This is a genomic window from Pseudomonas sp. TAE6080, from assembly GCF_018732265.1.
GTDB lineage: Bacteria > Pseudomonadota > Gammaproteobacteria > Pseudomonadales > Pseudomonadaceae > Aquipseudomonas > Aquipseudomonas brenneri.
The window spans coordinates 115,343-160,492 of sequence record NZ_JAHIDY010000011.1; the positions used below are offsets into that span (position 1 = coordinate 115,343).

Here is a 45,150-nt window from a genome sequence, read left to right on the forward strand (position 1 = left end):
CGTGGGAGTTTCCTGGGGCGGCGCCCTGGCGCAGCAGTTTGCCTACGACTACCCGGAGCGCTGCAAGAAGTTGATCCTGGCCGCCACCGCTGCCGGTGCCTTCATGGTACCGGGCAAGCCAAAAGTGTTGTGGCTGATGGCCAGCCCCCGGCGCTACATCCAACCGTCCCACGTGGTGCGTATCGCGCCAATGATTTATGGCGGCTCGTTCCGCCGGGATTCGAAGCTGGCCGCCGAACACGCGAGCAAAGTGCGCTCGGCGGGCAAGCTGGGTTACTACTGGCAACTGTTCGCCGGGCTTGGCTGGACCAGCATTCATTGGCTGCACAAGATCAAGCAGCCGACCCTGGTGCTGGCCGGTGACGACGACCCGCTGATCCCGCTGGTCAACATGCGCATGCTGGCCTGGCGTATTCCCAACGCCCAGTTGCATATCATCGACGATGGCCACCTGTTCCTGATCACCCGGGCCGAGGCGGTCGCGCCGATCATCATGAAGTTTCTCCAGGAAGAACGCTTGCGCGCGGTGATCCATCCGCAGCCGGCCCCCTATAGCAACACCTGAGCGGTACCGGGTCAGGACGACCCCTACGCGCAACTTGGCCAGAACCGACTATGGTTCTGAACTTGTGTGCTTGCTTGTGAATTGACGAAGGAGTGTTGGCTCATGCGTGACAGACCCGTGAAGATCCCGGCACCGACCCCCGCCGCGTTCATCAATGCACAAAGTGCAATCACCGGCCTGCGCGGCCGGGACCTGCTGTCGACCCTGCGCAGCGTCGCCGCCCATGGGCTGCGCAACCCGCTGCACAGCGCCCGCCATGCCCTGGCGCTGGGCGGGCAACTGGGGCGGGTGCTGCTGGGTGAGACCGTGCATGAACCCAACCCCCGCGACAGCCGCTTCGCCGACCCCACGTGGAAACTCAACCCGCTGTACCGACGCAGCCTGCAAGCCTATTTGAGCTGGCAGAAACAGACCAAGCACTGGATTGACGACAGCAACCTGAGCGACGACGACCGCGCCCGTGCGCACTTTGCCTTCTCGTTGCTCAACGATGCGGTGTCACCGTCCAATACCTTGCTCAACCCGCTGGCGATCAAGGAGCTGCTCAATTCCGGCGGCAACAGCGTGGTGCGCGGTGTGAGCAACCTGTTCGACGACCTGCTGCACAACAATGGCCTGCCGCGCCAGGTCACCAAGCAAGCCTTCGAAGTCGGTAAGACCGTCGCCACCACGCCCGGTTCGGTGGTGTTTCGCAATGAACTGCTGGAGCTGATCCAGTACAAGCCCATGAGCGAAAAACAGTACGCCAAGCCGCTGCTGGTGGTGCCGCCACAAATCAACAAGTACTACATTTTCGATTTGAGCCCGGCCAACAGTTTTGTGCAGTACGCCCTGAAGAACGGCCTGCAAGTGTTTATGGTCAGCTGGCGCAACCCGGACGTGCGTCATCGCGAGTGGGGCCTGTCCACCTATGTGGCGGCGCTGGAAGAAGCGCTGAATATCTGCCGGGCGATTACCGGCGCCCGCGAAGTGAACCTGATGGGCGCCTGCGCTGGCGGCCTGACCATCGCCGCCCTGCAAGGCCATCTGCAAGCCAAGCGCCAGCAACGCCGCGTGGCCAGTGCCACTTACCTGGTGAGCCTGCTGGACAGCCAGATCGACAGCCCCGCCATGCTGTTTGCCGACGAACAGACCCTGGAGGCAGCCAAGCGCCGCTCCTACCAACAAGGGGTGCTGGATGGCCGGGACATGGCCAAGGTCTTCGCCTGGATGCGCCCCAATGACCTGATCTGGAACTACTGGATCAACAACTACCTGCTGGGCAAGGAGCCTCCGGCGTTCGACATCCTGTACTGGAACAATGACAACACCCGTTTGCCGGCGGCCTTGCACGGCGATCTGCTGGACTTCTTCAAGCACAACCCCCTGAGCCATCCCGGCGGCCTGGAGGTGTGCGGCACCCCCATCGACCTGCAGAAAGTCACGGTCGACAGCTTCAGCGTGGCCGGGATCAACGATCACATCACGCCGTGGGACGCGGTCTACCGCTCGACTTTGCTGCTGGGCGGCGACAAACGCTTCGTACTGTCCAACAGCGGGCATATCCAGAGCATCCTCAACCCGCCGGGCAACCCCAAGGCCAATTTCGTCGAAAACCTCAAGCTGAGCAGCGACCCCCGCGCCTGGTACTACGACGCCAGCCACGTCGAGGGCAGTTGGTGGCCGCAGTGGCTTGCGTGGATCCAGCAACGCTCCGGGGTGCAGCGCGAGACCCTGACAGCCCTGGGCAACCAGAACTACCCACCGATGGAGGCGGCGCCCGGCACCTATGTGCGGGTTCGCTGACACCCTGGCTCATTGACCACTAAGAAGACTGGATGAAAACCCGCGACCGTATCCTTGAATGTGCCCTGCAGTTGTTCAACCACAAGGGCGAGCCGAATGTTTCAACCATGGAGGTGGCCAATGAAATGGGGATCAGCCCCGGCAACCTCTATTACCACTTCCACGGCAAGGAGCCGCTGGTGCTGGGGCTGTTCGAGCGTTTCCAGGGGGAGCTGGCACCGCTGCTCGACCCACCGGCAAATGTGCAGTTGGCGCCGGAGGATTACTGGCTGTTCCTGCACCTGATCGTCGAGCGCATGGCGCACTATCGGTTCCTGTTCCAGGACCTGTCGAACCTGGCCGGACGCCTGCCAAAGCTGGCCAAGGGGATTCGTCACCTGCTGACTGCGCTCAAGCGCACACTGGCTTCGCTGTTGGCCAGGCTCAAGGCCGAGGGGCAGTTGGTCAGCGATACCCAGGCGTTGGGGCAATTGGTGGAGCAGATCACCATGACCCTGCTGTTTTCCCTGGATTACCAGCGGATTCTTGATCGCGAGGCTGAGGTGCGGGTGGCGGTGTATCAAGTGATGATGCTGGTGGCGCCGCACTTGCTGATGCCGGCGCGATTGGCGACCGAGCGTTTTGCACTGCGCTACCTGGACGACACAGACTAAAAATGTGGGAGCGGGCTGTTCTCAAGCCCCAATAAAATGCCCGACCGTTGAAGGCCGGGCATTTTTGTGTCCCGAACAGATCAGGACTGACTGGATGGCGTCGGGGTTGCCGGCGTTACAGTCGAGGTTGCTGCGGCGGACGTCGGCGCGGTGGCCGAGTTGGTCGCGGCTATAGGGGTTGCAGGCTTGGCCGCTACCGCTGGCTTTGGCGCTGCTGGCTTCTTGGCTACGGCAGGTTTCTTCGCCGCTGGCTTTGCAGCCGGCTTGGCTACCGCAGGTTTGACTGCTGGCTTTGCGGCGGCCGGTTTGGCAGCTGGTTTGGCTGCAACTGGCTTGGCAGCCGGTTTGGCGGCAGCCGTTTTGGCCGCTGGCTTGGCCGCAGGTTTCGCTGCTGGCTTGGCCGCAGGTTTGGCTACCGCTTTGGCCGCTACAGGCTTCTTAGCTGCTGGTTTGGCTGCTGCGGTTTTCGCCGCTGGCTTGGCAACTGCCTTGGCCGCAGGTTTAGCTGCAGGTTTGGCAGCGGCCTTGACCAGAGGCTTGGCCACGGTTTTCGCCGCAGGTTTGGCAGCAGCCGTCTTCGCCGCCGGCTTGGCAGCCGGTTTTGCAGCTGCTTTCACTGGGGCAACTTTAGCGCCGGTCAGTTTTTCGATTTGCTTGGTCAGGGTATCGACCTTGCTGTGCAGTGCCTTCACTTCAGTACGGCTAGGCACGCCCAGTCGCGAAATGGCACTGTTGAGGCGCTTGTCGAGTGCGCCTTCAAGCTCACCCCAAGTTCCCAACACCTGCTTCTTCGCATCACTGATGCGCGAACCGGCAGTTGCCTTGGCCGCAGTAACTTGTTTACCCACTGTGCTCTTGGTCAACTTCTCGGCCTTCTCGCCGTCTTTAACCAAAGTCTCGAAGAGTTTGCTGCCGTCACTGTCGATCTTCGAGTACACGCCTAAACCAGCCAGCCAGATCTTGCGGGAGTATTCTTCAACTTTCCCGACCCAAGAGCTGCCTTCTTTCTGAGTAGTCTTTTTAACAGCCATCCGATGTCTCCTTAGTGTTTACGCGCGACACGTTCGAGCAATGCCGTTAGCTCATCGAGCTTAGCAGAGAGTGTCTCCACGTCATGTTTAGACGCAATGCCGATTCGATTCAAGGCACTTGCAACACGCGCGTCAAAAGCCTTCTCGACTTTATCCAGTTGAACTTCGACGCGACCCTTGACGCTGGAGACATTGCTCTTAACGTAATCAATCTGACTGTTGGCAGCATCAAGTTGTTCATTCACAACTTTTTTACCTTTACTTTCAACATGTTGACCAGTCTTCACAAGATCCTTGAAGTACTCGCTGCCTTCACTGCCGACCTTCGCGTAAGCCCCCAAACCCGCCAACCAGATCTTGCGAGCATAGGTTTTAACGTCGCTCAGGGCGCTGATTTGGGTGTCGATTTTTTTCTTCAAAATAACTTTGGCCATGGTGCACCTCACGCATAAAAGGGTGGAGGAACTGCCCACAGGAGTTGAGGGCTGAGTACAAAGTAGGGAGAAAAATTAGAATCGGCACCCTAAGAACTGCGCAATCGACCTGCATTCGATGCGGCGCGCGGTCGCAGATCAGGCCAGCGCCTTATCCAGGGCCTTCTCGATTTCGGACTTGATGGTGCCACTCATGGCGGACATCAACAGGCCCAGTTCCACCTCGATCCTTAAAGAGTCCTCGGCCACTTTCAATGTGCCTTTGACGCCGGAGCGCTTGAGGTTCAGCGTATCGCCGGACCACGACGGTTCCAGGCCATATTGTTCCTTGAGTTTATGTGCCAACTTCTCGGCTTTCGCCCTGGCAGCTTCCTTACCCAGTGCGTGGGCACGTTCAATCTGTATGCGGGCCATTTGAATGACTCCTCGTTATAGAGACGTATTGAGCACCCTGCTCACCCGCCATGCGGCAAAAGGTCTCGGCGGCCACCTATCTTACCTTCAGCCTTGCCAAGACAAAGCATGCCTTGGGGATTAGAATGTCCCGCATTCTCTTTTGGTGACAGCGATATGACTGATCAGCGCAAAGGCAGCGATGCCGAACCCACCACTCACTTCGGCTTCAAGAACGTCCCGGAAAGCCAGAAAGCGGAAAAAGTCGCTGAGGTGTTCCACTCCGTGGCCGCCAAGTACGACTTGATGAACGACGTGCTGTCGGGCGGCATGCACCGCCTGTGGAAGCGTTTCACCATCGAATTGTCCGGCGTACGCAGCGGCAACCGCGTGCTGGATATCGCCGGTGGCACGGGCGACCTGGCGGCCAAGTTCTCCAAGCTGGTTGGCCCCACCGGCCAGGTGGTATTGGCCGACATCAACGGCTCGATGCTCAAGGTCGGTCGCGACCGCCTGCTGGACAAGGGCGTGGCGGGCAACATTGAGTTCGTCCAGGCCGACGCTGAAAAACTGCCGTTCCCGGACAACCATTTCGACTGCGTGACCATTGCCTTTGGCCTGCGCAACGTGACCCACAAGGAAGATGCGCTGCGTTCGATGCTGCGCGTGCTCAAGCCTGGCGGTCGCCTGCTGGTGCTGGAGTTCTCCAAACCGACCAACGCGCTGATGTCCAAGGTCTACGACACTTACTCGTTCGCCTTCATGCCGTTGATGGGCAAGCTGATCACCAATGACGCCGAGAGCTATCGCTACCTGGCCGAATCGATCCGCATGCACCCCAACCAGGAAACCCTGAAGTCGATGATGGTAGAGGCCGGTTTCGACCGCGTGACCTACCACAACATGACCTCCGGCATCGTTGCCCTCCACCGCGGCATCAAGCCCTGATGTTGCTCTCGGGCCTTCTCGCCAGCGTCGAACACGGCCTCAACCGTGTCCTTCGCCTGGACAGCACCGCCCTGGCGCGGCTGGCGCACCTGAACGGCAAGATCATTGCCGTCGATTGCACCAGCCCGGCCTTGCAGCTGTTTATCCTGCCCAGCGATGAAGGCCTTATGCTGGCAGCGCACTGGGCTGCCGAGGCCGACTGTACCCTGCGCGCGCCGGCGTCCAGCCTGCTGCGCCTGGCCTTGAGCCGGGACAAGACCGCGATCCTGCACGGTCCGGACGTCACCCTTGAAGGCGACAGCGCGGTGCTGATGGACCTGGCCGCCGTGCTGCAAGACCTGGAGCTGGACTGGGAGTACGAGCTGTCCCGCTGGCTCGGCCCGGTGGCCACCCAGTTGATCAGCGGCCACCTGCGCAGCCGCTCGCGCTGGTACCAGCAGGGTTTCGCCAGCCTCAACCAGAACCTCGCCGAATACCTGAGCGAAGAGTCGCGCACCCTCGTCGGACAACGGGAAGCCGAAGCGCGCTTTCGTGAACTCGACCAGGCCAAACTTGACCTGGAACGGCTTGAGGCGCGCTTCGAGCGCCTGAGCCGCTCCCTTGATCCAAGCGATAACGCATGAAGCTGCTCGCCGTCCGCCGTCTGTTTCGCATCCAACGCGTCGTCATCCGCTACCGCCTCGATGACCTGCTGTTCGCCCTGCCGCTGCCGTGGTTTCTGCTGGCTGTGCGTTATGTGCTGCCGTGGCGCTGGTTCCCGCGCAAAACCCTGGACCTGAGCCGTGGCGCGCGCCTGCGCCTGGCCTTGCAGGACCTGGGGCCGATCTTCATCAAGTTCGGGCAGATCCTGTCCACTCGCCGCGATTTGCTGCCCGAAGACATCGCCGACGAGCTGATGTTGCTGCAGGACCGCGTACCGCCGTTCGACTCCCAGCAGTCGATGAAGCTGATCGAAGAGCAGTTGGGCAAGAAAATCAGCGACGTGTTCAGCCGTTTCGATGTCGAACCCCTGGCCTCGGCCTCGGTCGCCCAGGTGCACGCCGCCCAGCTGAAAACCGGCGAAGAAGTAGTGGTGAAGGTGATCCGCCCCGGCCTCAAGCCGATCATCGGCCAGGACCTCGCGTGGCTGTTCATCCTCGCCCGCGCCGCCGAGCGTTTCTCTGCCGATGCGCGCCTGCTGCACCCGGTGGATGTGGTCGCCGACTACGAAAAAACCATCTACGACGAACTCGACCTGTTGCGCGAGGCGGCCAACGCCAGCCAGCTCAAGCGCAACTTCGAGGGTTCGCCGCTGCTGTACGTGCCGCAAGTCTATTGGGACTGGTGCCGGCCCAAAGTGCTGGTGATGGAGCGTATCTACGGGGTGCAGGTCACGGACCTGGCAACCCTGGCCGACCAGCGCACCGACATGAAGATGCTGGCCGAGCGCGGTGTGGAGATTTTCTTCACCCAAGTGTTTCGCGACAGCTTCTTCCATGCCGATATGCACCCCGGCAACATCTTCGTCAGCACGGTGAACCCGTGGAGCCCGCAATACATCGCGATCGACTGCGGCATCGTCGGCAGCCTCACGCCCGAGGACCAGGACTACCTGGCGCGCAACCTGTTTGCCTTTTTCAAGCGTGATTACCGCCGCGTGGCGCAGTTGCACATCGATTCGGGCTGGGTGCCGGCCGAAACCAAACTCAACGAATTCGAGGCGGCGATCCGCACCGTGTGCGAGCCGATCTTCGAAAAACCGTTAAAAGATATTTCCTTCGGCCAGGTGCTGATGCGCCTGTTCCAGACTGCGCGACGCTTCAATATGGAAGTGCAGCCGCAGTTGGTGCTATTGCAGAAGACCCTGCTCAATATCGAAGGCCTGGGCCGCCAGTTGTACCCGGACCTGGACCTGTGGAACACCGCGCAGCCGTTCCTCGAACGCTGGATGCGCGAACGCGTCAGCCCGAAAACCCTGCTGGGCAACCTGCAAAGCCAGGTCGAGCAACTGCCGCACCTGGCCAACATGACCCGCGACCTGCTGGAGCGCATGTCCCAGCCCCACGCCAAGGACCCGGCGCCGCCGTGGCACCGGCGCAAGGACGACTGGTTCCTGCGCCTGCTCGGCGCGGCGCACCTGGGCGGTGGCGCGGTACTCGCGGCCGGTGGGCCATTGACCGACCTGGGTTACTGGCCAGCGGGCATCATGGTCGCCGTGGGCCTTTATCTGGTCGTGCGTCGATAGCCCGCGCGGTTATACACTGTTGCACATCGCCGGAGCGGCTAGCGCACGGTTGTCGGAGTCGAAGATGAAAGACTGGCTGGACGAGATCAAATGGGACAGCGACGGCCTGGTGCCGGCCATTGCCCAGGACCACAAGACCGGGCGCATCCTGATGATGGCCTGGATGAACCGCGAAGCCTTGAGCCTGACTGCCGCTGAGCAGCGTGCCATTTACTGGTCACGTTCCCGTGGCAAACTGTGGCGCAAGGGCGAAGAGTCCGGGCATGTGCAAAAACTGCATGAAATGCGCCTGGACTGCGACGCTGATGTGATCGTGCTGATGGTCGAGCAGATCGGCGACATCGCCTGCCATACCGGCCGTCACAGCTGCTTCTACCGCGTGTTCGAGAACGGCGCATGGAAAACCGTCGAGCCGGTGCTCAAAGACCCGCACGCTATTTACTCGGCAGGACATTGAACATGAGCGATACCCTGAACCGCGTGGCCCAGGTGCTGGAGGACCGCAAAGGTGCGGACGCCGACAGCTCTTATGTCGCCAGCCTGTACCACAAGGGCCTGAACAAGATTCTGGAAAAACTCGGCGAAGAATCCGTCGAGACGATCATCGCCGCCAAGGATGCGCAAATCAGCGGCGATTACAGCGATGTAATCTATGAAACCGCCGACTTGTGGTTCCATAGCCTGGTCATGCTCGCCCAACTGGGGCAGCACCCACAGGCCGTACTGGATGAACTGGACCGTCGCTTCGGCTTGTCCGGGCACGCCGAAAAGGCCTCGCGCCCGTCCGCCTGAATAACTTTTTGACTTGAGGAAGTGCAGCATGGGCATTTTTGACTGGAAACACTGGGTTGTTATTCTCGTCGTGGTCGTACTGGTGTTCGGCACCAAGAAACTGAAAAACCTGGGCACTGACGTCGGCGAATCCATCAAGGGTTTTCGCAAGGCCATGAACGACGACGAAAAACCGGCCGACACCGCCAACCCGGTGCCACCGGCGCAGCCTGTACACCCGCAGGCCGCACAGCCGATCACTGAACGTCGCACCTTCGACGTACAGGCCGAGAAAGTCGAAGAGCCGTCCCGCAAAGACTCGTGAGCACTGACTAATGTTTGGTATCAGCTTCTCTGAACTGCTGCTCGTCGGCCTCGTCGCCTTGCTGGTGCTGGGCCCCGAACGCCTGCCTGGCGCGGCACGCACGGCCGGCCTGTGGGTCGGGCGCCTGAAACGCAGTTTCAACGCCATCAAGCAGGAAGTTGAACGGGAAATCGGCGCCGACGAAATCCGCCGGCAGTTGCACAACGAACACATTCTGTCCCTGGAGCAGGAAGCGCGAAAAATCCTCTCGCCCCAGCAACAGGCGCCGAGACCCGTTGAGCCGGTGGCCGAACAGAGCATTGCGCCAGTGGTTGAACCCGCAGCGCCCGCCGCACCCTCGACAGAACCGGCACCGGCGCCCACCGCGTCGCCCGCTCCCCACGATCCTACATTGCCGCCGCGAGCCCCATGAGCGCTGATAAACCGGAAAACGACCAGCATATGCCGCTGGTCTCGCACCTCACCGAGTTGCGCACCCGCCTGCTGCGGTGTGTCGCGGCGATCTTCGTCATCTTCGCCGGGTTGTTTGCCTTCACCCAGCAGATCTACACCTTCGTCTCCACGCCGCTGCGCGAGTACCTGCCGGTAGGCGCGACGATGATCGCCACCGACGTGTCCTCGCCGTTCCTCACGCCGCTCAAGCTGACGATGATGGTTTCGCTGTTTTTGGCGATCCCGGTGATCCTGCACCAGATCTGGGGCTTTATCGCGCCAGGCCTGTACAAGCATGAAAAACGCATCGCCGTGCCGCTGCTGGTGTCGAGCATCATGCTGTTCTACACCGGCATGGCGTTCGCCTACTTCCTGGTGTTCCCACTGATCTTCAAGTTCTTCGCCGCCGCCACCCCGGCCGGCGTGGAGATGATGACCGACATCACCAGTTACCTCGACTTCGTGATGACGCTGTTCTTCGCCTTTGGCGTGGCCTTCGAGATTCCGGTGGCCGTGGTGCTGCTGGTATGGATCGGCGTGGTCGACGTCAAATACCTGCGCAAGATCCGCCCGTACGTGATCATCGGCTGCTTTGTGGTCGGCATGATCCTGACTCCGCCGGACATCTTCTCGCAAACCCTGCTGGCCGTGCCGATGTGGATGCTGTTTGAAGTGGGCATCCTGTTTGGCAGCCTGGTGAGCAAGCGTGGCGAGCACCCGGATGATCAACCCGCCGACGACGATCAGCCACCAGCGACGCAACCGTGAACCTGCTGCTACTGGAAGAGGCCGACTTTATCGCGGCCGACCGGGTGATCCTGCGTGACCGGCGCCTGGTGCACATGCAGGAAGTCCATCGCGCGGTGGTCGGCGACAGCCTGCGCGTCGGGTGCATTGGCGGGCTGATGGGCAATGCCCAGTTGCTGCGCCTGGACGCGGGCGAGGCAGAGCTGCAAATCACCCTCGACCAGCCGCCACCGGTAAAACTGCCGCTGACCCTGCTGCTGGCCCTACCGCGCCCGAAAATGCTGCGCCGGGTATTGCAGACCGTAGCGTCCATGGGCGTACCGCGGGTAGTGCTGGTCAACAGCTACAGGGTTGAAAAAAGCTTCTGGCAGACTCCGTTCCTGGAACCTGAAGCGGTTCGCGAACAACTGATCCTCGGCCTGGAACAGGCGCGCGATACCGTGCTGCCCGAAATCATCATCGAAAAACGCTTCAAGCCCTTCGTCGAAGACCGCCTGCCCGCCCTGGCCCAGGGCACCCTTGGCCTGGTCGGGCATCCCGGCGATTACCCGCCCTGCCCACGCGGCCTCGATGAGCCGGTGACCCTGGCCATCGGCCCCGAGGGTGGCTGGATTCCCTACGAAGTGGACTTGCTGGCCAAGGCCGGCTTGCAGCCGGTGCAACTGGGCGCGCGGATCCTGCGGGTAGAAACCGCCGTCACCGCCCTGCTGGCCCGCCTCTTCTGACCAAACTGAGATCTCCTGTAGGAGCGAGCTTGCTCGCGAAAAACTTGAGAGCGACGCGTTCATTTAGCACGCACCCGTTATCGTTGACGACTTTCGCGAGCAAGTTCGCGCCTACAGAATCGTATTGACGTGCCGATAGCCTTTGAATAAGTCCAAGCCTTGTTCAGGGGAGTTCACCGCATGTACCGTTGGCTAGCTGAAAAACTGGGAAATGTAAGCGTCAATCGCAAGCTGAGCGCAGGCTTTGGCCTGGTATTGGTCCTCACGCTCCTGATCACGTTCACCGGCTGGACGGGCCTGAGCGGCGTGATCAGCCGTGGCGACAAACTGGGCTTTATTTCCAGCCTAAATGAACTGACCAAAGACCTGCGCCAGGCCCGCCTGGACTATGAAATGCGTCGTGGCGAACAAGGCCCAGGGCTGGTCAACGAGCTAATGGACAAGCTCGACAGCGGTCTGAAAACCGCACGCAGCCAGATCGAGCAGCCGGCCGATGTCGCCATGATCGACGAGCAACTGGCCGCCGTCGCCAAGTACAAACAGTCCTTCAGCGCCATGGTCCAGGCCGGCGCCCACCGCGAAGATGCCCGCAGCAAACTCGGCGCCACGGCTGACAACGCCGTTGCACGGGTCTCGGAAATCGAAAAAAACCTGCTGCAAGGTGACAGCGTCAGCCAATTCAACAGCGTGATCGACTTGAGCAAGTTGATCCAACAGGCACGCTTCCAGGTGCGCGGCTACACCTACAGCGCCAAGGCCGAAGCCGAACAGCCGGCCCTGGACGCCATCGCCAATGCCCTGAAGAACGCCGACAGCCTGCGCAGTCAACTGCCGGAGCAATACAGCGCCAACCTGCAAGAGGCCAGCGACTCCCTCAAGGCCTACCTTGCCGCTGTCAGCCAGTTCCGCGACTCCCAGGTGGCCAGCGCTGCGGCCCTCAAGGCCATGGCCGAACAAGGCGACCTGCTATTTGATCGCAGCAAGAAACTCACCACTTCGCAAACCGTGGTCCGTGACAACGATGCCGCACAAGCCAAGCAACTGCTGATCCTGGCAACCGCCCTGGCCCTGGCTTTCGGCTTGTTCGCCGCCTGGGCGATTACCCGGCAGATCGTGATTCCATTGAGCCAGACCCTCAAGGTCGCCGAGCGCGTCGCCGCCGGTGATCTGACCCACGACCTGGTGTCGCAACGCCAGGACGAACTGGGCCAACTGCAGCGCGCCATGCAAAGCATGACCATGGGCCTGCGCGACCTGATCGGCGGGATCAGCGACGGCGTGACCCAAATCGCCAGCGCCGCCGAAGAGTTGTCGGCGGTGACCGAGCAAACCAGCGCCGGGGTCAACAGCCAGAAGGTCGAGACCGACCAGGTGGCCACCGCGATGAACGAAATGGCCGCCACCGTGCAGGAAGTGGCGCGCAATGCCGAGGAAGCCTCCGAGGCTGCCGTCGCCGCCGACCAGCAGGCCCGCGAAGGTGACAGGGTGGTCGGCGAAGCCATCGCCCAGATCGAACGCCTGGCCGGTGAAGTCGGCAACTCCACCGAAGCCATGGGCCATCTCAAGCGCGAAAGCGACAAGATCGGCAGTGTGCTGGACGTGATCAAGTCCGTGGCCCAGCAAACCAACCTGCTGGCCCTCAACGCCGCCATTGAGGCGGCGCGTGCCGGGGAGGCCGGACGTGGGTTCGCGGTGGTGGCCGATGAAGTACGCAGCCTGGCGCAGCGCACGCAGAAGTCCACCGAGGAAATCGAAGAGTTGATCGTCGGCCTGCAAAGCGGCACTCAGCAGGTCGCCACCATCATGGACAACAGCCGTGGCCTCACCGACAGCAGTGTCGAACTGACCCGCCGGGCTGGCCATGCGCTGGAAAACATCACTCGCACGGTCTCGGCTATCCAGGCGATGAACCAGCAGATCGCAACCGCCGCCGAGCAACAGAGCGCCGTGGCCGAAGAGATCAACCGCAGCGTGTTGAACGTGCGCGATGTGTCCGAGCAGACCGCTGCGGCCAGCGAAGAGACCGCAGCTTCCAGCACCGAACTGGCACGCCTGGGCACCCACCTGCAGACACTGGTCGGCCGCTTCCGGGTCTGAGGCCTGCCCTTCGCGGCGATCCGTCCGGGTCGCCGCTTGCAGCTTGTGAAATTTCCTACATGCTTTTCAGCCCGTGATGGCCACGCCTGACGGTCAAGGGGACTAGCGTTCAAGTTGATTCAATGTGCCTGCACCTTGAACCTCTTGTGTTCCCTTGTCGGAGGTTGACCATGTTTCGCCAAATGAGCCACATGCTGGGTAACGCCAGCGTCACCCTCAAGCTGACCTTGGGTTTCGCCTTGGTCTTGGCCCTCAGCCTTGTCATTGCCTTGACCGGTTGGCAGGCGCTTGCCGCCTCGCTCTACCGCTCGCAGACCCTCTCCGTGCTGTCGCAACTGGCGGTCACCGGCGAAGAACTACGGACAGATAGAATCCTTTACCGCACCCTTGACGATGCAGCCAATCTCAACAAGCTGAACCTGAGCATGGAGAAAGTCGACGCCCACCTGGGCGAGCTTTCAAACCGCCTCAAAGTACTGACGTCCGTCCAATACTTGCAAAACATGACCCGCATTGGCGGCACATTCAAAACCACACTCAAGGATGTCCCTGCCCTGGTCAAACAACGGGAGACTGCCCGTGAGCAATTAAGACAGAGTTCCATTCGGGCCAGCGACATCCTGGCGCAACTGGCCAGCGACCTGCCGGACCAGGAAGATGAAAAGGCCCTCGACACCATCGAGAATCTGCGCCAGGCCATGGAGCACGCCGAAGATCGCACCCAGAGCCCCGCCTGGGCGGTCGACTCCCTGGATGTTTATACCCAGATCGTTAGCGATGCAGAGCGTAACCTTGAACTGGCCCAGGCCGCTGTGGCGAAGCTGCCGGTAGACAGCAGCGCATTAAACAATGCTGTGCTTAGCCTGCGTACGCATCTAACACGTCTCAAGGAGACCCAACTTGCTACCGAGACTTCGCAAAACCTACTGGAGCAGCAGTGGGATCAACTGCTGGCGCAGAGCGATCTACTAAGCCAGGACCAAACCCAACGACGCGACCAGGAAGCTCAGCACGCCCGCACCCAGACCCTGGCCATTACTGGTGCGGCCTTGCTCCTGGGCGCCCTGGCCGCCTGGATAATCGCCGGGCAGATCGTCAAGCCACTGCGCAGGGCGCTGGCAGTGGCCAATCGAATTGCCGATGGCGACCTGAGCCACGATGTACAGACCCTGCGCCGAGATGAACTGGGCCAGCTGCAATGCAGCATGGCGCAAATGACCCTGAACCTGCGGGGGCTGATTGGTAGCATCAGCGACAATGCCCGGCAAATCGCCAGCGCCGCCGAGGAGCTTTCCACCGTCACCGAACAAACCCGGGCCGGCGTCAGTAATCAGCGTGACGAAACCGAGCAGGTAGCCACTGCCATGAATCAGATGCTCGCCACCGCCCAGGAAGTCGCCCGGCATGCCGAACAGGCCTCGATTGCCGCCAACCAGGCCAATCAGCAGACCGAACTGGGCGACCAGGTGGTGACGGATGCGGTGGCGCACATTGAGCACCTCGCCCACGAAATGGCGCGTTCAAGCCAGGCCATGCTGGGCCTGCAACGGGAAAGCCAGAAGATCGGCAGTGTGCTGGAGGTGATCAAGTCAGTATCCCAGCAGACCAACCTGCTGGCGCTCAATGCGGCGATCGAGGCCGCACGTGCCGGTGAAGCTGGCCAAGGGTTTGCCGTGGTCGCCGATGAGGTGCGCAGCCTCGCCCAACGTACCCAACAGTCCGCCGAGGAAATCGAAGAACTGATTGGCGGGTTGCACAATGGCACGCAACAGGTCGCCGACATCATGGACAACAGCCGCACCCTGACCGACCGCAGTGTGGGCCTGACCCGCAACGCCGGGGACGCTCTGAACGAGATCGCGCGCACCGTGTCCGTCATCCAGGAAATGAATCCACAGATCGCCGCCGCCGCCGAAGAGCAAAGTGCGGTGGCCGAGGAGATCAATCGCAGTGTGTTGAAAGTCAGGGACGTGTCGGAACAAACCGCCGCTGCCAGCGAACAGACGGCGGCGGCGAGCATTGAATTGGCACGCCTGGGAGCGGACCTTCAGCGATGCGTGGGCAAGTTCAAGGTATGAACCTGCCCATGCGGCTTACAGAACCTGACGCAAAAACGCCTGTGCCCGTGGGTCCTTCGGCGAGTCGAAGAACTGCGCGGGCGCAGCATCTTCCAACAGTTTGCCGTGATCGAAAAACAGCACCCGATCCGCCACTTCACGGGCAAAGCCCATTTCGTGGGTCACGCAGACCATGGTCATACCTTCCAGGGCCAAAGTTTTCATGACATCCAGCACTTCGCCGACCATTTCCGGGTCCAGCGCCGAGGTGGGCTCGTCAAACAGCATGACCTTGGGTTCCATCGCCAACGCCCGGGCAATCGCCACGCGCTGTTGCTGGCCACCGGAAAGCCTGGAAGGAAACTCGTTGGCTTTCTGCGCAATGCCGACCTTGTCCAGCAACGCCAGGGCCTTGGCCTCGCGCTCCTTCTTGCCGCGCTTGCGCACCACTTTCTGCGCCAGGCACAGGTTTTCCAGCACGGTCATGTGGGGGAACAGGTTGAAGTGCTGGAACACCATGCCGACTTCCCGGCGATAGGCGTTCACATCGGTCTTGGGGTCGGCCAGTTGCAGGCCGTCAATGCTCACCGAACCGGAGTCGAACTCCTCCAGACCATTGAGGCAGCGCAGGAAGGTCGATTTTCCAGAGCCGGACGGGCCGATCACCACCAGCACTTCGCCCTTGGCCACCTGGGTGGTGACGTGATCCACCGCGCGGACCACGTGCCCACGGGTATCGAAGACTTTTACCAGATCGCGGACTTCAATCACTTTGCGCGAGCCTCCGCTCAAGCCGGCTGGCCATTTTCGACAGCGGCAGGTTGATCAGCAGGTACAGGCCTGCGACACAGAACAGGATTTCAAACGGCGAGAACGAGGTGGTGATGACCTCGCGACCGCTCTTGAGCAGCTCGGTAATGGCGATCACCGACACCAGCGAAGTGTCCTTGACCAGGCTGATAAATTGCCCGGCCAACGGCGGCAGCACGCGCTTGAAGGCCTGCGGCAGCACCACATGGCGCATCGACTGGCTGGCGCTCAAGCCCAGGGACCGGGCAGCTTCGCCTTGGCCACGGGCAATCGACTGCACACCGGCACGCACGATTTCTGCCACATAAGCACCGGTAAACAGCGACAGCGCGGCGATGCCCGCAAACTCACGGGACAGGTTCAGCACCGTGCCGATAAAGAAGTAGAAGATGAAGATCTGCACCAATAGCGGCGTGCCGCGTACCAGTTCGACGTAGATCGTCGACAGATCGCGCAAGGTCGGGTTATTCGACAAACGACACAGACCGGTTGCCAGGCCGATGAACAAGCCCAATACCCCCGAGACCAGCGACAGCCACAGGGTGGTCCACAAGCCCCACATCAACGGGCCCAGCGCCCAATGCCGGGTCACGCCGATCACATCGCCTTCGGCCACATCGTCGCCACGGGCCACTTGCAGGCTGTTTTCGGCCACCGTCAGGTGCTGCTCGGCGCCAGCGTCGTTGCGCAGGGTAACTTCAGCAACGTCGCCCTTGCGCACCAACTCGACCACGGTGGAAATATCCGCCGCCCGCTTGGATTCTTCAGCCTGATAGGCAAAGTATTGCGGCACGCGGTTCCAGCGCCATTCGTAGGACATCAGCGAGGTGGCGTAGTACAACGCGCCGGCCAGGCCGACCAGCACCAGCACGGTCAGCAGGTGCCAGGGCCATTGGGCTTTTTTCTGTTTCATTGCGGGTTCCGGGATGTGTATCGGCTGTCAGACCGCCATCGCGGGCAAGCCCGCTCCCACCTTTTGATCTGTAAATGCCTTCAAATGTGGGAGCTGGCTTGCCTGCGATGGGCGCGACGCGGTGTCTGGCTTATTCCATGTCCTTGAGCCACTCGGAGCTCTTGAACCACTTGTCATGGATGCGATCGTAGGTGCCGTCGTTGCGGATCTGGTGCAGGAAGTTGTTGATGAAGTTGATGCTGTCGTAGTCGCCTTTCTTCAGACCGAATGCCAGAGGCTCAAAGGTGAAGGGTTCTTCAAGGAAAACCAGCTTGCCGTTACCGACTTTTTTCTCGGCAACCACGTTGTACGGCGCGTCGTAGACAAAGGCATCGGCCTTGCCGTTGACCACGTCAAGCACACCTTCCTGCTCATTGTCGTAGCCGTGGTACTTGGCCTTGGAGATCAGCTTCTTGGCCACCATCTCGCCGGTGGTGCCGAGCTTGGAGGTCAGGCGGTATTTCTCGTCATTCAGGTCTTTGTAGGACTTGATGGTGCCTTCCAGCTCCTTGCGAATCAGCAGGGTCTGGCCAACCACGATGAAGGGTTCGCTGAAGTTCAGGCGCAGGTTGCGTTCCTGGGTCAGGGTCATGCCGCTGCCGATCATGTCGAACTTGCCGGTCAGGAAGGCCGGGATGATGCCGTCGTAACCGGTGGAGACCAGCTCCAGCTTGACGCCCATGGACTTGGCCATCGCCTTGAGCAGGTCGACTTCAAAACCAATGATCTCACCGCGTTTGTTGGTCATCTCGAACGGCATGTAGGTCGGATCCATGCCGACTTTCAAGGTACCGCGCTTGACCGCTTCGTCAATCGCACCCGCCTGGGCCGTATTGACTGCCAGCAGGGCCGTCACGCCGAGCATCAGCATCGAAAGATACTTTTTCATCACCAAGTCCCCTGACTCATTTTATTTTGATGCAGGCCTTCGCATGGCCGCACTATTTCTTCGGGGAGCGATGCTAACCCACTCGCCCACCGGCACAAAGGTCTAGCCAGGATTTGTTGGCGGATATGACAGAAAAACCCCACATAAATCCAGGGAAAAGCGCTGTTAGACGGTTTGCCATGGTGGCTGCTTACCTTGGAGTTATGTAAGCAGTTGTGACCGTCATTCGATCTCCGACAACCAGTCCGTGTCCCTGAACCACTTGTCATGCAACCGATCGTAGGTGCCATCCTGGGCAATTTGGTTGAGGAAGTGATTGATCCAGTTCAGGCTGTCGTAATCGCCCTTCTTCAGGCCAAACGCCAGGGGTTCATAGGTGAAGGGCTGCTCCAGGGCCAGCAGCGCGTGGTTTTGCGGCTTGGCCAGGGCAATCAGGTTATAGGGCGCATCGTGGATAAAGGCATCCATCCTGCCGCTGACCACCTGGCGTATGCCCTCCTCCGCCGTGGCAAAACTGCGCAGTTGCGCAGCGCCCACAAAGCGTCGTGCCGCCGCCTCGCCCGTCGTGCCATCGGTTGAGGCAATCCGATAGCCGGCCTCGTTCAAATCCTCAATGCTGCTGACTTTCCCGGCCAGGCGCGGGTGGAGCAGGACGGTCTGGCCGACGATGATGAATGAATCACTGAAGTTGAGCTTGAGATTGCGCTCCTGGGTCACGGTCATGCCGCTGCCGATCATGTCGAACCGGTCGGCCAACAGGCCCGGGATCAGTTCGGTATACGCCACCGGCACCCATTCCAGCGTCACCCCCAAGGCATCGCTCATGGCTTCGAGCAGATCAGCTTCAAAACCGATGACACGCCCCTGCCGGTCAGTCATTTCAAAGGGCACGTAGTTGGGATCGGTGCCCACTTTCAGCACGCCACGCCGCACCGCCTCGTCAACGGCGCCTGCCTGTGCCATCTGCACCTGTACCAACGCGACAATGCCCAGCAACAGCATCGACCAGTAACCTTTGATCATGAAAAGCCCCTTTTTCATTAAGCAGCCGCGCACCAGGCGTTGTGCGGTCAGCGCACACCAGAGGCGGTCGATTCAGATTTTGGGGGCGATCCTAACTCACTGACAGGCACGGCAATACGCCTTGAACCAGGGTCTTTTGTATCGAAGTTAGAGGGGTAAAGCGCAAGCGACTGGCGCTGTAGGACGGGCGTTTCAAGCGCCCCCGAGACCGGTCTCGGGGGCGTCTGAATCAGGCAGGTTGCGCCTGGGACGGCAGCGGTTGCAACGGCAGCAACGGCGCATGCGGGTCGGACTTGACCGACTCACGCCAGGCGCCAAGCCACTCGGCATGCCCTTCGCCCCAGACTTGCTCATGCAAGCGCGCCAGGGCCACCGGGTCGCTGAGCAAGGCCACACGCTCGTTGTTGTTCAGGCCCGCCGGGCCAACCTTCAACGCATGCCGCACACGCTCGGTACGCAGCCACTCGATCGGCTCCGCCTGGCCATGCCGGGAAGTCGCCAGGGCGCAGGCCAGGGCGTTCTGCTGCGGATCAACCACCGCCCGCACAAAACCGTCATTGAGTGCATGCCAACGGTTTTCATGGGTGTAGCGGTCGGTCGACAGCAACGCTTGCGGCGGGTTGTATTCCTCAGGAATCAGGAACAGGCTTTCGTCGCGAGACTTGAGGCCCAGCTTGACCCGGCTGGAGATCACCGAGACCGGGATCGACAGCATCAGCGAACCGACAATCGGCACCAGCCACCACAGGAAGCTTGGGTTCAACCACACCACCAGCAGTGCCCAGAAGAAGCCCAGCAAGGTCTGCGGGCCGTGGCGCTTGACCGCCTCGCTCCATGGCGTGGAGTCGTCGTCACGCTGCGGCGAGTTCCAGGTCGCAGCCCATCCGAGGAACGCGGCCAGTACAAAACGGGTGTGAAAAATCATCCGCACCGGCGCCAGCAGCATGGAGAACAGCATCTCCAGCAGCATCGACAAGGTCACCTTGAACTTGCCACCGAACTCTTTCGCGCCCTTGGCCCAGATCAGGATGATGCTGAGCAACTTGGGCAGGAACAGCAGCACGATGGTGGTGGAGAACAGTGCCACCGCCTTGTCCGGATGCCATTGTGGCCACAGCGGGTACAACTGGCGGGGCGCCATGAAGTACTGCGGCTCCATCAGGGTGTTGACCGCCAGCAAGGCCGTGGACAGCACCAGGAACAGGAACCACAACGGCGCCGACAGGTACGACATCACGCCAGTGAGGAACACCGCACGGTGTACCGGGTGCATGCCCTTGACCAGGAACAGGCGGAAGTTCATCAGGTTGCCGTGGCACCAGCGACGGTCACGCTTGAGTTCATCCAGCAGGTTCGGCGGCAGTTCTTCGTAGCTGCCGGGCAAGTCGTAGGCAATCCATACGCCCCAGCCGGCACGACGCATCAGCGCGGCTTCAACAAAGTCGTGGGACAGGATGGAACCGGCAAACGCGCCTTTACCCGGCAATGGCGCCAGGGCGCAGTGCTCGATAAACGGCTTCATGCGGATGATCGCGTTGTGGCCCCAGTAGTGGGACTCGCCCAACTGCCAGAAGTGCAGGCCAGCGGTGAACAGCGGGCCATAGACGCGGGTAGCGAACTGCTGCATGCGCGCATACAGGGTGTCCATGCCCGAGGCACGTGGCGCGGTCTGGATGATCCCCGCGTCCGGCGTGGCTTCCATCAGGCGCACCAGGCTGGTCAGGCATTCGCCGCTCATCACGCTGTCGGCGTCGAGGACCACCATGTACTTGTAGTCACCGCCCCAGCGACGGCAGAAGTCGTCGAGGTTGCCGCTCTTGCGTTTGACGCGACGGCGGCGGCGGCGATAGAAGATCTTGCCAAAGCCACCGGCCTCGCGGCAGACATCAAGCCAGGCTTGCTGTTCGGCGATGCAGATATCGGCGTCGTTACTGTCGCTGAGCACGAAGAAATCGAAACGGTCCAGGTCGCCAGTGGCGGCCACCGATTCGAAGGTCGCGCGCAGGCCGGCAAACACCCGCGGCACGTCTTCGTTGCAAATCGGCATCACCAACGCGGTACGGGCATCCTTGGGGATAGGCTCGTCGCCGGCGCTTTTCCCGGAAATACGGTACTTGTCATGGCCGGTGAGCAACTCAAGGAAGCCCATCAGTGCCGTCCAGAAACCCGCCGAAACCCAGCAGAACAGAATCCCGAACATGATCAGGATGCTGGTTTGCAGGGCGTACGGCAGCACCTGGGTCGCGGTTTGCAGCAGGGTCTGGTTGCGGATCTCGTCAAAGTCGACGAAGGACCAACCCTGGTAAGGCATGATGCCTTTCATGTACCAGCCCGCCACAATCGTCTGGCCGAGCATCAGCACCAGCAGGATATAGCGGCGGATCGAACCGACAGTGCGCCAGCGGGCAGCGGGCAGCACGCGCTCGTCTTTTTTCGGTTCCGGCGGGTTGGTGCGACCCGTCAGCCGGCGCCAGCCGCGTACCAGGATATTGGTGCGCCAAGGCTCTGGCACCACTTTGGTGCGACGGATCGGCGGCGTGGCCTTCAGGCAAACCCGGCCGCTGGCATCGAGCACCAGCATTTCGGCGTCTGCCAGTTCTTCGGCAGTGCTCAGGGTCAACCGACGGCCAACCGACGCCTGTGCAGCATCCACAGGCGCATCAAAAGTCGAGGACGACAGGCGCTCGTGCAGCTCGGAGAAGGACTTGCAGCCCGCCAGTTCGGCGCGCTGCTCGTCGGTCATCGGAAGATGCGCCAGGTACTCGGCAAGAGTCTCTGGCTGGGCTTGAGAGTTACTCATCGGCAGGCAACTGATTGCTCCAGGTTTCAGTCAGGACTTGTTCTGTCTTGACCGGTTCCGGGGTGGCTGGGGCAGCTTCTGGCTGCTTGTCTTGCTTGTCCTTGGCGTCTTTCTTGGCGTGCTTCTCGTGTTGCTTGGCCAAGACTTTGTCAGCCTTCAGGACTTGGGTGGAAACCTGCTCTGGCTCAGGTTTGACGATGTCCTGGACCAGGGCCGCACGCATTTCGGTCGGCTTGCCCGCATCCTTGATCTTCAAGCGCAGGGTCAGGCGCCAGCCCTTGGTGTGCGGGTTGTAGCGCACGCTGTTTTCCACGACTTCGCCGTTTTCACCGACGCTGACCTGGCCGCGCACTGCTGCATCTGGCTTCAAGGCCTTGAGGGACGGGCCCTCGAAGTCCACCAGATAGGCCACGCTGCCGTCTGGCTGGCGGATCAGGTTCGATTGTTTCACGTCACCGGTCGAACGCAGGGTCTGCTTGACCCAGGCGCTGTCTGGCGAGTGGAACGGTGCATCGTCCAAGGTCCAGTGCAGGCGGTAGGCGACATCCAGCGGCTCGCCTGGCTTGGGCAACTCGGCCGGGCTCCAGAACGCAACGATGTTGTCGTTGGTTTCATCGGCGGTCGGAATCTCTACCAGATCGACCGAACCCTTGCCCCAGTCACCTTCAGGCTCGATCCAGGCGCTTGGGCGCTTGTCGTAGTTGTCGTCGAGGTCTTCGTACTGGCTGAAGTTGCGACCACGCTGCAACAGGCCGAAACCACGCGGGTTTTCCACCGAGAAGTTGCTGACCGACAGGTGTTTAGGGTTGTTCAGCGGGCGCCAGATCCACTCGCCGTTACCGGCATGGATCGACAGGCCGCTAGAATCGTGCAGTTCGCGACGGTAGTTGAGGACCTTGGACGGCTGGTTGGCGCCGAACAGGAACATGCTGGTCAGCGGGGCAACGCCCAGCTTGCTGACCTTGTCGCGCAGGAACATCTGCGACTTGACGTCGACAATCGTGTCGGTGCCCGGGCGCAGGATCAGGCGATAAGCGCCGGTGGCCCGTGGCGAGTCCAGCAGGGCAAAAATCACCAGGTGCTTGTCACCCGGCTTTGGACGCTCGATCCAGAACTCGGTGAAACGCGGGAACTCTTCGCCGGACGGCAGCGCGGTGTCGATCGCCATGCCACGGGCGGACAGGCCGTAGACCTGGTCCTTGCCTACGACGCGGAAATAGCTGGCGCCGAGCATGGTCATGATTTCGTCTTGCTTGTCGTCCTTGTTGATCGGGTACAGCACACGGAAACCGGCATAACCCAGCTGTTCGGTGGCTTTGGGATCGAACTTGACGTCACCGAAATCGAAACGCGTCGGGTCGTACTTGATTTCCTTGACGTCGGTCGCGGTGACTTCGTTGATCTTCACCGGCGTATCGAAGTGCATGCCCTGGTGATAGAAGGACAGCTTGAACGGGGTTTTCTGATCGGCCCACTCGGCTTTTTCATTGCGGAAACGAATTTTCTGGTAGTCAGCGAACTTCATTTCGCGGAATTCGTTCGGCAGATTGCTGCGCGGGGCTTCGTATTTCTGCCCGGCCAGCTCTTTTGCCTTGGCCGACACATCGTCCAGACTGAATGCCCACAGTTGACCCGCGCCGAACAGGCAAAACAGGGCAGAGCCCGTTACCAGTGCGTTTCGCAACCGTTTGGCAGACAATTTTGGTGCATTACAGGGACTAACAATCACGAGCAACCCTCGCCGAAAACAGATCAAAAAACCAACGGCCAGCTATCTATATGCCAGGTTGGCGAGCATTGTTCCGACTCCGAAGGGGCTAAATGATTCCCCAACGGCACTCGGACAAGTCTCTACCTAAGTCAAAAATGGACCAATTTACGCTGATCCCCGTAGCGCGCGATTATCTAGTAGCCGGTGAGATAACGCAGCAGGGGCAGCGAAGTATTTGTAGCGAAAACTTGCGTTTTTGCGCATTAAAAGTCGTTTTTCATACAATCAGGTCTGCAAAAGGAAGGTGACCGGCCCGTCATTGACCAAATGCACCTGCATATCCGCGCCAAAACGCCCCGACGCCACCGTGCCATGCAATTGTTGCGCTTGTAGCAACAAGTGCTCGAAAAGCGCCTCGCCCAGCGCCGGAGGAGCCGCCGTGGAGAAGCTGGGACGCAAGCCGCTCTTGGTATCGGCTGCCAGGGTGAACTGGGACACCAGCAACAAACCGCCGCCAATATCCTTCAACGACAGGTTCATCTTGCCCTCGTCGTCACTGAACACCCGATAGTTAAGCAGCTTATGCAACAGCTTGTCGGCACTGGCCACGGTATCTGAAGGCTCGACGGCTACCAGCACCAGCAAACCCTGGTCTATCGCACCGACCACTTCCCCCGCCACCTCGACCCGGGCACCGCGTACCCGCTGCAAAAGGCCTTTCATGCTTCTTCGGGTGGCAAATCAAGCAGGCGCCGTGCCATCTGGCTCGCCGCACGCACCAATGCATCAGTGATTCCGGGCTCGGAAGCCGCGTGCCCCGCCTCGCGGATCACCTGCAGTTCGCTGTTCGGCCAGGCTTGATGCAGTTCCCAGGCATTGTCCAGCGGGCAGATCATATCGTAGCGGCCATGCACGATGATGCCAGGCAGATGGGCGATCTTGTGCATGTCGCGAATCAGTTGGTTGGGCTCAAGGAATGAATTATTGGTGAAGTAGTGGCACTCGATGCGGGCAATCGACAGGGCGCGCTGGGGTTCGGAAAAGCGCTCGATCAGTTGCGGGTTGGGACACAGGCCCAGCATGCGGCCTTCCCAGGTGGACCAGGCCTTGGCGGCATGCATCTGGGCGATCTGGTCGTTGCCGGTCAGGCGCTTGTGGTAGGCGCTGATCATGTCGTGGCGTTCTTCCACGGGGATTGGCGCGATGTAATCCTGCCAGTAATCCGGGAACAAACGGCTCGCGCCGGCCTGGTAGAACCATTGAATGTCCTGGGGACGGGCCAGGAAGATGCCGCGTACGATCAGGCCATGCACGCGGTCGGGGTGGGTTTGCGCGTAGGCCAGGGCCAGGGTCGAACCCCAGGAGCCGCCGAACAGCACCCATTTTTCTATGCCCAGGTGCTCGCGAATGCGCTCAAGGTCGGCCACCAGGTCCCAGGTGGTGTTGTTTTCCAGGTTGGCCCGCGGCGTGGAACGCCCGCAACCGCGCTGATCAAAGGTGACAATGCGGTACAGGTTGGGATCGAAATAGCAGCGGCTATTGGCATCGCACCCGGCACCCGGGCCGCCATGGATGAAGACAACGGGCAAACCTTGCGGGGAACCGCTTTCGTCGACATACAGCGTGTGGGTTTGGTCGACGGCCAGATCGTGCCGGGCGTAGGGTTTGATCTGCGGGTACAAAGTCTGCATTGCGCGCTCCGTAAGGGGTCGGTTCCATCCCTGGGGGGACGTCTATTATTTTGCCGTCTGGCATCATAAACCCGAATTGTGCAATGAGCATGTTCTTGAGGGCTTGGATCTGCGTCAGCGATTCGCCAGGAAGACTCACGGAACCACGTGTGGGAGCGGGCTTGCTCGCGATAGCGGCGTATCAGTCGACATATTTTTTGAACTGACAGACCGCTATCGCGGGCAAGCCCGCTCCCACATTTGTTCTCCATTGTTTGATCTGACGCGTACGAAGCAGGGTTTGAGGCCTGGGCAGCTGTAGATCCTTTGCGTCGTGTTATCAGCGCTTATTGAACAGCCGCTTTATGCCTCGCCACTGGGTCCGTTTGAGGTTCTCATCCAGAAGCCGACAGACCCACAGCAAGAACTGGTGGTTGTTACAACCGAAGTAATGCTCTGAAAAGCACAGTTCATAATCAAACGGTGCGGCATTGCGCAAGCGGCCAGATGTCAGGTTATTACGCAGGTAGCGGTGTATTTCCCGCTTGAGTAGCCAGACGCTGAGGCGGGAGTGAGCGTCAACATAGCCTTGCACAATGTCCTGCAAGGAAAAGGGCACAATTGCAGCTTCACCTTCCCTGCGCCACGCACCGACCCTCTCGCCCACTTCGCTATACATGAAACTCGTTAAACGTTCGTAAGCCATAACCGCCTCAGATAATCGGAAAGGCAGTCAACACATACATCGGCATGTTGTTGAACTCCTCGAACTTGATAACCACCCGCACCTTGGTCATGTGGATGATCGTCTGAGGAAAGCGCGGTCGTATTCCCCAGCCCACAACCTGCCCAAGACTTGCTTCAATGGTATAGACGCTGGAGCGCGCTTTGAACTTGGACATGAATACAACTTTGAGCTTATTCATCTGCAACGCCTGGCTTACAGCCCATTCCGCAACCTCAGCGTTACTGAACGTTGAAATACTCTCGGCATTGGGCATTTTTTGGGCGCGTTTTTGCACAAACTCCAGCGACTTTCCGACATGCAACCCATAAGCATGACCACCACCAAGTTTTTTCGGTGCATGCAGAGGTCGCTCACTCACATTAAGCCTCATCCTGCCAGCCTGAACAGATGAGACTCGAAAAGCTGCGTAGAGGCTGGCGGTGGACAACGGCACGGCAAACTCGCCGGCTAAACCAATCACGTGCCCTGTTGCAGGTGAGGCTCCCAAGCCAGCGGCTATCGCCTGACCAGACTTGTAGGCGTACGACGTGGCTGTCTCGCCACTGACCAACTGCGCAGTACCGGCAGCCAACTGATCAGAGGCGTGTACCCCCATGGCCACACACCCCATCTTGCTGATCATCGTAGGCTCAGGCAACGCGCACAACACTCCCGCTCCCGCCAACTCGATAATCCCGCCAACGACACGCAAACCGCCAAAAATCCGATTTGAGGCGATTTCAGCAGCGCTCAGGGATTGGTGCTCCAAAATCGCTGCCATCTGGGCATAACTTAAAACAACTCGAAACTCCTCATCCTGAGACACCACAGACCATCCTTCTTTGATCATTAGGGCGCGCAGACTAGCAAGCACCGTGGCGTCATCTATGGCGGCAAGAGCATTAGGGAAATGACCTACTCGAATACCGGAACTATCTTAAGAGGCCAGCCCTTTCAATATCTTTGAAAAAGTAACCGAAGCGGGTCAGCCAAACGCTTTACTCAAGGCAACAAAGTTCAACGGTGGGAGCTGGCTTGCCTGCGATAGCGGTGGGCCAGTCAAACTCTATCTGGCTGACCCAACTCTATCGCGAGCAAGCCCGCACACATTTTGATCTTCATTGGCTCAGGTGTAGTGCTTCTGGCCCCAGGCCAGGAATCCTTGCAGCAACTGCTTCAACACCACCCGCGTCGGCTCGGCCAGGTCCGCCCGATAACGGAACGGCTCGAACTCTTCCATATACGTGCACTGCCCCAGTTCCAGTTGCACCGCATGGATATCCTGCGCCGGGTTGCCGTAGTGCCGGGTGATATGCCCGCCCTTGAAGCGCCCGTTCAGCACATGGCTGTATTGCGGATGAGTGGCGCAGATCGCTTCCAATTGGCTGGCCAACCCAGGATCGCAGGCGGCGCCATTAAAGGTGCCGAGATTGAAGTCCGGCAATTTGCCTTCAAACAGGTGCGGGATGACTGAACGGATCGAATGTGCGTCGAACAGCAACGCGTAGCCAAACTCAGCCTTGAGGCGCGCCAGTTCGCGCTGCAGGGTCTGGTGATAGGGCGTCCAGATCTGCTCCAGATAGGCTGCCCGCTGCTCTTTCGACGGCTCCTTGCCTTCGATAAACAACGGCACACCCTCAAACAGCGTCGCTGGAAACAGGCCGGTGGTCGCGCCGACATACAGCGGCTTGTCGTCGGACGGCCGGTTCAGGTCGATCACAAACCGCGAATACTCGGCCGCCAGGGTGCTGGCGCCCAATTCTTGGGCAAAGTCATACAACGTGGGGATATGCCAGTCGGTATCGGGCAGGCTTTGTGCCTCGGGGATCAAGCCGGCCTCGACCGCAGGCGTCAGGCGCAGGCCCGCGTGGGGCATGCTGATCAGCAGTGGCACACGACCTTGTTTGAAGTTCAGAACCTTATCCACAGCGGTACTCCTTTTACACAGTGACGTCGACGCCATGGCGCACGACGCGTTTACCCAGCTCGCCGCCCAACCAGTAGGCCAGGTCGGCAGGACGGTCGATCTGCCAGGCGACAAAATCCGCGACCTTGCCCACTTCCAGTGAGCCATGGGTGTCGCCCATGCCCAAGGCCGTCGCCGCATGTCGGGTGGCACCGGCCAGGGCTTCTTCCGGAGTCATGCGGAACAAGGTGCAGGCCATGTTCAGCATCAGCCTTACCGACAACGCCGGCGAGGTGCCGGGGTTGAGGTCGCTGGCGATGGCGATCTTCACCCCGTGCTTGCGCAAGGCGTCCATCGGCGGCAATTGGGTTTCGCGCAGGAAGTAGAACGCTCCCGGCAGCAAGACCGCGACGGTGCCGGCAGCAGCCATGGCGATGGCATCGTCCTCGGTCATGAATTCCAGGTGATCCGCCGACAATGCGTGATACCGCGCAGCCAGGCTGGAGCCGTGCAGGGACGACAATTGCTCGGCGTGCAATTTCACCGGCAAGCCCAAACGCTGGGCGACCTTGAACACACGCTCGACCTGCTCGGTGGAAAACGCCAGGTATTCGCAGAACGCATCCACGGCATCCACCAGCCCTTCAGCAGCCAGGGCTGGCAGCATCTCGTTGCAGATATGCTCGATGTAGTCGTCGGCGCGATCCTTGTACTCCGGCGGTAACGCATGGGCCGCCAGGCAGGTGGCGCGCACGCTGACCGGCAGCTCGTCGCCCAGGCGCCGGGCCACGCGCAGCATCTTGCGTTCGTTGGCCAGGTCCAGGCCGTAGCCGGACTTGATCTCCACCGTAGTCACACCGTCACGCAGCAGACTGCGCAGGCGCTGGCGGGCGCTGTCGAACAACTCGTCCTCGGTGGCTGCGCGAGTGGCGCGCACAGTGCTGGCAATGCCACCACCGGCCGCCGCGATCTCGGCGTAGCTCACGCCTTGCAGCCGTTGTTCGAACTCGCCACTGCGATTGCCGCCGAACACCGTATGGGTGTGGCAATCGATCAGCCCCGGCGTGACCCACGCCCCCTGCAAGTCATGAATCTGCCCATAGTCGCCGCTCGGCAGCTCGGCCCGAGGGCCGATCCATTCGATCAACGTGCCAGCCGTGACCATGGCACCATCCTCGATGATCGAGTACGTGCCCTGGGCCATGGTTGCGATGTGGCAGTGGTGCCAAAGCGTTTTCATCAACGCCTCCCTTTAAGTTATCGGTGAGACAAAGCCGGGTCGTAATGAACCTTGGCAGCTTGCCCGGCTGCGGGCTTGACCCACAGCAGATAGGCGACGACCAGCAGCACAATCCACGCGGCGCCAACCAGCAACGCGGCCTGGGTGTCCGGGAAGTAGCCGAGTACGCCAAAAATAAACAGCATGAACACAATGGCCGCCGCCGGCGCGTAAGGCCAGAACGGTACCGGGAATTTCAGTTCAGCGACCTGTTCCTTGGTCATCGAGCGGCGCATCGCCACCTGGGTGACCAGGATCATCAGCCACACCCACACCGTGGCGAAGGTGGCAATCGAGGCAATCACCAGGAACACGTTTTCCGGGATCAGGTAGTTCAACACCACCCCGCCGAGCAGCGCCGCGCCCATCACCACTACGGTCATCCATGGCACGCCGTGGCGCGACAGTTGCGCAAAGCCCTTGGGCGCCTGCCCTTGCTGGGCCAGGCCGTACATCATGCGGCCTGCGCCGAAGATGTCACTGTTGATGGCCGAGACTGCCGCCGAGATCACCACGATATTAAGGATGGTCGCCGCCGAGCCAATCCCCAGGTTGCTGAAGATCTGCACGAACGGGCTGCCCTGGCTGCCGATCTGCGGCCATGGGTAGATGGCCATCAGCACAAACAGGGTCAGCACGTAGAACAGCAGGATGCGCAGCGGCACCGCATTGATGGCCTTGGGGATGACCCGTTGCGGGTCCTTGGCTTCACCGGCGGTAATGCCGATGATCTCGATGCCGCCAAAAGCAAACATCACCACGGCAAAGGACGCGATCAGGCCACCCACGCCATTGGGCATGAAGCCGCCATGGGCCCACAGGTTGCTCAACCCGCTGGCTGGCGCATCACCGGCCGAATGCACGCCAAACAGCATGATGCCGAAGCCGCCGAGGATCATCGCGACAATCGCCGCGACCTTGAGCAGTGACAGCCAGAACTCCATTTCGCCAAACACTTTGACGTTGCACAGGTTCAGCCCGCCGATCAGCAGGACAATCCCGAGTACCCAGACCCAGCGCGCGACTTCGGGAAACCAGAAGCCCATATAGATGCCGAAGGCGGTGACGTCCGCCAGGCAGACGATGATCATTTCAAAGGCGTAGGTCCAGCCGAGGATAAAACCGGCCATCGGACCCAGGTAGGTGCTGGCGTACTGACCAAACGAGCCGGAGACCGGATTGTGCACGGCCATCTCGCCGAGGGCGCGCATCACCATGAACACCGCAGCGCCACCGATCAGGTAGGCCAGCAGCACCGCCGGGCCAGCCATCTGGATGGCCGAGGCAGAACCGTAGAACAGCCCGGTGCCGATCGCCGACCCCAGTGCCATGAAGCGAATATGGCGGGCGGTCAGTCCGCGTTTTAGACCTTGTGCTTGCTGGTGCATTTCTCGTCCCTAATTATTGTTATGCAGGGAAAACGCTCCCCTTTGTAGGAGCGAGCTTGCTCGCGAAAAACCTGAGAACGCTATGGGGTGTCAGGTTTCCCGCGTCATCGTTAACGATTTTCGCGAGCAAGCTCGCGCCTACAGGGGGCCTTGTGGTTAGAAACTTGGCAGCAGCTTGCTGGGTACCAGCTCGTTGAGGCAGCGGCTGGCCAGCAGCTCGCTGGCGGCATTGATATCCGGAGCGAAGAAGCGGTCCTTGTCATAGAACCCCACTTTGGCGCGCAGGATGCCACGGGCTTTTTCCAGCTTCGGCGAGGTTTTCAAGCCGTCGCGCAAATCCAGGCCCTGGCACGCGGCCAGCCATTCCACGGCGAGAACTCCACGGGTGTTTTCAGCCATTTCCCACAAACGCTTGCCAGCAGCCGGCGCCATGGACACGTGGTCTTCCTGGTTCGCGGAGGTCGGCAGGCTGTCGACGCTATGGGGATGGGCCAGTGCCTTGTTCTCGCTGGCCAGGGCCGCAGCCGTCACCTGGGCGATCATAAAGCCGGAGTTCACCCCGCCATTGCCCACCAAGAATGGCGGCAGTTGCGACATGTGCTTGTCCATCATCAACGAGATGCGGCGCTCGCTCAGGGAACCGATCTCGGCAATGGCCAGGGCCATGTTGTCAGCGGCCATCGCCACCGGTTCGGCGTGGAAGTTACCGCCGGAAATCACATCACCTTCGGCCGCAAACACCAGCGGGTTATCCGAGACCGCATTGGCTTCGACCACCAGCACTTCGGCCGCCTGGCGGAACTGGGTCAGGCAGGCGCCCATGACTTGTGGCTGGCAGCGCAGGGAGTACGGGTCTTGCACCTTGTCGCAGTTCTGGTGGGACTGGGACACCTGGCTGCTGTCACCCAACAGGTCGCGGTAAGCGGCGGCGGCGTCGATCTGCCCACGCTGGCCACGGGCCGCGTGAATGCGCGCATCAAACGGCGAGCGCGAGCCCAGCACCGCTTCCACGGTCAGGCCGCCACACGCGATGGCTGCGGCGAACAGGTCTTCGCCTTCAATCAAACCGCGCAGGGCATAGGCAGTGGACACCTGGGTGCCGTTGAGCAGCGCCAGACCTTCCTTGGCTGCCAGGGTCAGTGGCGTCAGGCCGGCAATTTTCAGCGCCTCGGTCGCCTCCAGCCATTGGCCCTTGTAGCGGGCCTTGCCTTCACCCAGCAGCACCAGGGACATATGGGCCAGAGGCGCCAGGTCACCGGAAGCCCCCACCGAACCCTTGAGCGGGATATGCGGGTAGACCTCGGCATTGATCAGCGCGATCAGCGCATCGATCACCTGACGGCGAATCCCGGAAAAACCACGGCTCAGGCTGTTGACCTTGAGCACCATCACCAAACGCACCAGCGCGTCGCTGATCGGCTCGCCTACGCCGGCGGCGTGGGACAGCACCAGCGAACGCTGGAGGTTTTCCAGGTCTTCGCTGGCGATACGGGTCGAGGCCAGCAGGCCAAAACCGGTGTTGATGCCGTAGGCGGTGCGGTTCTCGGCGAGAATCTGCTCCACACAGGCCACACTGGCTTCGATCTGCGCCGTGGCGCTGTCATCCAGGCTGAGGGTCACCGGCTGCTGGTAGATGGCTCGCAGGTGGGCAAGGCTCAGTTGGCCTGGAATCAGATTTAGCGCAGTCACATTCATGCTCCTTTTTGAAATAGGGTTCAGTGCACATTCGGTAAAGCGTGGTTCAGCAAATCCGTGTTCTTGAGCAGCTTGGCAGTGGTCGCGATATCCGGCGCCAGCCAGCGGTCTTGCTCATAGGCCGGGACCTGCTCGCGCAGCAGGCGCCAGGCGGTGTGGGTACCGGCGCCGAAGCCTTGTTCCTTGAGAAACTCAAAGGCCTGGGCCGCCAGCAGGTATTCGATGGCGAGGATCTGGGTGACGTTGTCCAGCACCGCATGCAGTTTGAGCGCGGCGTTGGTGCCCATGCTCAGGTGGTCTTCCTGCAGGCCCGAGGTGACGAAGTTATCGAGCACCGCCGGCTGCGCCAGTTGGCGATTTTGCCCACACAGGGAAGCGGCAACGTACTGCACGATCATCATCCCCGAGTTAACGCCAGGGTTGCTCACCAGGAAGGCCGGCAGGCCGCTGACATGGGGGTTGATCAGGCGATCCAGGCGGCGTTCGGCGATGGAGCCGATTTCGGCCATGGCGATGGCCAGCATGTCCGCCGCCAGCGCTACGGACTGGCCGTGCGGGTTGGCCTGGGAGACCACGCGGTAGCTGTCCGGCGTGCCCAGCAGCAAAGGGTTGTCGGTGGCACCGTTGAGCTCGGTCTCGATCTGCCGGGTGGCGTGCTCCAGTTGATCGCGGGCAGCACCGTGGACCTGGGGGATCGAGCGGATGCTCAACGCGTCCTGGGTGCGAATGCCCTTGCTCGCGGCAATCACTTCGCTGCCGTCGAGCAGCGCACGCAAATTGATCCCCACTTGCTGCATGCCGGGGTGCGGCTTGAGGGCGATGATTTGCTCGTCGAATGCGTCGATCTGCCCGCGCTGTGCTTCAAAGCTCATGGCCCCGATCACATCGGCCCATTGCAGCAAATGGTGGGCATCGGCCAGGGCCAGGCAGCTCAGGCCGCTCATGCACGGCGTGCCATTGACCAGGCACAGGCCGTCCTTGGCACCGAGTACCACTGGCTGTAGGCCTTCGGCGGCCAACGCCGCCTGGGCCGTAACGATCTGACCCCGATAGCTGACATTGCCCACGCCCAGCAAGGCAATGCCGATATGTGCCATATGGGTCAGGTAGCCCACCGACCCCTGGGACGGAACCTGTGGAGTGATGCCGTGGTTGAGCAGCGCCAGCAGCGAATGCACCACCTGCGGATGCAGGCCGGACTTGCCCTGGCTGTAGTTGATGATCGCCGCACAGATGATTGCGCGGGTCTGTTCATTACTCAGCGGCACGCCGACACCGCAGGCGTGGCTGAGCAAGGTGTTGCGCGACAGCTGGCTCAGTTGCTCGCCCTTGAGCGACACGTTGCACAAGGCGCCCAGGCCAGTGTTGACGCCATAGGCGCGTTCGCCGCTGGCGACGATACGCTGCACGATGGCCTGGGCGTTGTCGATGCGTGCCCAGGCCGGGCCCGACAGCGCAAGCTCTGCGCCAAAACGAGCGACGGCGACCACGTCCTGCCAGTGCAGCGGGGTGTCGGCGATGATGATTTTTTTAGCCTGGGACATCGTTGACCTCTTCATACACACCTTGAATTCCCTACCGCCTTGCCGGCCTCATCGCAGGCAAGCCAGCTCCCACATTTGTACTGTGTGAACCCGATCAAATGTGGGAGCGGGCTTGCCCGCGATAGCGCCAGCCAACTCACCACAAGGCTCGGCCTCAGACCACCGCCGCCCGCCGCTGAACAAAGCGGTCCACATACTCATCCGCCGGCGAATGCAAAATCTCCCGCGGCGTGCCGACCTGGATCAGCTTGCCGTCCTTGAGGATCGCAATGCGGTTGCCGATGCGCACGGCCTCGTCCAGATCGTGGGTGATAAACACGATGGTCTTGTGCAGGGTCTTTTGCAGTTCCAGCAACTGGTCCTGCATCTCGGCGCGGATCAATGGGTCGAGGGCGCTGAACGCCTCGTCCATCAGGATGATGTCCGTGTCGGCCGCCAGGGCCCGTGCCAGGCCCACGCGCTGGCGCATGCCGCCCGACAGCTGGTGCGGGTATTTGTTTTCGTAGCCCTTCAGGCCCACGGTTTCGATCCAGTGCAACGCGCGCTCGGTGCACACCTGCTTGGTTTCGCCACGCACTTTCAGGCCATAGGCCACATTGTCCAGCACACTCTTGTGCGGCAGCAGGCCGAAGCTCTGGAACACCATGCTGATCTTGTGCCGGCGGAACTGGCGCAAGGCGTCCATGTCCAGTTGCAGAATGTCTTCACCGTCCACCAGGATCGCACCGCTGGTGGGGTCGATCAGGCGGTTGAAGTGGCGCACCAGCGTGGACTTGCCGGAGCCCGACAGGCCCATGATCACAAAGATCTCGCCGGTACCGATGCTCAGGGACAAGTCATTGACGCCCACCACGCAACCGGTCTGGGCCAGCACCTGGTCCTTGGTCTTGCCCTGGCCAATCAGCGCCAGCGCTTCCTTGTCCCGCGCACCGAAAATCTTGAATACGTTTTTCACTTCGATCTTGCTGACAGTGGTCATTTGCTCGCCTCATGCCGTGGACGGCCATAGGCCTGGGTAATGCGGTCGATGACCACAGCGAGAATCACAATCGCCAGGCCGGCTTCAAGGCCGCGCCCAACGTTAAGGGTCTGGATACCGACCAGTACGTCTTCGCCCAGGCCACGGGCGCCGATCATCGAGGCGATCACCACCATCGACAGGGCCATCATGGTGGTCTGGTTGATCCCCGCCATGATGCTCGGCAGGGCCAGCGGCAGTTGCACACCAAACAGTTGCTGCCAGCGGTTGGCACCGAAGGCATTGATGGCTTCCATCACTTCACGGTCCACCTGGCGAATGCCCAGGTCGGTCAGGCGAATCAGCGGCGGTGCGGCGTAGATCACCGTGGCGAAAATCGCTGGCACTTTGCCTAGGCCAAACAGCATCAGTACCGGGATCAGGTACACGAAGCTGGGCATGGTTTGCATGATGTCCAGCAACGGCATCAGCACCGCGCGCAGGCGATTGCTGCGTGCCGAAAGGATGCCCAGCGGGATGCCGATCAACACCGAGATCACGGTCGCGACCAGCATCAGCGCCAGGGTCTGCATCAGCTTGTCCCACAGGCCGACCGCGCCGACCAGGAACAGCAGGCCGACGATTACCGCCGTGGTCACTACCTTGCGGGTGGCGTGCCAGGCAACGCCGCCGACAATCGCCAGCATCAGCCACCAGGGCGCCATGCGCAGCAGGCCTTCCAGGTTGACGATGGCCCACAGCAAGGTGTCGGAAATCTGCCGGAACACATCGCCGTAATTGGTCACCAATGCATCGACCCAACCGTTGACCCAGTCGGCGATGGAAAACGTAAAACTCTCAGGAAACATAACGTGCTCTCGATCCAGTGGAGTGTGGCCGGGTGCCCGGCTGCCTTTTCAGGGTAGCCGGGTGCACTGTGCCTACAAGGCCGCGTCGATTTTCTTGGCTGCGTCTTCACTGACCCAGGCGTGCCAGACTTCCGGGTGTTCCTTGAGGAAAATCTTCGCCAGCTTCGACGAATCAATGCGCTCTTTGCTCATGCGCGCCAGGTTCTGGTTGAGCAGGTCGATCGGCAGGTTGACCTTTTCCAGCACCGCCACCAGTTCCGGGGCTTGCTCGTGGAAGGTCTTGGACAGGCCGACCTTGATGGTCACGCTTTTATCCACGCCAGGTTTTTCGTCGAGTTTGACCAGGTCCACCTGGCCCATCAGCGGCGTTGGCGTCCAGTAGTAAAACAGGATCGGCTCGCCACGCTTGTAGCTCGACAGCACCGCCGCATCCAGTGCCGGGCCGGTGCCTGGGCGGAAGTTGGTGTAGGAACTTTCCAGGCCGTAGCTCTTGAGCATTTCGCTGTTATCCAGCTCACACGTCCAGCCGGCCGGGCAGTTGTAGAAGCGGCCCTTGGACGGCTCTTCCTGGTCCTTGAATACCGCAGAGTACTTGGCCAGGTCGGCAATGTTTTTCAGGTCCGGCGCCTTGGCTTCGAGCTTGCGCTTGGCGTCGCCTTCGATCACGTAGCGTGGCACGTACCAGCCTTCAACAGCACCAACCACGGGCGCGCCGACACCCACGACTTTGCCGGCCTTCTCGGCCTTCTTCCACACTTCGCTGCGGCCAACCCACTCCTCGGCGAAGATCTGAATATCGTTGCTGCCCAGGGCGTTTTCCATGGTGATGGAGTTGCCCGGCAGGCTATCGGTTTTGCAGTCGTAGCCTTTTTCCAGGACCACTTGCAGGACATCGGTCAGCAACATGCCGCTTTCCCAATTCAGGCCGGCGAATTTCACCGGTTTGCCCGACTCGCACCAACCGGCTGCCTGAGAGGCGCCAGCAGCGGTGAGCAAACCTGCGGCGAGCAATGGGGTCAGCAGGGTCTTATGCATTTTCATTGTGTGACGCTCCCAATCATGAAATGGATTACGGCAGTCAAAAGGCATCCTGCCTCGTCCACGTCCCATCAGGCTTGTGCAAGCTGCCCGGTTGTTGTTGGTGCAGCGCCCTGCTCTACCGGCAGGATCAGTCGTTGCGGAATTGCGCCGTGCCATTTTTTCGCACACACGTAATACAAGGCTGCTGGCAGTACCAGGCCGATGATCCAGGAAATATCCACACCCCCCAGGGCAGCTACCAGGGGGCCGGTGTAGAACTTGGTGGCGATGAACGGCAATTGCACCAGCACACCGAACACATAGACGCTGATACCGAGCAGGTTCCATCGGCCGTAACGACCGTTCGGGTCGGCCAAGGCCGGCACGTCATAGCGATCGCGGGTGATGCAGTAGTAATCCACCAGGTTGATCGCGCTCCAGGGCGTAAAGAACGCCAGCAAGAACAAGATGAAGGACTTGAACGCACTGAAGAACGAGTGCTGGCCGAGCAACGCGATCAGGGTCGCAGCACCGACGATGAGCAACACGAAAGCCAGGCGCTGCAAGCGCGTCACCTCCATGCGCCCCCGAAAGCCGCTGACAATGGTCGCAATGCACATGAAGCTGCCGTAGGAATTGAGCGTGGAGATGGTGACCTTGCCGAACGCGATGCTGAAGTACAGCAGCGCCGCCGTGGCCCCCGTGCCACCCAGCCCCACGATGTAGGCCACTTCGTTACCGGCAAATTGCCCGTTGGACATGGCGGCGGCAAACACGCCGAGGATCATCGCCACCTGCGCACCAATGACCGAGCCTGCGCCTGCGGCCAGAAAGGTTTTCACCGAAGACGTGTTGCTCGGCAGGTAGCGCGAATAGTCCGCCACGTAAGGGCCGAAGGCGATTTGCCAGGAGGCCGCGAGCGACACCGCGAGCAAAAAACTGCTCCAACTGAAGTGGCGGATTTGCAGGAGTGCGCCAATGTCGGTCTGGCTCATCAGGCGGCTGAACAGGTAGACAAAGGCAATCACGCCAATGACGCTGGCAACACGCCCGATGAAATGGATCACCCGGTAACCGAGCACCGTGACCAGCACAATGATACTGGCGAAGATAAGGATGCCGACACTGTCGCTGACCCCAAACAACTGACCCAGCGCCTGGCCGGAAAGCACCGTCCCGGTTGCAGTGAAACCGAGGTACATCAAGCACACCAGCACGATCGGAATGGCCGCGCCATACACACCGAACTGCACCCGGCTGGAGATCATCTGCGGCAGGCCGAGCCTTGGCCCTTGCGCCGCATGCAACGCCATCACGCCGCCACCCAGCAGTTGGCCGATCAACAGACCGATCAACGACCAGAACACATCACCGCCCAACACCACGGCCAGGGCCCCGGTGACAATCGCGGTGATTTGCAGGTTGGCGCCCATCCACAAGGTGAACTGGCTGAACAGACGACCGTGTCTTTCCGCTTCCGGGATGTAGTCGATCGAACGCCTTTCGATCAACGGGGTGGAGCTTGCACGAGCGTCATTTGCAGCCATGGGTGTTCAACCTCTGATGGATTGTTATTCGGTGATGCGGATAAAACAGGTCTTGTGTACACAGCAGGTCAAATGTGGGAGCTGGCTTGCCTGCGATACGCACGACGCGGTCTGTCAGGCAGACCACAGTGATGCCATCGCGGGCAAGCCCGGCTCCCACAGGAACCGAGCCAGCCGTTATTTGATCATCGGAAGGTTCAGGCCCTGCTCCTTGGCGCAGTCGATCGCGATCTGGTAGCCCGCATCGGCATGGCGCATCACCCCGGTAGCCGGGTCGTTATGCAGCACCCGCGCAATCCGCTCGGCGGCTTCATCGGTACCGTCGCAGACAATCACCATCCCCGAATGCTGGGAGAAGCCCATGCCTACGCCGCCACCGTGGTGCAGCGAAACCCAGGTCGCGCCGCTGGCGGTGTTGAGCAGGGCATTGAGCAGAGGCCAGTCGGACACGGCGTCGGAACCGTCCTGCATGGATTCGGTTTCGCGGTTCGGGCTGGAAACCGAGCCGGAGTCCAGGTGGTCACGACCGATCACCACCGGTGCCGACAACTCACCGCTGCGCACCATTTCGTTGAATGCCAAACCTAGCTTGGCGCGCTGGCCCAGGCCAACCCAGCAGATACGCGCCGGCAGGCCCTGGAAGCTGATGCGCTCGCGGGCCATGTCCAGCCAGTTGTGCAGGTGGGCGTCGTCGGGGATCAGTTCCTTGACCTTGGCGTCGGTCTTGTAGATGTCCTGCGGGTCGCCCGACAGTGCCGCCCAACGGAACGGGCCGATGCCACGGCAGAACAACGGGCGGATGTAGGCCGGTACAAAACCCGGGAAGTCGAAGGCATTTTCTACGCCTTCTTCTTGCGCCATCTGACGGATGTTGTTGCCGTAGTCGAAGGTTGGAACCCCCATCTTCTGGAAGTCCAGCATGGCCTGGACGTGTACGGCCATCGACTGCTTGGCAGCCTTGATCACCGCCGCCGGTTCGGTCTTGGCGCGCGCGCGGTATTGGTCCCAGGTCCAGCCAGCCGGCAGGTAACCGTTGAGCGGGTCGTGGGCGCTGGTCTGGTCGGTGACCATGTCCGGGCGTACGCCGCGCTTGACCAGTTCAGGCAGGATTTCAGCAGCGTTGCCGAGCAGGGCAATGGAGATGGCCTTGCCTTCCTTGGTGTACTTGGCGATGCGCGCCAGGGCGTCGTCGAGGTCGCTGGCTTGTTCGTCGACATAGCGGCTGTTCAAGCGGAAGTCGATGCTGACCTGCTGGCATTCAATGTTCAGCGAGCAGGCACCGGCCAGGGTCGCGGCCAACGGTTGTGCGCCACCCATGCCGCCCAGGCCGGCGGTGAGCACCCAACGGCCGGTCAGGTCGCTGTTGTAATGCTGGCGACCGGCTTCGACGAAGGTTTCGTAAGTGCCCTGGACGATGCCCTGGCTGCCGATGTAGATCCAGCTGCCGGCGGTCATCTGGCCGTACATGGCCAGGCCCTTGGCATCCAGTTCGTTGAAATGCTCCCAACTGGCCCAGTGCGGTACCAGGTTGGAGTTGGCGATCAGCACACGCGGGGCATTGCTATGGGTCTTGAACACGCCGACCGGCTTACCCGATTGCACCAGCAGGGTTTCGTCGTCATTGAGGTGGGTCAGGCTTTCGACGATCTGGTCGTAGCACTCCCAGTTACGCGCCGCACGCCCGATACCGCCGTAGACCACCAGTTCCTTGGGGTTTTCGGCCACTTGTGGGTCGAGGTTGTTCATCAGCATGCGCAGCGGCGCTTCAGTCAGCCAGCTTTTGGCAGTGAGCTTGTTACCGCGGGCAGCGCGGATTTCGACGTCACGGTACTTGGTGGGCTTACTCACGAAAAATTCCTCTGCGATCAATGCGCGAACATGATGGGTGCGAAGAGGATTGCCTGTGACTCTTACGCACACATATTTACTTGTACATACAAGCATATGCAATCAAGCGGCCAACTTGGATTGGACGAGGTGGAGATTTTTCTGAAGATGAGTGAAAGCCCCGGAAAACAAGGCTTTTCGGCTTGATGAAATTTCTTACAGAGGGGTTTTGAAGTGCCGCAGGATTGCTACTGAAGCAGGGCATTGCGCCATGCTGGGGCATTCGGTAACAACTTGGTGCGGGACTGGAAACAGATTTTGTAGCCTATACATAACCCATGTGGGCGGTCAGTTCGATGATGCAGCAGCGGCCAGTTACCGCAATGTCCAGCAGCCCGGTGTTACCGTCCACCTGCAAGCAATCATGCTGGCCCAGCACTTCGCCCAGCGCCTTCACCTCATCAGCAACACTGAACACCAGCACGGTGTGCGCGGTACTGAAAAACTGCTGCACCCCATCCACCCACTGCAAACGTGCGTGGTAACGCTGGGGCGCATAGATCAGGTTGAAGTCGCGGATCGGCCCGGTGATCAAGCGGCATGCGACCTGACTCTCGCCGCCGAACGCAAAGGGCTGCAGCGGTAACAGCCCACGCTGCTCCTCGCCATCTACGGTCAGCACCATGCCGGCGCCCTGGATCACGGTGATCACCCGCTGATAGCCGGCAAACGTGGAAAAACCACCCGACTCGGCGATATCGGCAATCGACAGGCGCCAACCAAAACCGTCCAGGCCGTGGCCTGCGTCCCGGGTGATTTCTTCGGTACTGCCGCCGCCGTTTTTCCACGGCATGCGCACGTAATCAGCGGCGCGCCAGACCTTTACCGCAGTCATTTGCTGAAACGCCCTTCGAGGCTATGACGCGAACCCGGGTGGATCAACCGCGCTGCCGTCACCGGCTGGCGACCGGACCAGGTGCGCCTGCGAATCAGCAGGCACGGCTCGCCAGCCTCGATCTGCAACAACTGGCATTCCTGCGGGTCGGCCAGGATGGCTTCCACCACATGCTCGCCCTCGGTCAGTGGCGCCACCTGGTTGAGATAGGCGTAAGGGGTTTGCTGGGTGAAATCCTGTTGCAGGTATTGCGGTGCGACCAGGGCGTTGACGAAACGGTCTTCGATTTGCACCGGGATATCATTTTCGTAGTGCACGATCAGCGAGTGGAAGACGCGCCCGCCTTCGCGCATTTCCAGGGCCACGGCGCGCTCGGACCCGGCGGCTTCTTCGCCCAGGGTGATCACCTTGCAGGTGTGACGATGGCCACGGGAGGCAATCTCATCCGCGATGTTATGCACCTCGAACAGCGCCGACTGGCTCTTGGGCTCGGCGACAAAGGTACCGACGCCCTGCATGCGCACCAGCAGGCCTTCGGCGGTCAGCTCCCGCAGGGCACGGTTGATGGTCATGCGGCTGAAGCCCAACTGGCTGACCAGTTCGCTTTCCGACGGCACGCGATAGTGCGGCGGCCAGTTGCCGTTGAGAATCTGCTGGCTGATCATCTGTTTGACGCGGGCATACAAGGGCGCCGGACTTACGTCCATGTGGGCAGCCAGTGGAGACTTGGCGGGCGGAGTCGGCACGGGGAATCCTTGCAGGGGGAAAAGATGCATAGATTGCCGGAGTTTACCGAGCAGGCAAACGTCTGTATATGTATATACAAATAAACACACGACCGGGGTGCCTTGATCATGTCCGCTTTCTTTGCCGAACGCGCGCTGCTGCCTAATGGATGGGCCAACGATGTACGTCTTGAAGTCAGCGCCGATGGCCTGCTGACCAACGTGACGGCCAATGCCAGCGCAGACGGTGCCGAGCGGCTCAGGGGCCCGTTGTTGCCGGGCATGCCGAACCTGCACTCTCACGCCTTCCAGCGGGCCATGGCGGGGCTGGCGGAAGTCGCCGGCAACCCCAATGACAGCTTCTGGACCTGGCGCGACCTGATGTACCGCATGGTCGGCCAGATCAGCCCCGAGCAACTGCAGGTCATCGCCCGCCAGCTGTATATCGAGATGCTCAAGGCTGGCTACACCTCGGTCGCCGAGTTCCACTATGTACACCACGATGTCAGCGGCCAGCCGTACGCCGACCCCACCGAACTGTCACGCCAGATCAGCCTGGCGGCGGCCAGCAGCGGCATCGGCCTGACGTTGCTGCCGGTGCTGTACAGCCACGCAGGCTTTGGCGGCCAGGCGCCGAACGAAGGCCAGCGCCGGTTTATCAACAGCACCGAAAACTACCTGGACCTGCAAGCGCGTTTGCAACCGATAGTGGCCGCGCAACCGGCACAGCAACTGGGCCTGTGTTTCCACTCATTGCGCGCGGTAACGCCGCAACAGATCAGCGCAGTCCTGGCCGCCAGCGACCAGGCCTGCCCGGTGCATATCCACATCGCCGAACAGCAAAAGGAAGTCGATGACTGCCTGGCCTGGAGCGGCAAGCGCCCGCTGCAATGGCTGTATGACAATGTCGAAGTCGACCAGCGTTGGTGCCTGGTGCACGCCACCCACGCCAACCCCGACGAAGTCACGCTGATGGCCCAGAGCCGAGCGATTGCCGGGCTGTGCCTGACCACTGAAGCCAACCTGGGCGACGGGATTTTCCCGGCGGTGGACTTCCTGGCCCAGGGCGGGCGCATGGGGATTGGTTCGGACAGCCATGTGTCGTTGAGTGTGGTCGAGGAACTGCGCTGGCTGGAATACGGCCAGCGCCTGCGTGACCAGCGGCGTAACCGGCTGTATCGCAGCGATCAACCGATGGTCGGCCGCACCCTGTTTGACGCCGCCCTGGACGGCGGCGCGCAGGCGCTGGGGCAACCGATTGGCCGCCTGGAAGTGGGCAAGCGTGCGGACTGGCTGGTGCTGGACGGCAATGATCCGTACCTGGCGACGGCCAGTGAAGACGGGATTCTCAACCGCTGGCTGTTTGCCGGGGGGGATCGGCAAGTGCGCGATGTACTGGTCAATGGCCAGTGGGTGGTGCGCGATGGGCGGCATGCTGGCGAGGAAGAAAGCAGCCGGGCCTTCACGCAGGTTCTGAAGGAACTGCTGAACTAGGAACAACACAAAACAAAATGTGGGAGCGGGCTTGCTCGCGAATGCGGTGGGTCAGCCAACTACTTGACAACTGATCCACCGCATTCGCGAGCAAGCCCGCTCCCACATTGGATAGGTGGTGTTGGTCATGGTTTGTAAAGGGCCAGCAAGGCGTGTCCCTTTAAATTGCAGGACGTTTCCGAGACAATCCCTGCCGCCTTGTGTCTGTTGGGATCGATGGCTAGCCTGCGCTCCGTCACTGCTCATCAGTGATCGGGTTTAGTCGCCCGGTACATCACAAGGTGCATGGTCCCATGAAGTTTTATGGTGGCTGTGCGCAGGGCACCCTCGGGTGCGCCGGATTTCCTTGTGGCCGGTCGACTAACCTGCGTACAGCCGCCACCCTTCGTTTAGTCGCGACGGACCGGCTCCGATTCTCACAAGGAGCTTCGCCATGCATAAACTTGTCCCCGACCCACCTCGTGATCCCGCCAAAGACCGTGCCGCGTTCAACCGCGCCATCGACCATTACCTGCCGACCCGGGAAGTTCACAGCACCCACGCAGACTTGAGCTTCGAAGATGCGTTGCTCTATACCGCCAGCCTGCTGGACAGTGCCTGCGCGACGGCACTCGATTGCACAGAGTCGCTGGAGAGCCCCGAGCGGGCGAAGGTGTTGGCAGTGTGGCATCTACTGGAAATGGCCAAGACCACCGTCGATCAATCGATTGAGTGCCTGCACCCTGCCAGGGCAAAAACCTGAGTGCAAAAAAAGGCGGGCTTGTATGGCAAGCCCGCCTTTTTTAATCGACCCGTGGCCAGGTTACTGCGACGTGTTGGCCATCTGCTTATCCGTCGTACGCCAGATCAAACGCGTGGTGTCGTAACCCTGCTGGCGCGCCCTGCTGAGCAGGTCTTCGCGGGTGTCGGCGCTGACAGTCGGCGTGCGCGACAGCAGCCACATGTAGCGCCGGCTCGGGCTGCCGACAATGGCAGTCTTGTAGTCATCGCTGACGTACAACACCCAGTAATCACCCTTGGCCACGCCCGGCAACAGCGCGGTGAACCAGTTGTTGAATTCGACCCACAGCTTGTCGGTCTTGCCCGGGACTTGCGGCGTGGCCGTGCCCTTGGCTTCTTCCCACTTCCACTCGGTGGTCAGGCAGCGGTTGAACACTGACATGTCGCCATCGGGCAGCAGGGAGTAACGCGCCTCGGACTGCGCGCAGTTACGCTGGAAGTACATGGGCAGGCGGGCCAACTCGTACCAGGTGCCCTGGTAACGCTTGAGGTTGACACTGCCGACAGTCTTGGGTTGCAGATCATCGCCAGAATGGCTGGCGCAGCCTGCCAAAAACAGGCTGGCGCAAAGGTACAAAACAAAACGCATCATTCTTCTTCTCCCGCAGGCTTTCGCCCCGGTTTACTTCAGGCCTTGCCCGGAAAACATCAGAACTTTGTCACCGGCGTACTGCACGCTGATAAAGCTGGTTTTGTCGCCCCAGGTGCAGCTGGACATGCCCAGCGCGCCGGAACAATCAGTGGGCTTGCCCAGCAATGACTCCACCTCGGCCTTGGCCATGCCAGCCGAAAGCTTCTGGTAGTTTTCCTGGGTGACCTTGCTGCAAGCGGCCAGCAGGACGCAAAAACACAAGAGGGCGATACGGCGTAACGACATGGTAGAGCTCCTGGAGGGACACGCAGCAGTGGGGATCTGCCAGAAGCTTAGAAGGGAAAAGGGGGGTCTGGTTCCCGGAAGGGGGTGGTATTTCTTTTTTCTACAAAATGGCCTTTTTCGAAAATTTTTAAACGAGTAGATCGCCGCCTTTCGTCGATCAGGCTGATTGAACAGACCAGAAGCAACTAAATTAAGACTAAAATCAGTCCGAATTTCGCGTAGGGGTCATGCAATGAAATTTTCATCCCAGATAAAACCGATCAGTTACCTGAAAAGCCATACCGCAGAGATCGTCAAGAACCTCACAGAAAGCCGCGAACCGCTGGTCATCACCCAAAATGGTGAGGCCAAATTAGTCGTAATGGATGTGAAGAGCTTTGAAGAGCAAGCGGAAACAATGGCGCTGTTGAAGCTTTTGGCACTGGGCAACCGACAAATTGAGCTGGGCCAGTTTCAGGATATGGAGGACGTGTTCGCTGAACTGGATCAGGACGAAGCTCAATGACTTATCGAGTTGTTATTTGTAGAAACTCAGACTTCATCTGACAGTTACCGGATTTGAGGTCGTGACTGTCAG

44 protein-coding genes and 2 pseudogenes (1 of these 46 running past the window's edge) are annotated in these 45,150 nt (G+C 60.6%); 18 read left to right on the plus strand and 28 right to left on the minus strand.

Annotation, left to right across the window (positions count from 1 at the left end; translation table 11 throughout):
• The 3 genes from phaZ to KL786_RS10870 form a co-directional block, all read left to right on the plus strand.
• A protein-coding gene (gene phaZ, locus KL786_RS10860; RefSeq protein ID WP_029296035.1) for a poly(3-hydroxyalkanoate) depolymerase crosses the window boundary here: on the plus strand, window positions 1-565 show its 3' portion. Its footprint begins 293 nt before the window's first position; only the last 565 of its 858 coding nucleotides appear in the window; its start codon lies beyond the left edge, outside the window; it ends in the stop codon at window positions 563-565.
• A 102-nt stretch (window positions 566-667) separates the two neighbouring features.
• Window positions 668-2,350 carry a class II poly(R)-hydroxyalkanoic acid synthase gene (gene phaC, locus KL786_RS10865; protein WP_215517621.1) on the plus strand — a complete coding sequence of 561 codons (1,683 nt, stop codon included), beginning with the start codon at window positions 668-670 and terminating at the stop codon, window positions 2,348-2,350.
• 32 nt (window positions 2,351-2,382) lie between these two features.
• Window positions 2,383-3,003, plus strand: coding sequence for a TetR/AcrR family transcriptional regulator (locus KL786_RS10870; protein WP_032862232.1), 621 nt, complete (start codon window positions 2,383-2,385; stop codon window positions 3,001-3,003).
• A gap of 80 nt (window positions 3,004-3,083) precedes the next feature.
• Here KL786_RS10870 and KL786_RS10875 read toward each other — a convergent pair whose 3' ends face one another.
• From KL786_RS10875 to KL786_RS10885, 3 genes are all read right to left on the minus strand, one after another.
• A complete protein-coding gene (locus tag KL786_RS10875) occupies window positions 3,084-4,034 on the minus strand; it encodes a phasin family protein (RefSeq protein WP_215517622.1) in 951 nt (316 codons plus the stop codon).
• An 11-nt stretch (window positions 4,035-4,045) separates the two neighbouring features.
• Window positions 4,046-4,468, minus strand: a complete 423-nt coding sequence (locus KL786_RS10880; protein ID WP_032862235.1) for a phasin family protein — start codon at window positions 4,466-4,468, stop codon at window positions 4,046-4,048.
• Window positions 4,469-4,606: 138 nt separating this feature from the next.
• Window positions 4,607-4,882 carry a polyhydroxyalkanoic acid system family protein gene (locus KL786_RS10885; protein ID WP_032862236.1) on the minus strand — a complete coding sequence of 92 codons (276 nt, stop codon included), beginning with the start codon at window positions 4,880-4,882 and terminating at the stop codon, window positions 4,607-4,609.
• Window positions 4,883-5,038: 156 nt separating this feature from the next.
• On the opposite strand from KL786_RS10885, the gene ubiE reads away from it, so the two are divergent.
• From ubiE to KL786_RS10940, 12 genes and pseudogenes are all read left to right on the plus strand, one after another.
• Window positions 5,039-5,809 (plus strand): bifunctional demethylmenaquinone methyltransferase/2-methoxy-6-polyprenyl-1,4-benzoquinol methylase UbiE, encoded by a 771-nt coding sequence (ubiE, locus tag KL786_RS10890; RefSeq protein ID WP_215517623.1) that lies wholly within the window; start codon window positions 5,039-5,041, stop codon window positions 5,807-5,809.
• A complete protein-coding gene (locus KL786_RS10895; protein WP_215517624.1) occupies window positions 5,809-6,432 on the plus strand; it encodes a ubiquinone biosynthesis accessory factor UbiJ in 624 nt (207 codons plus the stop codon). Before ubiE ends, KL786_RS10895 begins: the two co-directional genes overlap by 1 nt.
• Window positions 6,429-8,033, plus strand: a complete 1,605-nt coding sequence (ubiB, locus tag KL786_RS10900) for a ubiquinone biosynthesis regulatory protein kinase UbiB (RefSeq protein WP_215517625.1) — start codon at window positions 6,429-6,431, stop codon at window positions 8,031-8,033. Before KL786_RS10895 ends, ubiB begins: the two co-directional genes overlap by 4 nt.
• A gap of 64 nt (window positions 8,034-8,097) precedes the next feature.
• Window positions 8,098-8,490, plus strand: a complete 393-nt coding sequence (gene hisI / locus KL786_RS10905) for a phosphoribosyl-AMP cyclohydrolase (RefSeq protein ID WP_029296001.1) — start codon at window positions 8,098-8,100, stop codon at window positions 8,488-8,490.
• Window positions 8,491-8,492: 2 nt separating this feature from the next.
• Window positions 8,493-8,825 carry a phosphoribosyl-ATP diphosphatase gene (locus tag KL786_RS10910; protein WP_003187881.1) on the plus strand — a complete coding sequence of 111 codons (333 nt, stop codon included), beginning with the start codon at window positions 8,493-8,495 and terminating at the stop codon, window positions 8,823-8,825.
• Between the two features lie 28 nt (window positions 8,826-8,853).
• Window positions 8,854-9,129: a twin-arginine translocase TatA/TatE family subunit gene (locus KL786_RS10915; RefSeq protein ID WP_032862239.1), complete on the plus strand. Its 276-nt coding sequence runs from the start codon at window positions 8,854-8,856 to the stop codon at window positions 9,127-9,129.
• Window positions 9,130-9,139: 10 nt separating this feature from the next.
• A complete protein-coding gene (tatB, locus tag KL786_RS10920) occupies window positions 9,140-9,541 on the plus strand; it encodes a Sec-independent protein translocase protein TatB (RefSeq protein ID WP_032862240.1) in 402 nt (133 codons plus the stop codon).
• Window positions 9,538-10,329, plus strand: a complete 792-nt coding sequence (gene tatC / locus KL786_RS10925) for a twin-arginine translocase subunit TatC (RefSeq protein WP_032862241.1) — start codon at window positions 9,538-9,540, stop codon at window positions 10,327-10,329. The genes tatB and tatC overlap by 4 nt, the downstream gene beginning before the upstream one ends.
• Entirely contained in the window at window positions 10,326-11,033 is a 708-nt protein-coding gene (locus KL786_RS10930) for a 16S rRNA (uracil(1498)-N(3))-methyltransferase (RefSeq protein WP_215517626.1), read from the plus strand. Before tatC ends, KL786_RS10930 begins: the two co-directional genes overlap by 4 nt.
• Before the next feature lie 180 nt (window positions 11,034-11,213).
• Window positions 11,214-12,227: pseudogene (locus KL786_RS30105) on the plus strand (methyl-accepting chemotaxis protein); the annotation flags it as partial.
• Between the two features lie 198 nt (window positions 12,228-12,425).
• Window positions 12,426-13,130: a methyl-accepting chemotaxis protein gene (locus tag KL786_RS30110; protein ID WP_373347781.1), complete on the plus strand. Its 705-nt coding sequence runs from the start codon at window positions 12,426-12,428 to the stop codon at window positions 13,128-13,130.
• A gap of 170 nt (window positions 13,131-13,300) precedes the next feature.
• The gene (locus tag KL786_RS10940; RefSeq protein ID WP_215517628.1) at window positions 13,301-15,208 is read left to right on the plus strand and encodes a methyl-accepting chemotaxis protein; all 1,908 of its coding nucleotides are present in this window, start codon (window positions 13,301-13,303) and stop codon (window positions 15,206-15,208) included.
• Between the two features lie 15 nt (window positions 15,209-15,223).
• Here the strand turns inward: KL786_RS10940 and KL786_RS10945 are convergent, their stop codons facing one another.
• From KL786_RS10945 to hutC, 23 genes and pseudogenes are all read right to left on the minus strand, one after another.
• Window positions 15,224-15,958, minus strand: coding sequence for an amino acid ABC transporter ATP-binding protein (locus KL786_RS10945; protein WP_215517629.1), 735 nt, complete (start codon window positions 15,956-15,958; stop codon window positions 15,224-15,226).
• Complete coding sequence (locus KL786_RS10950) at window positions 15,951-16,910, minus strand: amino acid ABC transporter permease (RefSeq protein WP_032862245.1); 960 nt, start codon at window positions 16,908-16,910, stop codon at window positions 15,951-15,953. The genes KL786_RS10945 and KL786_RS10950 overlap by 8 nt, the downstream gene beginning before the upstream one ends.
• 130 nt (window positions 16,911-17,040) lie before the next feature.
• Complete coding sequence (locus KL786_RS10955; protein WP_215517630.1) at window positions 17,041-17,838, minus strand: transporter substrate-binding domain-containing protein; 798 nt, start codon at window positions 17,836-17,838, stop codon at window positions 17,041-17,043.
• A gap of 222 nt (window positions 17,839-18,060) precedes the next feature.
• A complete protein-coding gene (locus KL786_RS10960) occupies window positions 18,061-18,861 on the minus strand; it encodes a transporter substrate-binding domain-containing protein (RefSeq protein WP_032862247.1) in 801 nt (266 codons plus the stop codon).
• A gap of 229 nt (window positions 18,862-19,090) precedes the next feature.
• The gene (gene mdoH, locus KL786_RS10965) at window positions 19,091-21,661 is read right to left on the minus strand and encodes a glucans biosynthesis glucosyltransferase MdoH (RefSeq protein ID WP_215517631.1); all 2,571 of its coding nucleotides are present in this window, start codon (window positions 21,659-21,661) and stop codon (window positions 19,091-19,093) included.
• Window positions 21,654-23,345, minus strand: a complete 1,692-nt coding sequence (locus KL786_RS10970) for a glucan biosynthesis protein G (protein WP_252193693.1) — start codon at window positions 23,343-23,345, stop codon at window positions 21,654-21,656. Before KL786_RS10970 ends, mdoH begins: the two co-directional genes overlap by 8 nt.
• Window positions 23,346-23,657: 312 nt before the next feature.
• Entirely contained in the window at window positions 23,658-24,095 is a 438-nt protein-coding gene (dtd, locus tag KL786_RS10975) for a D-aminoacyl-tRNA deacylase (RefSeq protein WP_032862249.1), read from the minus strand.
• Complete coding sequence (gene pip / locus KL786_RS10980; protein WP_032862250.1) at window positions 24,092-25,063, minus strand: prolyl aminopeptidase; 972 nt, start codon at window positions 25,061-25,063, stop codon at window positions 24,092-24,094. The genes dtd and pip overlap by 4 nt, the downstream gene beginning before the upstream one ends.
• 319 nt (window positions 25,064-25,382) lie before the next feature.
• Window positions 25,383-25,748 (minus strand): hypothetical protein, encoded by a 366-nt coding sequence (locus KL786_RS10985; RefSeq protein WP_050593422.1) that lies wholly within the window; start codon window positions 25,746-25,748, stop codon window positions 25,383-25,385.
• A 7-nt stretch (window positions 25,749-25,755) separates the two neighbouring features.
• Window positions 25,756-26,595, minus strand: coding sequence for an RNase A-like domain-containing protein (locus tag KL786_RS10990; RefSeq protein WP_215517633.1), 840 nt, complete (start codon window positions 26,593-26,595; stop codon window positions 25,756-25,758).
• A gap of 300 nt (window positions 26,596-26,895) precedes the next feature.
• The gene (hutG, locus tag KL786_RS10995; protein WP_215517634.1) at window positions 26,896-27,696 is read right to left on the minus strand and encodes an N-formylglutamate deformylase; all 801 of its coding nucleotides are present in this window, start codon (window positions 27,694-27,696) and stop codon (window positions 26,896-26,898) included.
• A 13-nt stretch (window positions 27,697-27,709) separates the two neighbouring features.
• Window positions 27,710-28,915 (minus strand): imidazolonepropionase, encoded by a 1,206-nt coding sequence (gene hutI, locus KL786_RS11000; protein WP_215517635.1) that lies wholly within the window; start codon window positions 28,913-28,915, stop codon window positions 27,710-27,712.
• Window positions 28,916-28,932: 17 nt separating this feature from the next.
• A complete protein-coding gene (locus tag KL786_RS11005; RefSeq protein ID WP_032862253.1) occupies window positions 28,933-30,342 on the minus strand; it encodes an L-histidine transporter HutT in 1,410 nt (469 codons plus the stop codon).
• Between the two features lie 43 nt (window positions 30,343-30,385).
• Window positions 30,386-30,472, minus strand: a pseudogene (locus tag KL786_RS29550) (outer membrane lipoprotein carrier protein LolA); the annotation flags it as partial.
• A 26-nt stretch (window positions 30,473-30,498) separates the two neighbouring features.
• Entirely contained in the window at window positions 30,499-32,037 is a 1,539-nt protein-coding gene (gene hutH, locus KL786_RS11010) for a histidine ammonia-lyase (protein WP_215517636.1), read from the minus strand.
• A 20-nt stretch (window positions 32,038-32,057) separates the two neighbouring features.
• Window positions 32,058-33,581 (minus strand): HAL/PAL/TAL family ammonia-lyase, encoded by a 1,524-nt coding sequence (locus KL786_RS11015; protein WP_215517637.1) that lies wholly within the window; start codon window positions 33,579-33,581, stop codon window positions 32,058-32,060.
• Window positions 33,582-33,735: 154 nt separating this feature from the next.
• Window positions 33,736-34,560, minus strand: coding sequence for a quaternary amine ABC transporter ATP-binding protein (locus KL786_RS11020; RefSeq protein ID WP_050593423.1), 825 nt, complete (start codon window positions 34,558-34,560; stop codon window positions 33,736-33,738).
• Window positions 34,557-35,408 (minus strand): ABC transporter permease, encoded by an 852-nt coding sequence (locus KL786_RS11025; RefSeq protein WP_032862254.1) that lies wholly within the window; start codon window positions 35,406-35,408, stop codon window positions 34,557-34,559. Before KL786_RS11025 ends, KL786_RS11020 begins: the two co-directional genes overlap by 4 nt.
• A 72-nt stretch (window positions 35,409-35,480) precedes the next feature.
• On the minus strand, window positions 35,481-36,449 hold the full coding sequence (locus tag KL786_RS11030) for an ABC transporter substrate-binding protein (RefSeq protein WP_032862255.1): 969 nt from the start codon (window positions 36,447-36,449) through the stop codon (window positions 35,481-35,483).
• Between the two features lie 68 nt (window positions 36,450-36,517).
• Window positions 36,518-37,975 (minus strand): purine-cytosine permease family protein, encoded by a 1,458-nt coding sequence (locus KL786_RS11035; RefSeq protein ID WP_215517638.1) that lies wholly within the window; start codon window positions 37,973-37,975, stop codon window positions 36,518-36,520.
• Window positions 37,976-38,152: 177 nt separating this feature from the next.
• The gene (hutU, locus tag KL786_RS11040) at window positions 38,153-39,823 is read right to left on the minus strand and encodes a urocanate hydratase (protein WP_154843434.1); all 1,671 of its coding nucleotides are present in this window, start codon (window positions 39,821-39,823) and stop codon (window positions 38,153-38,155) included.
• A 304-nt stretch (window positions 39,824-40,127) separates the two neighbouring features.
• Window positions 40,128-40,697: a HutD/Ves family protein gene (locus KL786_RS11045; RefSeq protein ID WP_215517639.1), complete on the minus strand. Its 570-nt coding sequence runs from the start codon at window positions 40,695-40,697 to the stop codon at window positions 40,128-40,130.
• Window positions 40,694-41,404 carry a histidine utilization transcriptional repressor HutC gene (gene hutC / locus KL786_RS11050; RefSeq protein ID WP_252193695.1) on the minus strand — a complete coding sequence of 237 codons (711 nt, stop codon included), beginning with the start codon at window positions 41,402-41,404 and terminating at the stop codon, window positions 40,694-40,696. The genes KL786_RS11045 and hutC overlap by 4 nt, the downstream gene beginning before the upstream one ends.
• A gap of 147 nt (window positions 41,405-41,551) precedes the next feature.
• Here hutC and KL786_RS11055 point away from each other — a divergent pair, with 147 nt between their 5' ends.
• Together KL786_RS11055 and KL786_RS11060 are read left to right on the plus strand one after the other, a co-directional pair.
• Window positions 41,552-42,916 carry a formimidoylglutamate deiminase gene (locus tag KL786_RS11055; RefSeq protein WP_215517641.1) on the plus strand — a complete coding sequence of 455 codons (1,365 nt, stop codon included), beginning with the start codon at window positions 41,552-41,554 and terminating at the stop codon, window positions 42,914-42,916.
• A 433-nt stretch (window positions 42,917-43,349) separates the two neighbouring features.
• Window positions 43,350-43,658 carry a DUF6124 family protein gene (locus tag KL786_RS11060; protein ID WP_065944522.1) on the plus strand — a complete coding sequence of 103 codons (309 nt, stop codon included), beginning with the start codon at window positions 43,350-43,352 and terminating at the stop codon, window positions 43,656-43,658.
• 60 nt (window positions 43,659-43,718) lie between these two features.
• Here KL786_RS11060 and KL786_RS11065 read toward each other — a convergent pair whose 3' ends face one another.
• Both KL786_RS11065 and KL786_RS11070 read right to left on the minus strand, forming a co-directional pair.
• A complete protein-coding gene (locus KL786_RS11065) occupies window positions 43,719-44,288 on the minus strand; it encodes a lipocalin family protein (RefSeq protein WP_215517642.1) in 570 nt (189 codons plus the stop codon).
• Window positions 44,289-44,318: 30 nt separating this feature from the next.
• Complete coding sequence (locus KL786_RS11070; RefSeq protein WP_032862265.1) at window positions 44,319-44,573, minus strand: lipoprotein; 255 nt, start codon at window positions 44,571-44,573, stop codon at window positions 44,319-44,321.
• 232 nt (window positions 44,574-44,805) lie between these two features.
• Between KL786_RS11070 and KL786_RS11075 the strand changes: the two genes are divergently transcribed.
• Window positions 44,806-45,078, plus strand: coding sequence for a type II toxin-antitoxin system Phd/YefM family antitoxin (locus tag KL786_RS11075; protein WP_032862266.1), 273 nt, complete (start codon window positions 44,806-44,808; stop codon window positions 45,076-45,078).
• The last annotated feature ends 72 nt before the right edge of the window (window positions 45,079-45,150 follow it).

What these genes read in the sequence shown, in the direction of transcription:
- phaC (WP_215517621.1), top strand. Translation starts at nt 668, where the DNA reads ATGCGTGACAGACCCGTGAAGATCCCGGCACCGACCCCCGCCGCGTTC.
- KL786_RS10870 (WP_032862232.1), top strand. Translation starts at nt 2,383, where the DNA reads ATGAAAACCCGCGACCGTATCCTTGAATGTGCCCTGCAGTTGTTCAAC.
- KL786_RS10875 (WP_215517622.1), bottom strand. Translation starts at nt 4,034, where the DNA reads ATGGCTGTTAAAAAGACTACTCAGAAAGAAGGCAGCTCTTGGGTCGGG.
- KL786_RS10880 (WP_032862235.1), bottom strand. Translation starts at nt 4,468, where the DNA reads ATGGCCAAAGTTATTTTGAAGAAAAAAATCGACACCCAAATCAGCGCC.
- KL786_RS10885 (WP_032862236.1), bottom strand. Translation starts at nt 4,882, where the DNA reads ATGGCCCGCATACAGATTGAACGTGCCCACGCACTGGGTAAGGAAGCT.
- ubiE (WP_215517623.1), top strand. Translation starts at nt 5,039, where the DNA reads ATGACTGATCAGCGCAAAGGCAGCGATGCCGAACCCACCACTCACTTC.
- KL786_RS10895 (WP_215517624.1), top strand. Translation starts at nt 5,809, where the DNA reads ATGTTGCTCTCGGGCCTTCTCGCCAGCGTCGAACACGGCCTCAACCGT.
- ubiB (WP_215517625.1), top strand. Translation starts at nt 6,429, where the DNA reads ATGAAGCTGCTCGCCGTCCGCCGTCTGTTTCGCATCCAACGCGTCGTC.
- hisI (WP_029296001.1), top strand. Translation starts at nt 8,098, where the DNA reads ATGAAAGACTGGCTGGACGAGATCAAATGGGACAGCGACGGCCTGGTG.
- KL786_RS10910 (WP_003187881.1), top strand. Translation starts at nt 8,493, where the DNA reads ATGAGCGATACCCTGAACCGCGTGGCCCAGGTGCTGGAGGACCGCAAA.
- KL786_RS10915 (WP_032862239.1), top strand. Translation starts at nt 8,854, where the DNA reads ATGGGCATTTTTGACTGGAAACACTGGGTTGTTATTCTCGTCGTGGTC.
- tatB (WP_032862240.1), top strand. Translation starts at nt 9,140, where the DNA reads ATGTTTGGTATCAGCTTCTCTGAACTGCTGCTCGTCGGCCTCGTCGCC.
- tatC (WP_032862241.1), top strand. Translation starts at nt 9,538, where the DNA reads ATGAGCGCTGATAAACCGGAAAACGACCAGCATATGCCGCTGGTCTCG.
- KL786_RS30110 (WP_373347781.1), top strand. Translation starts at nt 12,426, where the DNA reads ATGGCCGCCACCGTGCAGGAAGTGGCGCGCAATGCCGAGGAAGCCTCC.
- KL786_RS10940 (WP_215517628.1), top strand. Translation starts at nt 13,301, where the DNA reads ATGTTTCGCCAAATGAGCCACATGCTGGGTAACGCCAGCGTCACCCTC.
- KL786_RS10950 (WP_032862245.1), bottom strand. Translation starts at nt 16,910, where the DNA reads ATGAAACAGAAAAAAGCCCAATGGCCCTGGCACCTGCTGACCGTGCTG.
- KL786_RS10955 (WP_215517630.1), bottom strand. Translation starts at nt 17,838, where the DNA reads ATGAAAAAGTATCTTTCGATGCTGATGCTCGGCGTGACGGCCCTGCTG.
- KL786_RS10960 (WP_032862247.1), bottom strand. Translation starts at nt 18,861, where the DNA reads ATGATCAAAGGTTACTGGTCGATGCTGTTGCTGGGCATTGTCGCGTTG.
- mdoH (WP_215517631.1), bottom strand. Translation starts at nt 21,661, where the DNA reads ATGAGTAACTCTCAAGCCCAGCCAGAGACTCTTGCCGAGTACCTGGCG.
- dtd (WP_032862249.1), bottom strand. Translation starts at nt 24,095, where the DNA reads ATGAAAGGCCTTTTGCAGCGGGTACGCGGTGCCCGGGTCGAGGTGGCG.
- pip (WP_032862250.1), bottom strand. Translation starts at nt 25,063, where the DNA reads ATGCAGACTTTGTACCCGCAGATCAAACCCTACGCCCGGCACGATCTG.
- KL786_RS10985 (WP_050593422.1), bottom strand. Translation starts at nt 25,748, where the DNA reads ATGGCTTACGAACGTTTAACGAGTTTCATGTATAGCGAAGTGGGCGAG.
- hutI (WP_215517635.1), bottom strand. Translation starts at nt 28,915, where the DNA reads ATGAAAACGCTTTGGCACCACTGCCACATCGCAACCATGGCCCAGGGC.
- KL786_RS11005 (WP_032862253.1), bottom strand. Translation starts at nt 30,342, where the DNA reads ATGCACCAGCAAGCACAAGGTCTAAAACGCGGACTGACCGCCCGCCAT.
- hutH (WP_215517636.1), bottom strand. Translation starts at nt 32,037, where the DNA reads ATGAATGTGACTGCGCTAAATCTGATTCCAGGCCAACTGAGCCTTGCC.
- KL786_RS11015 (WP_215517637.1), bottom strand. Translation starts at nt 33,581, where the DNA reads ATGTCCCAGGCTAAAAAAATCATCATCGCCGACACCCCGCTGCACTGG.
- KL786_RS11020 (WP_050593423.1), bottom strand. Translation starts at nt 34,560, where the DNA reads ATGACCACTGTCAGCAAGATCGAAGTGAAAAACGTATTCAAGATTTTC.
- KL786_RS11025 (WP_032862254.1), bottom strand. Translation starts at nt 35,408, where the DNA reads ATGTTTCCTGAGAGTTTTACGTTTTCCATCGCCGACTGGGTCAACGGT.
- KL786_RS11030 (WP_032862255.1), bottom strand. Translation starts at nt 36,449, where the DNA reads ATGAAAATGCATAAGACCCTGCTGACCCCATTGCTCGCCGCAGGTTTG.
- KL786_RS11035 (WP_215517638.1), bottom strand. Translation starts at nt 37,975, where the DNA reads ATGGCTGCAAATGACGCTCGTGCAAGCTCCACCCCGTTGATCGAAAGG.
- KL786_RS11045 (WP_215517639.1), bottom strand. Translation starts at nt 40,697, where the DNA reads ATGACTGCGGTAAAGGTCTGGCGCGCCGCTGATTACGTGCGCATGCCG.
- hutC (WP_252193695.1), bottom strand. Translation starts at nt 41,404, where the DNA reads ATGGACGTAAGTCCGGCGCCCTTGTATGCCCGCGTCAAACAGATGATC.
- KL786_RS11055 (WP_215517641.1), top strand. Translation starts at nt 41,552, where the DNA reads ATGTCCGCTTTCTTTGCCGAACGCGCGCTGCTGCCTAATGGATGGGCC.
- KL786_RS11060 (WP_065944522.1), top strand. Translation starts at nt 43,350, where the DNA reads ATGCATAAACTTGTCCCCGACCCACCTCGTGATCCCGCCAAAGACCGT.
- KL786_RS11065 (WP_215517642.1), bottom strand. Translation starts at nt 44,288, where the DNA reads ATGATGCGTTTTGTTTTGTACCTTTGCGCCAGCCTGTTTTTGGCAGGC.
- KL786_RS11070 (WP_032862265.1), bottom strand. Translation starts at nt 44,573, where the DNA reads ATGTCGTTACGCCGTATCGCCCTCTTGTGTTTTTGCGTCCTGCTGGCC.
- KL786_RS11075 (WP_032862266.1), top strand. Translation starts at nt 44,806, where the DNA reads ATGAAATTTTCATCCCAGATAAAACCGATCAGTTACCTGAAAAGCCAT.